The organism is Methylocystis sp., assembly GCF_050251305.1.
Taxonomy (GTDB): domain Bacteria; phylum Pseudomonadota; class Alphaproteobacteria; order Rhizobiales; family Beijerinckiaceae; genus Methylocystis.
Genome location: NZ_JBFWNB010000013.1, coordinates 1 through 56375, shown reverse-complemented (window position 1 = coordinate 56375; position 56375 = coordinate 1). Strand labels below are relative to the sequence as shown.

At 64.2% G+C, this 56375-nt stretch carries 55 protein-coding genes and 1 tRNA gene; 25 read left to right on the top strand and 31 right to left on the bottom strand.

Translation table 11 applies throughout. From position 1 onward, the window contains the following. Positions 1-184: 184 nt before the first annotated feature. Entirely contained in the window at positions 185-460 is a 276-nt protein-coding gene (locus AB7F41_RS06705) for a GCG_CRPN prefix-to-repeats domain-containing protein (RefSeq protein WP_428384171.1), read from the top strand. A gap of 403 nt (positions 461-863) precedes the next feature. Continuing rightward, on the top strand, positions 864-3410 hold the full coding sequence (gene mgtA, locus AB7F41_RS06700; protein WP_428384170.1) for a magnesium-translocating P-type ATPase: 2547 nt from the start codon (positions 864-866) through the stop codon (positions 3408-3410). Here mgtA and AB7F41_RS06695 read toward each other — a convergent pair. From AB7F41_RS06695 to AB7F41_RS06685, 3 genes are all read right to left on the bottom strand, one after another. Next, on the bottom strand, positions 3407-4180 hold the full coding sequence (locus AB7F41_RS06695; RefSeq protein WP_428384168.1) for a CDP-alcohol phosphatidyltransferase family protein: 774 nt from the start codon (positions 4178-4180) through the stop codon (positions 3407-3409). The two genes, mgtA and AB7F41_RS06695, sit on opposite strands and share 4 nt — an antisense overlap. A 229-nt stretch (positions 4181-4409) precedes the next feature. Then, positions 4410-5597 (bottom strand): acetate/propionate family kinase, encoded by a 1188-nt coding sequence (locus tag AB7F41_RS06690; protein WP_428384166.1) that lies wholly within the window; start codon positions 5595-5597, stop codon positions 4410-4412. A 22-nt stretch (positions 5598-5619) separates the two neighbouring features. Next, positions 5620-11091 (bottom strand): GH36-type glycosyl hydrolase domain-containing protein, encoded by a 5472-nt coding sequence (locus tag AB7F41_RS06685; RefSeq protein WP_428384164.1) that lies wholly within the window; start codon positions 11089-11091, stop codon positions 5620-5622. 219 nt (positions 11092-11310) lie between these two features. On the opposite strand from AB7F41_RS06685, the gene AB7F41_RS06680 reads away from it, so the two are divergent. Then, positions 11311-12045: a hypothetical protein gene (locus AB7F41_RS06680; protein WP_428384163.1), complete on the top strand. Its 735-nt coding sequence runs from the start codon at positions 11311-11313 to the stop codon at positions 12043-12045. 3 nt (positions 12046-12048) lie between these two features. On the opposite strand, the gene AB7F41_RS06675 is transcribed toward AB7F41_RS06680, so the two are convergent. Further along, entirely contained in the window at positions 12049-12930 is an 882-nt protein-coding gene (locus AB7F41_RS06675) for a metallophosphoesterase family protein (protein WP_428384161.1), read from the bottom strand. A gap of 134 nt (positions 12931-13064) precedes the next feature. Here AB7F41_RS06675 and AB7F41_RS06670 point away from each other — a divergent pair, with 134 nt between their 5' ends. Then, the gene (locus tag AB7F41_RS06670; RefSeq protein WP_428384181.1) at positions 13065-13550 is read left to right on the top strand and encodes an NUDIX domain-containing protein; all 486 of its coding nucleotides are present in this window, start codon (positions 13065-13067) and stop codon (positions 13548-13550) included. On the opposite strand, the gene AB7F41_RS06665 is transcribed toward AB7F41_RS06670, so the two are convergent. Then, on the bottom strand, positions 13536-14144 hold the full coding sequence (locus AB7F41_RS06665; RefSeq protein WP_428384159.1) for an N-acetyltransferase family protein: 609 nt from the start codon (positions 14142-14144) through the stop codon (positions 13536-13538). The two genes, AB7F41_RS06670 and AB7F41_RS06665, sit on opposite strands and share 15 nt — an antisense overlap. Positions 14145-14223: 79 nt before the next feature. On the opposite strand from AB7F41_RS06665, the gene AB7F41_RS06660 reads away from it, so the two are divergent. Then, on the top strand, positions 14224-14721 hold the full coding sequence (locus tag AB7F41_RS06660; protein WP_428384158.1) for a GNAT family N-acetyltransferase: 498 nt from the start codon (positions 14224-14226) through the stop codon (positions 14719-14721). After that, on the top strand, positions 14718-15869 hold the full coding sequence (gene zapE / locus AB7F41_RS06655) for a cell division protein ZapE (protein ID WP_428384156.1): 1152 nt from the start codon (positions 14718-14720) through the stop codon (positions 15867-15869). The genes AB7F41_RS06660 and zapE overlap by 4 nt, the downstream gene beginning before the upstream one ends. Here the strand turns inward: zapE and AB7F41_RS06650 are convergent. Continuing rightward, positions 15844-16137 (bottom strand): hypothetical protein, encoded by a 294-nt coding sequence (locus AB7F41_RS06650; protein WP_428384154.1) that lies wholly within the window; start codon positions 16135-16137, stop codon positions 15844-15846. The genes zapE and AB7F41_RS06650 overlap by 26 nt on opposite strands. Positions 16138-16297: 160 nt before the next feature. Continuing rightward, the gene (locus AB7F41_RS06645) at positions 16298-17023 is read right to left on the bottom strand and encodes a M23 family metallopeptidase (RefSeq protein ID WP_428384152.1); all 726 of its coding nucleotides are present in this window, start codon (positions 17021-17023) and stop codon (positions 16298-16300) included. A 289-nt stretch (positions 17024-17312) separates the two neighbouring features. Between AB7F41_RS06645 and AB7F41_RS06640 the strand changes: the two genes are divergently transcribed. Further along, positions 17313-17594 carry a hypothetical protein gene (locus AB7F41_RS06640; RefSeq protein ID WP_428384151.1) on the top strand — a complete coding sequence of 94 codons (282 nt, stop codon included), beginning with the start codon at positions 17313-17315 and terminating at the stop codon, positions 17592-17594. Between the two features lie 147 nt (positions 17595-17741). Here the strand turns inward: AB7F41_RS06640 and AB7F41_RS06635 are convergent, their stop codons facing one another. Together AB7F41_RS06635 and surE are read right to left on the bottom strand one after the other, a co-directional pair. Then, positions 17742-18428, bottom strand: coding sequence for a protein-L-isoaspartate O-methyltransferase family protein (locus tag AB7F41_RS06635; protein ID WP_428384149.1), 687 nt, complete (start codon positions 18426-18428; stop codon positions 17742-17744). Next, entirely contained in the window at positions 18425-19198 is a 774-nt protein-coding gene (gene surE / locus AB7F41_RS06630; protein ID WP_428384147.1) for a 5'/3'-nucleotidase SurE, read from the bottom strand. Before surE ends, AB7F41_RS06635 begins: the two co-directional genes overlap by 4 nt. 121 nt (positions 19199-19319) lie before the next feature. Between surE and AB7F41_RS06625 the strand changes: the two genes are divergently transcribed. Further along, positions 19320-19787 carry an SH3 domain-containing protein gene (locus AB7F41_RS06625; protein ID WP_428384146.1) on the top strand — a complete coding sequence of 156 codons (468 nt, stop codon included), beginning with the start codon at positions 19320-19322 and terminating at the stop codon, positions 19785-19787. Here the strand turns inward: AB7F41_RS06625 and serS are convergent. The 11 genes from serS to AB7F41_RS06570 form a co-directional block, all read right to left on the bottom strand. Then, positions 19754-21091 carry a serine--tRNA ligase gene (serS, locus tag AB7F41_RS06620; protein WP_428384179.1) on the bottom strand — a complete coding sequence of 446 codons (1338 nt, stop codon included), beginning with the start codon at positions 21089-21091 and terminating at the stop codon, positions 19754-19756. The genes AB7F41_RS06625 and serS overlap by 34 nt on opposite strands. A 215-nt stretch (positions 21092-21306) precedes the next feature. Further along, on the bottom strand, positions 21307-22098 hold the full coding sequence (tatC, locus tag AB7F41_RS06615) for a twin-arginine translocase subunit TatC (protein ID WP_428384144.1): 792 nt from the start codon (positions 22096-22098) through the stop codon (positions 21307-21309). Beyond that, positions 22095-22529, bottom strand: a complete 435-nt coding sequence (locus tag AB7F41_RS06610; RefSeq protein WP_428384142.1) for a Sec-independent protein translocase subunit TatA/TatB — start codon at positions 22527-22529, stop codon at positions 22095-22097. The genes tatC and AB7F41_RS06610 overlap by 4 nt, the downstream gene beginning before the upstream one ends. Before the next feature lie 125 nt (positions 22530-22654). Continuing rightward, entirely contained in the window at positions 22655-22891 is a 237-nt protein-coding gene (locus tag AB7F41_RS06605) for a twin-arginine translocase TatA/TatE family subunit (protein ID WP_428384140.1), read from the bottom strand. Positions 22892-23056: 165 nt separating this feature from the next. After that, positions 23057-23812, bottom strand: coding sequence for an SMC-Scp complex subunit ScpB (scpB, locus tag AB7F41_RS06600; RefSeq protein WP_428384138.1), 756 nt, complete (start codon positions 23810-23812; stop codon positions 23057-23059). 24 nt (positions 23813-23836) lie between these two features. After that, positions 23837-24643: a segregation and condensation protein A gene (locus AB7F41_RS06595; RefSeq protein WP_428384136.1), complete on the bottom strand. Its 807-nt coding sequence runs from the start codon at positions 24641-24643 to the stop codon at positions 23837-23839. Between the two features lie 129 nt (positions 24644-24772). Next, positions 24773-25183, bottom strand: coding sequence for a PIN domain-containing protein (locus AB7F41_RS06590; RefSeq protein WP_428384134.1), 411 nt, complete (start codon positions 25181-25183; stop codon positions 24773-24775). 289 nt (positions 25184-25472) lie between these two features. Then, positions 25473-26477 carry a beta-N-acetylhexosaminidase gene (nagZ, locus tag AB7F41_RS06585; protein WP_428384132.1) on the bottom strand — a complete coding sequence of 335 codons (1005 nt, stop codon included), beginning with the start codon at positions 26475-26477 and terminating at the stop codon, positions 25473-25475. 10 nt (positions 26478-26487) lie between these two features. Further along, the gene (locus tag AB7F41_RS06580) at positions 26488-27834 is read right to left on the bottom strand and encodes an SPOR domain-containing protein (protein WP_428384130.1); all 1347 of its coding nucleotides are present in this window, start codon (positions 27832-27834) and stop codon (positions 26488-26490) included. Positions 27835-27916: 82 nt separating this feature from the next. Then, positions 27917-29698, bottom strand: coding sequence for an arginine--tRNA ligase (gene argS / locus AB7F41_RS06575; protein ID WP_428384128.1), 1782 nt, complete (start codon positions 29696-29698; stop codon positions 27917-27919). A gap of 121 nt (positions 29699-29819) precedes the next feature. Beyond that, a complete protein-coding gene (locus tag AB7F41_RS06570) occupies positions 29820-31013 on the bottom strand; it encodes a deoxyguanosinetriphosphate triphosphohydrolase (RefSeq protein ID WP_428384126.1) in 1194 nt (397 codons plus the stop codon). Positions 31014-31228: 215 nt separating this feature from the next. On the opposite strand from AB7F41_RS06570, the gene AB7F41_RS06565 reads away from it, so the two are divergent. The 4 genes from AB7F41_RS06565 to AB7F41_RS06550 all read left to right on the top strand — a co-directional run bounded on the left by AB7F41_RS06565 (position 31229) and on the right by AB7F41_RS06550 (position 33292). Next, positions 31229-31567, top strand: coding sequence for a HesB/IscA family protein (locus AB7F41_RS06565; protein ID WP_428384124.1), 339 nt, complete (start codon positions 31229-31231; stop codon positions 31565-31567). A gap of 66 nt (positions 31568-31633) precedes the next feature. Further along, complete coding sequence (locus tag AB7F41_RS06560; protein WP_428384122.1) at positions 31634-32542, top strand: sugar kinase; 909 nt, start codon at positions 31634-31636, stop codon at positions 32540-32542. A gap of 124 nt (positions 32543-32666) precedes the next feature. After that, positions 32667-32742, top strand: a tRNA-Asn gene (locus tag AB7F41_RS06555). A gap of 82 nt (positions 32743-32824) precedes the next feature. Beyond that, positions 32825-33292, top strand: coding sequence for a peroxiredoxin family protein (locus AB7F41_RS06550; RefSeq protein WP_428384120.1), 468 nt, complete (start codon positions 32825-32827; stop codon positions 33290-33292). Positions 33293-33295: 3 nt separating this feature from the next. Here AB7F41_RS06550 and AB7F41_RS06545 read toward each other — a convergent pair whose 3' ends face one another. Further along, positions 33296-33721 carry a metallopeptidase family protein gene (locus tag AB7F41_RS06545; RefSeq protein WP_428384118.1) on the bottom strand — a complete coding sequence of 142 codons (426 nt, stop codon included), beginning with the start codon at positions 33719-33721 and terminating at the stop codon, positions 33296-33298. Positions 33722-33832: 111 nt separating this feature from the next. Between AB7F41_RS06545 and AB7F41_RS06540 the strand changes: the two genes are divergently transcribed. Continuing rightward, complete coding sequence (locus AB7F41_RS06540; protein ID WP_428384116.1) at positions 33833-34126, top strand: hypothetical protein; 294 nt, start codon at positions 33833-33835, stop codon at positions 34124-34126. Between the two features lie 38 nt (positions 34127-34164). Here AB7F41_RS06540 and leuC read toward each other — a convergent pair whose 3' ends face one another. Then, the gene (gene leuC / locus AB7F41_RS06535) at positions 34165-35580 is read right to left on the bottom strand and encodes a 3-isopropylmalate dehydratase large subunit (protein WP_428384114.1); all 1416 of its coding nucleotides are present in this window, start codon (positions 35578-35580) and stop codon (positions 34165-34167) included. 322 nt (positions 35581-35902) lie between these two features. Here leuC and AB7F41_RS06530 point away from each other — a divergent pair, with 322 nt between their 5' ends. Both AB7F41_RS06530 and AB7F41_RS06525 read left to right on the top strand, forming a co-directional pair. Further along, on the top strand, positions 35903-36898 hold the full coding sequence (locus AB7F41_RS06530; protein WP_428384113.1) for a small ribosomal subunit Rsm22 family protein: 996 nt from the start codon (positions 35903-35905) through the stop codon (positions 36896-36898). Continuing rightward, positions 36898-37311 (top strand): VOC family protein, encoded by a 414-nt coding sequence (locus AB7F41_RS06525; RefSeq protein WP_428384111.1) that lies wholly within the window; start codon positions 36898-36900, stop codon positions 37309-37311. Before AB7F41_RS06530 ends, AB7F41_RS06525 begins: the two co-directional genes overlap by 1 nt. 60 nt (positions 37312-37371) lie before the next feature. Here AB7F41_RS06525 and rplS read toward each other — a convergent pair whose 3' ends face one another. Next, positions 37372-37758, bottom strand: coding sequence for a 50S ribosomal protein L19 (rplS, locus tag AB7F41_RS06520; protein WP_428384110.1), 387 nt, complete (start codon positions 37756-37758; stop codon positions 37372-37374). A 234-nt stretch (positions 37759-37992) separates the two neighbouring features. On the opposite strand from rplS, the gene AB7F41_RS06515 reads away from it, so the two are divergent. Beyond that, a complete protein-coding gene (locus AB7F41_RS06515) occupies positions 37993-38388 on the top strand; it encodes a hypothetical protein (protein ID WP_428384108.1) in 396 nt (131 codons plus the stop codon). Between the two features lie 114 nt (positions 38389-38502). On the opposite strand, the gene AB7F41_RS06510 is transcribed toward AB7F41_RS06515, so the two are convergent. From AB7F41_RS06510 to gltX, 4 genes are all read right to left on the bottom strand, one after another. Continuing rightward, positions 38503-38730 carry a dodecin gene (locus AB7F41_RS06510; protein ID WP_428384106.1) on the bottom strand — a complete coding sequence of 76 codons (228 nt, stop codon included), beginning with the start codon at positions 38728-38730 and terminating at the stop codon, positions 38503-38505. A gap of 79 nt (positions 38731-38809) precedes the next feature. Beyond that, positions 38810-40318, bottom strand: a complete 1509-nt coding sequence (locus AB7F41_RS06505) for a YcjX family protein (RefSeq protein WP_428384104.1) — start codon at positions 40316-40318, stop codon at positions 38810-38812. 110 nt (positions 40319-40428) lie between these two features. Next, the gene (locus AB7F41_RS06500; RefSeq protein ID WP_428384102.1) at positions 40429-41715 is read right to left on the bottom strand and encodes a citrate synthase; all 1287 of its coding nucleotides are present in this window, start codon (positions 41713-41715) and stop codon (positions 40429-40431) included. Positions 41716-42022: 307 nt separating this feature from the next. Continuing rightward, positions 42023-43447 (bottom strand): glutamate--tRNA ligase, encoded by a 1425-nt coding sequence (gene gltX, locus AB7F41_RS06495; RefSeq protein ID WP_428406475.1) that lies wholly within the window; start codon positions 43445-43447, stop codon positions 42023-42025. Between the two features lie 234 nt (positions 43448-43681). Between gltX and lexA the strand changes: the two genes are divergently transcribed. After that, positions 43682-44389 carry a transcriptional repressor LexA gene (lexA, locus tag AB7F41_RS06490; RefSeq protein ID WP_428406474.1) on the top strand — a complete coding sequence of 236 codons (708 nt, stop codon included), beginning with the start codon at positions 43682-43684 and terminating at the stop codon, positions 44387-44389. A gap of 121 nt (positions 44390-44510) precedes the next feature. Here lexA and AB7F41_RS06485 read toward each other — a convergent pair whose 3' ends face one another. After that, entirely contained in the window at positions 44511-46823 is a 2313-nt protein-coding gene (locus AB7F41_RS06485; protein ID WP_428406473.1) for a ComEC/Rec2 family competence protein, read from the bottom strand. A 171-nt stretch (positions 46824-46994) separates the two neighbouring features. Here AB7F41_RS06485 and AB7F41_RS06480 point away from each other — a divergent pair, with 171 nt between their 5' ends. The 3 genes from AB7F41_RS06480 (at position 46995) to AB7F41_RS06470 (ending at position 49766) form a co-directional block, all read left to right on the top strand. Then, positions 46995-47357 (top strand): DUF983 domain-containing protein, encoded by a 363-nt coding sequence (locus tag AB7F41_RS06480; RefSeq protein WP_428406472.1) that lies wholly within the window; start codon positions 46995-46997, stop codon positions 47355-47357. A gap of 340 nt (positions 47358-47697) precedes the next feature. Then, positions 47698-49077 carry a tyrosine-type recombinase/integrase gene (locus AB7F41_RS06475; RefSeq protein ID WP_428406471.1) on the top strand — a complete coding sequence of 460 codons (1380 nt, stop codon included), beginning with the start codon at positions 47698-47700 and terminating at the stop codon, positions 49075-49077. Positions 49078-49430: 353 nt separating this feature from the next. Next, positions 49431-49766: a hypothetical protein gene (locus AB7F41_RS06470; protein WP_428406470.1), complete on the top strand. Its 336-nt coding sequence runs from the start codon at positions 49431-49433 to the stop codon at positions 49764-49766. 223 nt (positions 49767-49989) lie between these two features. On the opposite strand, the gene AB7F41_RS06465 is transcribed toward AB7F41_RS06470, so the two are convergent. Next, on the bottom strand, positions 49990-50220 hold the full coding sequence (locus tag AB7F41_RS06465; protein WP_428406469.1) for a type IV toxin-antitoxin system AbiEi family antitoxin domain-containing protein: 231 nt from the start codon (positions 50218-50220) through the stop codon (positions 49990-49992). A gap of 358 nt (positions 50221-50578) precedes the next feature. Here AB7F41_RS06465 and AB7F41_RS06460 point away from each other — a divergent pair, with 358 nt between their 5' ends. The 4 genes from AB7F41_RS06460 to AB7F41_RS06445 all read left to right on the top strand — a co-directional run bounded on the left by AB7F41_RS06460 (position 50579) and on the right by AB7F41_RS06445 (position 53001). Further along, positions 50579-51202, top strand: coding sequence for a class I SAM-dependent methyltransferase (locus tag AB7F41_RS06460; protein WP_428406468.1), 624 nt, complete (start codon positions 50579-50581; stop codon positions 51200-51202). 90 nt (positions 51203-51292) lie between these two features. After that, positions 51293-51982 (top strand): SOS response-associated peptidase, encoded by a 690-nt coding sequence (locus AB7F41_RS06455; RefSeq protein WP_428406467.1) that lies wholly within the window; start codon positions 51293-51295, stop codon positions 51980-51982. Between the two features lie 101 nt (positions 51983-52083). Then, the gene (locus AB7F41_RS06450) at positions 52084-52647 is read left to right on the top strand and encodes a hypothetical protein (RefSeq protein WP_428406466.1); all 564 of its coding nucleotides are present in this window, start codon (positions 52084-52086) and stop codon (positions 52645-52647) included. A 159-nt stretch (positions 52648-52806) separates the two neighbouring features. Then, positions 52807-53001 (top strand): hypothetical protein, encoded by a 195-nt coding sequence (locus AB7F41_RS06445; protein WP_428406465.1) that lies wholly within the window; start codon positions 52807-52809, stop codon positions 52999-53001. Between the two features lie 639 nt (positions 53002-53640). Here the strand turns inward: AB7F41_RS06445 and AB7F41_RS06440 are convergent. Beyond that, a complete protein-coding gene (locus AB7F41_RS06440; RefSeq protein ID WP_428406464.1) occupies positions 53641-54144 on the bottom strand; it encodes a hypothetical protein in 504 nt (167 codons plus the stop codon). A gap of 3 nt (positions 54145-54147) precedes the next feature. After that, positions 54148-55209 (bottom strand): helix-turn-helix domain-containing protein, encoded by a 1062-nt coding sequence (locus AB7F41_RS06435; protein WP_428406463.1) that lies wholly within the window; start codon positions 55207-55209, stop codon positions 54148-54150. A gap of 149 nt (positions 55210-55358) precedes the next feature. On the opposite strand from AB7F41_RS06435, the gene AB7F41_RS06430 reads away from it, so the two are divergent. Continuing rightward, positions 55359-56270 carry a nucleotidyltransferase domain-containing protein gene (locus AB7F41_RS06430; protein WP_428406462.1) on the top strand — a complete coding sequence of 304 codons (912 nt, stop codon included), beginning with the start codon at positions 55359-55361 and terminating at the stop codon, positions 56268-56270. Positions 56271-56375: the final 105 nt, after the last annotated feature.

The following is a 56375-nucleotide window of genomic DNA, read 5'->3' as shown; positions in this document are numbered from 1 at the left end:
TCCTGAACTCAGGATATGCAATCGAACGCGTTTCGCGGCCGCGCAATCTCGCCGAAGACATCCGGCGCATCGATTCCCCAATTGACGCTGCGCTCAGAAAAATGATGCGCGCTATTGAAATGCGCGCCTAACGCATGTGGACTGGAGGGCCACGTCAACGCGGCACGTTGAAGGAAAAGGCGCGATGCAGCTTAAGGCAGCCGTTTTGGCTTTGGGACTGGCGACTGCAATTCCAGCTTTGTGGCCGTCGTCCGGCATGGCGATGCCAATGGCTCCGCAGTCGGACACGACAGATATCGTCAAAGTCTGGGGCGGTTGCGGCCCATATGGTCACCGCGGTCCATGGGGCGGATGCCGGCGCGGCGGTCAATGGGGCGGTTGGAGACGTCCTTGGTACGGGCCGAGACCCGTCTATCGTCCCTATTATTACCGACCGTATTGGCGCCGCCGTTTCTGGTAAGTGTCGATCGAAGCGCCTCGCCGCGACATTGTGGTCGAGGCGCTCCTCGCATGCGGCGACGGAACGAAGGCTTCCCATTCACGCTTAAGATCTGACATTTTCAGCGTCGATATAATCTTTCTCTCAGGCCCAGATCCGATTGGCGAGGTCGGTCGGAAGTCCGCCGCCCGGAAGGATCATGCTTCTGGAAGGATAGGCGCTGACGTCATTCATGGCGTCCGACAGCAATAGGATCAAAGTCGGAGCCCCGTATTTCTGTCGTGCGCGTTCGCCAGCCTTGGCGAGGATCGCGACGCAACAGCGCTTTTCCGGACGCGAGCGCTTCGCTTCTTGCCCTTGCCGATCCTGTCGCCGACATTAGGCGCGGCAAGCGCCGCAATGTGGCGAACGGGAAATCACAGCGATGGGAAATGTCGACGATCAACCTCCCTACTGGAGCCAGCAGGCTTCTACGCTGATGGAAGCGCTCGGCTCCGGACCGACAGGACTGTCGTCGGAGCGCGCCGCGGAACTGCTCGAAGACGTCGGCGCGAACGCCATCAAAGACGCGACCTCGCTCAGCATGCTGCAACTGCTGCTGCGACAGTTCGAAAGTCCGCTCGTCCTGATTCTGGTCTTTGCCGCGATGATCTCATTGATCATCCGCGAATGGCTCGACGCGACGATCGTTCTCGCGATCGTGCTCGGCAGTTCGCTGCTCGGCTTCTTTCAGGAATACCGGGCGTCGCAAGCGATACAAGAGCTCAAACGCCGACTGGAGCTCACCGTCAGAGTCATTCGAGACGGCGTGGAATGCGCGGTTCCCTTCGATTCTATCGTTCCTGGCGACGTGATCCTGCTGTCGGCGGGCAATCTCATTCCGGCCGACGGCCTGGTGCTCGAGGCGGTCGACTTTCTCGTCAGCGAAGCGAGCATGACCGGAGAATCCTTCCCCGTCGAGAAGCGCCCGGGCGTCGCGCCTGCCGACGCGCCGCTCGCGGCGCGATCCAACGCCGTTTTCCTCGGCGCGTCAGTGCGCAGCGGAACGGCAAAGGCGCTGGCCGTGCGCACCGGACGTCAGACAGAGTTCGGCGCGATCGCCGCAAGATTGATCGAGCGCCAGCCGGAGACAGATTTCGAGCGTGGCGTCAGGCAGTTCGGCTATCTGCTCATCCGTGTGATGATCATCATCGTCTTGTTCGTGCTGACGGTGAATATCGCGCTTCGCCGGCCGCCGCTCGAGTCGCTCTCCTTCGCCGTCGCCTTGGCGGTCGGGCTCTCGCCGGAACTGCTGCCCGCGATCATTGCTGTGACGCTTTCCGCCGGGGCGCGCGCCATGAGTAAGCGCGGCGTGATCGTGCGCCGTCTCGACGCGATCGAAAACCTCGGCAGCATGGACATTTTCTGCACCGACAAGACCGGCACGCTGACCGAAGGCGTGATCGTTCTTCGCGAAACATTGGACCCCAAAGGCGCAGGCTCCGACGAAGTTCGACGGCTCGGCTACCTCAACGCCGCCTTCGAAACAGGCATCGAAAATCCGCTCGACGCGGCGATCGTCGCCGCCGCCCAAAACGATGGATTGACGGCTGAAAATTTTTCTAAGGTCGACGAAATCCCCTACGACTTCATGCGGCGCAGGCTCACGGTCGTGGCGTTCGACCGGGCAAAGCCCTCCGAACATCTCATCATCACCAAAGGCGCGTTCGCGAACGTGCTGGACATCTGCACAAGGCTCGACATCGGCGGTTCGGAGCGGCCTCTGGGCGCCGCGGCGCGCGCGGCGTTGGAGGAGATTTTCAAAGACAAGAGCGCCAAGGGGTTTCGCGTGCTGGCGGTCGCAACGCGCCGCGTTCGCGCCCGCGCCGCTTATGGGCGCGACGATGAAACCGAGATGACGTTCAAGGGGTTCCTGGTTTTCCATGATCCGCCGAAAGCTGACGCGCAAGCCACGATACGCGATCTTGCGGCGCTTGGGGTGCGCATCAAGATCGTTACCGGCGACAATCGCTACGTCGCCGCCCATCTGGCGCGGTCGATTGGTCTTAATCCAAGCTCGATGATGACCGGCGAACAGCTCGCGTCGCTCACCGACGAAGCCCTGTGGAACCTGGCGCCGACCATCGATCTGTTTGTCGAAATCGATCCACAGCAAAAAGAGCTGATCGTCTGGGCGCTACAGCATGCCGGACATTCCGTCGGCTATCTGGGCGACGGCGTCAATGACGCGCCGGCGCTGCACGCGGCGGATGTCGGGATTTCGGTCGAGGGCGCGGTCGACGTGGCGCGCGAAAGCGCAGACATCATTCTGCTCGATCGGGATCTCGACGTCTTGCGCGTCGGAGTCATAGACGGGCGGCGCACCTTCGCCAATACTTTGAAATATATTTCCATCACGACGAGCGCCAACTTCGGCAACATGATCAGCATGGCGCTGGCGACGCCGTTTCTGCCGTTTCTGCCGCTTGCCGCGAAGCAGGTGCTTCTCAATAATTTTCTGTCCGACCTGCCTTCGATCACGATCTCCACCGACAATGTCGACGCCGACCGCGTGACGCGCCCGCAGCGCTGGAGCATCGCGAACATCCGTCGCTTCATGATCGTGTTCGGATTGCTCAGCTCGATCTTCGACATCGTGACATTCGTCGTCCTCCTGCAATATTTTCATGCGCGGGAGTCGGTCTTCCAGACATCCTGGTTCGTGACGTCGCTGCTCACAGAACTCGTAGTAGTGCTGGCGCTGCGCACTCAGAAATTCTCGCTGCACAGCCGACCAAGCGCTTTGCTTCTGTGGTCGACGATCGTCGTCAGCGTCCTGGCGGTCTCAGCGCCTTTTCTCGGCGAGGTGAGCGACGCTTTTGGGTTCACGCCGCTTCCCGCGTCTTTACTGGGGGCGATCGGCGCGATTGTCGTCGGCTATATCGTGGCGACAGAAGCCGCCAAGGCATGGTTTTTCCGGCGCCCGTCTTAGCCTGCCGAGACTTTCTTGTCGGCCTGTTCCGAAGGGCGACGCCCCGACGGCGCAAATCGAGGCACGAGCGAAACGAGCTCGCCCGCGTCGGATGGTTCTTCGCGGCTCTCCGCCGCCGAACTGTGCTCCTGGAGCCGAACCTGCGCCAGGTCTCGTCGCACGATGAAGATGAATACGACGAAGGCGCAAATCGACAGGCCGCCGATGATGACGTCGAGCGCGGCGAAGGAAAGAAAGCGCTGCGAGGCGAGTTCATGTCCCATCAACGCCGCGGAGATCGACCAGCCAATCACGAGCAGTCGAAAACCCGTCGGCTCGAACGCGCTGCGCGGGCGCGCTTCGCCCCGGATCACGACCAGCAAATATTTGTACGAGCTGAGCAGCAAATAGAGAGAGAGCACGAGCAGCGCAGATGGAATGGTGAAATAGGGCGAAAAGCCGAGCGCCATGATGATCAGCGTTTGAGCGACGAGATCTGCCGAATTGTCGATGAAATATCCGTAGAGCGGACGCGCGGCGCCGCGACGTTCGGAAATGGCGCGGACCAGATTGTCGCTCAGCCAGTTGAACGCGAGCCCTAGCGCGGCCAGCGCCAGGAACCAATTCGACCAGTGGCTGGCGACAAATCCGATGGCGACGAGGACGGCGCTGAACAGTCCCGCGAACGTCAGATGATCCGGAGAGACCATGTCGGGAATGCGCCGCGCGATGGCGGCGCTCAGACTCTCCTCGTCGGACGGCGGGTCTTCGCTTTCTCTTGGGTTGGGCACGAGAGCCTCGATGAATGGACCGACTGGAACCGACGGCGAATTTTTGCGAATAGGCCGGACCAGCGTCCCACCGATGGGCTGGCCGCGTATTTATCCTGAATAATCCTAGATATTCTGGACGTTTAGCGCAGGCGGGTCAATCGCTTTGTTGGATTCGCTCCTGCTGACTGGCGGGAACGAAACTCAAATGCGACGCTGGTCGACCATACGGTCGCCCGCCGCCCCGCGCTCATCGCGCCATTGCCGACAATCCCGCTGTTTCAATGGTGTGGCGCGCGATCATCGCTTCCTCGTCGGTCGCCGCCACGAAAACGGGGATGCGCGACTGGGCCGTGGAGATGATGAGATCGTTGCGGGCGTTGGCTGTCGCGTCGAGCGCGAGACCCAGCCATGCGAGGCCTTCGACCACGCCGGCGCGGACGCGCGACGAGCGCTCCCCAATTCCGGCGGTGAAGACGAGCGCGTCAAGTCCGCCGATGACGGCCGCCAGCGCGGCGATCTCCATTTTGATGCGGTGAATAAAATAGGCGATGGCGGCCGCGGCGCGGGGGTCGGCAGAGGCCTCCAATGCGCGCATATCGTGCGACACGCCGGAGAGGCCGAGGAGACCCGAGCGCTCATAGAGCAGGCGCGACAGCTCCTCGGCGGTCATCGCCTCGCTCTGGAGCAGATAGAGCAGCAGTCCGGGATCAATCTGCCCGCAGCGGGTGCCCATCGGCAAGCCTTCGAGCGCCGAGAAGCCCATGCTGGTCGCGACCGAACGTCCGCCCTTCATCGCGCAGAGGGACGCGCCATTGCCGAGATGCGCGACGACGACGCCCGCCTCGGCATGGATCGGATCGATCTCGCGCAGACGACGCGCGATATATTCATACGACAGGCCATGAAAGCCGAAGCGCCGCAAGCCGCGTTCGTAATAGGAATAGGGAAGCGCATAGGCGTCATCGACGAAGGCGTGTCCACGGTGGAAGGCCGTGTCGAAACACGCGACCTGCGGCACCTGCGGGAACGCTTCCCGGGCGCCTTCAATTCCCGCCAGATTGTGGGGTTGGTGCAGCGGCGCGAGCGGAACGAACGCCCGCAATTCGACGAGCGTTTCATCATCGACGATGACCGGCGCGGCGAAGCGCAGCCCGCCATGCACGACGCGATGCCCGATCGCGCTCACCGCCGCGACGGGATATGCGTCTTCGATCCATTCGAAGATCATGGCGATCGCCTGCCGGTGGGTGAGCTTGGCGGCGAGCTGCTTTTCGCTCGCCTCGCCGTCGACGACGGCGACGCGAAAGCGCGGGCGCGCGCCGAGTCCGTCGACCGCGCCGGAAACGATCAGCCGCGGCCACTCGGCGTCCGCGGCGAACAGGGCGAACTTCACCGAGGAAGACCCGGCGTTGAGCGTGACGACTCGATCGGCCATGGCCTCCCGCCTCCAGATCGCGCTACCACATGCGGCGACGTTTCTCCGCTTCGAACGTCTTGCCGAGATAGGTGACGCGTTCAAGTCGCAACTCGCCCTTGGGGCTGAACGCGTCCGGGCGCGGCTTCAACTCGCCGTTCTCGAATTCGAGGCCTAGCAGCGCATAGGCGGCCGACAGCATGCGGGCCGCCGCGCCCGTGTACCAGCTCCACCCGCCGCGCCCCTCATAGCCTTCGCCATTGTAGATATCAGCGGGCTGCTGGTGCGGCGGCAGGCCGTAAATGTCGGCCGCCGCAGGCGTGATGAGCTTGGAGATCGGCGAGATCGCGATCCACGTCTCGAACGCCTTGCGAAACAGCTCGTCGGCGGCGCGCGCGTCGCCGCGCTGTTGCGCCTGCGCGGCGAGTTTCGACAGAGCGTCGACAAACCAGGAGACGCCATGTGAATACTGGCCGCCGTTTTCGCGCACGCCGGGCGGATATTCCGCGCTGCGGCCGGGATAGGGCCGCGAATGTTCGTTGAAGGGCGGATCGACGAGCAGCACGCGATTGCCGAGGCCGAGAACATCGAGCGCTTTCTCGATCGCCTCGAGTCCCCGCGCGGCGTCCACGGCGTTCGTCAGAGTTGGCCAGGAGGAGGTCATCGCGCTCATCGGCGCGACTTCCCCGCCGTCGTCGGCATAGGCGCGAATGTAGCGGTCGCCGCGCCAGCAGTTTTCGAGCGCGGCGCGAAGCTTCTCGGCGCGTTCTCGATAGCGTTCGGCGCGTCCGGCGTCGCCTTTCGCCTCGAAGAGCGGCGCAACGTCGAGAAGAATGCCGTGCAGGAAGAAGCCCAGCCACACGCTTTCCCCGCGACCTTCGTCGCCGATGAGATTCATCCCGTCGTCCCAGTCGCCCGAACCCATCAGCGGCAGGCCATGCGCGCCGAAACGATCGAGCGTCCATTCGATGGCGCGCGCGCAATGGCCGAGCAGCGTATCCTTGTCGCGCGACGTCAACGGCACCGTGGCTTGGCCTTCCTGATCCTGTGGAACAGGCGCGGCTTCAAGGAAGGTCTCGACTTCATCCAGGATGCCGTAGTCGCCGGTCCCGCGGACATAGCGGATCGTCACATAGGGCAACCACAAGTGCGGATCCGAGGAATGCGTGCGATCCGCAAGTCCCGTCCCGCCATTGGGCGCGCGATGCCACCACTTGCACGCGTCGCCCTCGATATATTGATGCGCGGCGTGGAGCAGGATCTGCGCGCGCGCGCGTTCGGGCGCGAGATGGATGAGCGGTATGACGTCCTGCAGCTGATCGCGATACCCCGTCGCGCCGGAACGCTGCGACGGACCCGTGCGTCCCCATAGCCGCGCGGCAAGCAATTGATAGGGCAGCCAGTCATTGACGAGCCGATCGAAATCCGGCCGGTTGGTCTTGATGCGCAGCACCGACAGCTGATCGTCCCATGCGCGCGTATTCGCAGCGAACTCGGCGTAGGCGTGCTGGAGATCGCGCGCATAATTGGCGAGCCGTTTGGCTTCTTCGATCGTCGTCGTCTGTCCCAGCGCCACTACGACGACCGCCGTCTCTCCCGCCGGCACGTCGATCGCGCCGCTGAACGCCGCGACCTTTCGCTCATGCGCCGGCGCGCCGGCGTCCGGATGCCCGTGCTCGACCATGTAAGGCAAGTAGGGATCGCGGCTCTCATGGCCGAGGAAACGACGACGCGAGGTCTCGGCGAATTCCGCCGGCAGCGAGGTCGTGACAAAAGCCCATCCCTGCACGAAATTATTGCGCGGGTTGCGGAAGTAGATCGAATGCTCGTCCTCGTCGATGACCGATTCCAGCACGCCGAGGCTTTCGTTCGGCGTTTCCGCCAAGACGATTTCCATCGCCGGCGTAATCTGCAGCAGACGCTCGTGATCCGACTTGTTGCGAATTTTTAGAATCTTGAACTCAATCGGCTGCGTCGGACTGACGAATATGGTCGTCTCGAGTTCGAGGTGGTCGCGCTCGGCGCGATAGACGGCGGCGCCCAGAGAAAACGTCACCTCATATTCAGCGTCGCGACGCCGCAGCGGGACGAAGGTCGGACTATGCGCGTCGGTTCGCGCCAGATCGTAGACGTAAATTCTCTGGCCAGCCGGCGCCATGCGGCCTTCGCCCATGCGAAACGGCGTGAAGCTGTTCAGTCGCGAATTGCCGTGGAAGGAAAAAATATCGCCGTCATTTGTGAGCACGGCGCCCTGCCCGAACGCATTGGCGATCACATGGGCGAAGGGACGCGGCGTACCCGGCGCGAGGGTGACGCTGCGCCCGTCCTGAGCAAAGGCGTAACGCGGCTTTCTTGGCGGCGGCGGCAGGACAAGCTCGCGACGACGCGACAACGCCTTGTTCAGCGTCTCGGGCGACGCAGGCGCAACGCCGAGATGGCGCGCAATCGAATCGGTCGCCCGGCCCATGTCGCGGGCCCAGCCGTCGACGATGATCAGTTCCGTCGCGCCTGCGGCGGCAAGCTCGACTTCGACGCGCAGACTTGCGCAGGGCTCGAAGCCATAGAGCAGGCCTTCGTCTTTCGGATCGCGCGGCGCCGCCAGGCCAAGAAGGCTGTCAGGCGCATATGTCGACCCCATCCCGTAAAAACGCGATTTGACGTCCTCATAACCGACGACGGCGATCTTGGCGTCGCCGCTGGCGCCGATGGCGTGAAAGCCGATCTCCGGCGACAGCCGCCGCTCGGACTGGCGGCGGGCGCCGCCCTTGAGCAAACGGTTTTGCGCGAAGATCGCGTTCAGCGATCGGACGTACCAGGTTCCGATGTGAATTGCGTTGTAAGCGGCGTCGCGAAGCTCGACGCCGGTCTCATTGAGCACCCATTCCCGAAGCGACGCCAACATCAGCTTGCGATGGCGCTGCTCGAGATTGACGATCTTCAGCCGGGTAATCTCGACCGCTTCATCCGCGGCGAGCGAGACCCGCGCTTCGACCGCAAATCCGTTGCGCTCGGCCATGAAGAACAGGCAGTTTTCTCCCGCGTCGGTCAGTGACGCCTGAGCGGCTCTGCAGCGGGTCGGTGCCTCGCCGATCGACCAGAGCTCGCCGCCGTCTTCGCGAAGGAAAAGGAACCGTCCGCGCGGATGGGCGTGATCGTCCGGGCGCCGCGTCAGATCGATCGGCGGGCCGCCGCGGGCGACGCCTTCGATGCGAATCGCGCCCTGCCCGTCCTGGAACCACTCGCTCGTCATCAGCCCGTTGGTCAATTTCAGCGGCCGCGAGCCGGGCACGCCGCCAGCGCCGGTGATGCCCTCGATCGTCACTTTCTGGGCGCGCGCGAGCCGTCCGAGAAGAAAGATCACAAGGCCGAAGGCCACGAGCCCGGCATAGATCAGATAGCCGCTGACCAGATATGCGTAGGATGGGGGCCGCGTATGCGACATCTGCTCGGCGGCGCTCCACGCCTGATCCCATTCCGCGCCGCGCGGGATGTAGAACGGCAGCAGCAGCGGCGCCCAGGTGCCGAAGCGGCGGATGCCTTCGGGTATCGCGCGGCTCGTTTGCGCCTTTCCGAGGAAACGCGCGGCCTTTTCGTCCGCGACGTCGCCGCCGACGAAAGACAGATTGACGAGCGTCGCCACCCGCAGGCCCATATGATCGAACCAGATCAGCACCCGCAGGGCGTCATAGGCGAGAAGCGCCGTGAAGATGTCGAGACTCCAGGCGCGGAAATCGGAATCAGGCAGGATGTAGCTCATCCAGCTCGCGACGCCGGTGCGGATGAGTCCGTCCTGATTGTACCAGGCGGGGTCGGGCGCCGCCTTCAGGAAGGAATAGATCACCGGCGCCATCCAGAGGCCCCAGCGCAGCACGCGCACGGCGTTCTCGACGAGCATGTCGAGTCCCTGCCAGCTCGCCAGCTGGCGCAGCGGCTGCAGGCTACGTTCGACAAGCGCGGTCAGGAAGAACAGATTGATCGAAAAAAGCGGCGCCGCGAAAACCCACTGGATGACGCCCGAGAGCGACTCGTCGAACAGCAGCCTCACGCCGCCGTCGACCGGTCCGAGATCCGTCGCGCCCCACTTCGAGAACAGCGGGCGGATCACATAGTCGGAGACGGCGCGTCCGTCCGCGGCATAGTTGAGCGACGTATAGGCGAAGAATTTCGATGTGATGTTCTCGACCTGACCCGCGTCGAGATACCAGGCGACGGCGCCGCCGACCACGCCGCCGAGCGTTGCGCCAAGCAGATAGACCCGCCAGCTGCGAAACCGCTGACGGCGTTGCTTCGAGAGCGCGTAGCCGTCTAAGCCGGCGTCGACCCCGGCGTAGGCGAGACCGCCAGCGAGCGCGCCGAAGAGAAACCTCTCGCCGCCGCTCATCAGGGGAAGACCGATCATCAGGGCGAGTCCGACGGCCGCGCCAGCGACTGCGCCGCGAAAATAGTTGGACGGATGCAGGTAGAGCTCTTCGACTCGCCCAAAAAACGGCGGAGTCGAATCAGTGCTCTCGACGATTCCGCGGACGAGCGGGAACAGCGCCGCGCCGATCAGCGCGCCGCTGATCGGGCCAGAAGCCGAAATCACGGCTACGGCCGGCGCGAAAGAGACGACCATTCCGACCAGGAGCAGCAGCGCCATGAAAACGAAGCCGTAGACGGCGCCCTTCTCGGCGCCTGTCCGCCAATCGTGAAACACCACGACCTGCAGCGAGGGACTCGCGCGCAGAAGACCGGCCATCGCCTGGGTCACGAGATAGGTTTGGCCCCACAACCCCGCCTGTGCGAGGGCGGCCGCCACGGCGGCGACTGCCGCCGTCGCCGGATAAGGCAGGTAAGGCGCGACGAAAAATGAGACCGAGGTCGCGATATAGGGGGTCAGCGAGGCGATGAAGGCCGACGCAAGCAGAATGCTGTGCGGCCGCCACTGCCGTGGAAGAAAGCGGCCGAGCGCGAGCGGAACGCCGACGACGATGGATTCATTGAGCAGAAACAGGACCAGCGTGCGTCCGGCGATCTTCCTGAAGACCTCTGGAACGTCCAGTCCCAGAAACAGCGCGCCGCCGATCTGCGTGACGGGCGGCGAACCGAGCGCGATGAGCAGGCTGAACTGCAGCGGCAGCACGAAAAGCGCCGCGCGCACCGCCATGCGCGATCGCGCCCTGAGCGTGACGACCCCGGCCAGGTAGAGAATGGTGGCTGTCGCCGCGCCGACTGGCGAGAACCTGAACAGTTCGGCGAGCGTCTCCGGCGATTTCCACAAGACGCCCGAGCGGTCGCAGAGCAGGGTGAAGGTCGCCACCGCGAAAAAATCCACGGCGAAGTCGGCGGCCTGGCGGGCGCTTTCCGAGGAGCGACGCAGCACGAAAATCGTCACTCCGGCAAAAAACCCGGCGACGATCGCGTGTTCTCCGCCGCCGGCGGCCTCCAGCGCCGAAAAGACCGCGAACCCCATGCCGATCATGATGCGTTCGAACAAAGCGCTGTTGACGTCCGATTCGCCACGATTGACGGCCATGGATTCCCTCCCGCCCTGGTGATTCCGGCGTGTTCTTATCGTTAATCGCGGGAATCAACGGCTATCGTATGGAATCCCTTGCCGGAGCCGGGGAAAAAAGTCGACTCCCGCGTCAGTTCGTCGCCGCTTGCGCTTCGCAGGGCCGCCGAGAGCCGCTATAGTCCCAACGCTTTATCGCCCCGACCGCGTATGTAACGAGGGCTTCAGCGAGTGGACGAAATGGAAGAGCCCCTGCCCGCGCCGCCAGCGGACACTCGCGACGCCGATACGAAAAACCCATCGCTCACGCCTGCGGAGCGTCTCGCCGTTCTCGTCGAGCGGGAGCGCGTCGCGCGCAAGGGATCGAAGGGTTCGCTCGACGAGCGCATGGCCAGTCTCGCCGGCGCGCTGCGCCGCGCCCGCCTCGAAAACGCCGAGCGCTCCGCCGCGGTCGCCGATTTACGCGGGGCGGAAATCGCCCGCCTTGAGATGCTGAGCGACGCGCTGGCGCCGGTGTTGGCGCAGGTGCCGCGCGAATGCGACATTTTCGACGTCGGGGTTGCGCCGACGGAACAGCCGCGGCTGTTCATCGATCAGATCGGCTTCGTCGAGATGGATCGCGACCGGCGCACCTATCGCTTCCTCCAGGATACCCGCCATGGCCGGGTGACGCTTTGCGAGAGCGACAGCATTGACGAGGCCGTCGAAGCGATCACCGGCTATATCGCGCATCGTCTGATCGAGCGCGAAAAAGCGCTGGCGATCGATTTTGCGAGCGGCGGAGCTGCTCAGACGCTTGGCGTGAAGGTCGCCGCGGCGCGCGAGAGAGCGAAGGCGCGCGACAATGATCCGTCTCCCGCCGCACGACTCCGTCGCGTCGCCGCCTTTATCGCCGAATTCTTCGGCGCCGCCGCCTTTTTCGCGCTTCTGGCCGTGCTGGCGACATGGATCTATCGCGCTTATTTCCTGAATTGAGCCTTACAGCGCGACCGACTCGAGGTCGACGACGTCGCCGGCGTCGTCGAGCCCGCGCCTGCGCAGCGAAATTCTGAGGCCGTCGCCGTTCCGCTCGATCTCGTACAGATTGTAGGCGGCGCCAGGATAATGGCCGCCGGGCCGCGCCGACGCGGAGGCCACGCCAACCACAGGGATCGCAACGCCGGGCCCGGGCAGCCGAAAAAGGCTCGGCCTATGATTATGGCCATGGAGAATCAGCTCAGCGCCATGGCCGGCGATGACGCTCTCGAATTCCGCGGCGTCTTCGAGTCCTCGCAATTTCCGCGCGCCGCCGACATGCGGCGGGTGATGAAGGCAGACGACGCGCGCAAGCCCTTCCGCCTTCGCGCGATCCAGCATTTCCGCCAGCGCCGCGCGCTGCGCCGCGCCGAGCCGGCCGGACGCGACGAAGGGCGCCGTCGGCACGCCGGTGTCGAGTCCGATCAGGGCGACGCCGTCGCGCCGGCGCAGATAGGGAAAGCCCGTCGCTTCGGCCTCGCCCGTCGTCCAGGGCGCGAAGACCTCGTGAACAAGATCCGTCACGCTCGCCACATAGGCGTCGTGATTGCCGGGCGTGAAGCTCACGTCGCCCGGCGCGCCGAGCGAGGCGAGCCAGTCCTTGGCGAGCGCGATTTCGGCGGGAAGTCCGATATTGACGATGTCGCCGGTCATGACGACATGATGCGGCGCCTGCGCTCTGATATCCGCGACGATCTTGCCGAGCACGCGCATGTCGTGCTGATCGCGGCGTTTATAAAGCCAGTTCACATAGCCAGTGACGCGTTTGCCAAGGAGTTCGGCGAGATTTGGCCGAGGAATTGGACCGATGTGCGCGTCGGACAGATGGGCAAGCCGAAAGTTCAATAAACCTCTCTGATCCCGTTCATTTCGCGGGGCCGAGCGCACGGCCCTTGCTCATTGGAACGGGTGGGCGACACTAGAGCTTTCGGGCGTCATTTGCCATAGTTTTGGGGCGATTGGAGGCGGTTTTGACGAAGGTGGGAGAAGCGCGCGCGACGTCATCGAGACGCGCCCGCGTCGCGTCGCGGCTGATCGCATTCGGCGCGCGCTTTCAGCGTCCCATGACGCTGGGCGTGCGCGGGCTGGTCATTGACCCAAACAACCGCGTGCTGCTCGTCCGGCATACCTATGTGGACGGCCTGTATCTGCCGGGCGGCGGCGTCGAAAGCGGCGAAACGCTCGAAGAAGCGCTCAGGCGCGAACTGAGCGAAGAGGCGAACGTCCTCCTCGACGCGCCGCCCGAGCTGTTCGGGGTCTATCTCAATCGGCGCTTTTCGATGCGGGACCATGTCGCGCTTTTTATCGTGCGCGAATTCCGCGTGATGCATCCGCGCGCCCCCGACCGCGAGATCGCCGAGGCGGCGTTCTTTGACCTCGACGCGCTTCCCGCCGATACGACGGCCGGCACGCGCGCGCGCATTTCCGAGGCTTTGCAGCAGACGCCCGCCTCACCCTATTGGTGAGTTCGCAGCGGCGCCGGCGTCCTGCGCGCCCGCCAAGGCGCGCAGATCGCGCCATCCATAGGCGATGTCGGGAAGCGTAACGCCGTCGACCTCCCACACGCCCTCGACGCCGACCGGCGCAGCGCCCAGCGCCTCGTAAAAGCCGCGCGCGCCCGGCGAATCGCGCAAAACCCACACGGCGGCGCTCGCGCAGCCCGCGTCCAGCAGATGCGTCGCGAGCCGCGCCATCAAGCGCCGGCCCAATCCGCGCCGCTGCGCCCGCCGCAGAAGATAAATCGACGCGATGTCGGCTTCGAACCCAAGCGGCGCGAGCTTCGGATTGGTCTGGCGGCTGCAGCGCGCGAAGCCCACGGGAACGCCCTCCTCGAGGGCGACGAAGACCGCCTGAGCGTCGTCGCCGGAGACGATCCTCTCCCGCCAGCGCCGCTCCCAATCCGCCAGATCGACGCCCGCCAGCGCCTCGGCGCGCATGACGCCGGCGTAGGTCTCCCGCCACGCTTCAGCATGAGCCTCGGCGAGGGACCGGGCATCCTCGATGCGCGCCCGACGCAAGCAATAGTCCATCGGCTCCTCTTCGGCCGCACGGTCGCACAATGGCCTCCCGCGCCGCAACAGAAGGTTTTGCCGCGCAGACGGCGCGTGATATGGCCTCGCCCTGGGTCAAACCTGCATCATGATCGATCTCGCCGTAAAATTTGCGCCGCTCACGGCCGCCGACGACGCGCATATCGAAAAGCTCGACGAACGCGCGTTCGGTCCGGGCAGATATGCGCGCACCGCCTATCGCCTGCGCGAGGGGGTCGAGCCGGACCGGACGCTGTCCTTCGTCGCCCGGATCGGCACGCTGCTTGTCGGCGCCAATCGCATGACTCCGATCCTGGTCGGCTCTACGCCAGCGCTTCTGCTCGGGCCGCTGACTGTCGAGCCGGCGTTTCGCTTGCAGCGCGTCGGCGAGACGCTGGTCAAACATTCGCTGGACGCCGCCCGCGCAGCCGGACATGGGCTGGTGCTGCTCGTCGGCGACGAGGATTATTATTCGCGGCTCGGCTTCGCGCGGGTTCCGCGCGGCCGAATTTCGATGCCGGGCCCCGTCGACCCGGATCGCCTGCTCTACTGCGAACTCCGCGCGGGCGCGCTCGCTGAAGCGAATGGCAGGATGCGGCGCGTATGACGTCGCGCGCGCCAACCATCGTCGAAAAATATGAGGCGCTCGTCGACGCAGGCGTCCTCGAGCGCGATGTATCGCAGCGCGCGGCGATCGAGAGACTCCAGGCGCTCGCCGACGCGCTTGCCGGACGCAGGGCCAAGAAAGGCGGCTTGATGCGCGCGGTCGTTGCGGGCTTTCGCGGCAGGACTTCTCGCGCGCGCGGCCTCTATCTCTGGGGGCCGGTCGGACGCGGCAAAACCTTCCTGATGAATCTGTTCTTCAGCGCGCTGGCCATCGACCGCAAAAGACGCGCGCATTTCCACGCCTTCATGGCCGACGTGCATGATCGACTCCATCGGCTGCGTCAGAATCCAGGCGCGTGCGCGGCCGATCCGGTGACCTGCGTGGCGCAGGAGATCGCGCGCGAAACACGCGTGCTCTGCTTCGACGAGTTCGCCGTCCACGACATCGCCGACGCCACCATATTGGCGCGGCTGTTTTCTTCGCTGTTGGCGTCGGGCGTCGTGATTGTCGCGACGTCAAACGTCGAGCCATCCCGACTGTATGAAGGCGGCCGCAACCGCGATCTTTTCCTGCCTTTCATCGCTTTGCTGAAGGAGCAGATGGACGTTCTTCATCTCGAAGCGCCGAGCGATTACCGGCGGCGCGGCGAAGATCTCGGCCAGGTCTATTTCACGCCCGCCGATTCACGCGCAAAAACTGCGATCGACGCGCTCTATGCGACGCTCGCCGGCGGCGCCGCGGAAACGCCGACGACGATCGAAGTCAAGCGGCGGCGCATCGAGATCGCGCGCGCGGCGGGGCGCGTCGCGCGCTTCGATTTCGCGGCGCTCTGCGGACAGGCGCTGTCGGCCGCGGATTATATTGCGCTCGCCGAGCGCTTCGACTCGATCATCGTTGAAAACGTTCCGACGCTGGCGCCCGAACAGCGCAACGAAACGCGTCGTTTCATAACGCTCGTCGATGTGCTCTATGACGCACGCGTGCTGCTGCTCGTTTCCGCCGCCGCCGAGCCGTTCGAACTTTATCACGCGAGCGCCGGGTCCGAGGCGCGCGAGTTCGAACGCGCCGCGTCCCGCCTGATCGAAATGCGTGGGAAGGATTACATTGAAGCCTGCGCGTCGCTTACGGCTTCGACATGCATTCCTTGATATCGCTTTCCTTCTTCATCAACTCGAATCGATCGGCGCAATAGCGTGCGAGATCAGCGCGTTTTGAAGGATCGGTCGCCGCCGAGCGAATGCCCACCGCACCGTCGAGCAGTTCCTTTTGCGCAGCATGCACCTGGCGCGGCGACAGCTGTCCCGAGCAGGCTTCGTAGCGCTTGAGCAGCGCATCGCATTGCGGGACGCCAGTTGGATCGACGGCGAAAGCGGGCGTGGCGGCGAACAGAAGAGCGAAAGCGAGACGATAGGTCACGTGAGCGGGTTCCTCCGGTTGCGACCCGCGGCGTATAGCATTTTCAGTGACGGCGAGGCGTCAAAAAAGACGGGAGCGGCGGGCCTTTCTTGGGACCCGCCGCCCGGAAAGCTCCGGCGTCTTGTTGTCTCGCGGACGCAGGAGGTTCTGGCGTCGACGCTTACAACCCGGCCAGATAACGCGTGGGATCGACCGGCCGCGAACCCTTGCGAAGCTCGAAGTGCAGCTGCGGCGACACAACATTGCCGGACTGGCCGGATTTGGCGATCGTCTGACCGCGCCTGACCTGATCGCCGCGCTTCACATCGATTTCGCCATTGTGGGCGTAGGCGGAAACGAAGCCGTTCGGGTGCCGAATGAGCACAAGGTTGCCGTAGCCCTTGAGTTCATTGCCGGCGTAGGCGACGACGCCGTTTTCGGCCGCCTTGACCTGTGTGCCCTCCGGGACGGCGATGTTGATTCCGTCATTGCCGCCCGTCGAGAAGCCCTGAATGATGCGGCCGCGCGCCGGCCAGCGGAATTCCGGCTTGCCATCATCGGACGCCACGGTTTTCGACTCGGGCGCGGGAGGAATGGAAGCGGTCGCGGTCGTGTCGACTTTGCGAACGCTCGGATTTTCCGCCGTTGCAGCGACGACAGCTTTGCCTCTGGAACCTGCGGCGGCCGTCTCGGTCGCGGCCGGGTCGGACGCCGAGGCGCTGCGGGAGATTCGCTCGGTCTTCACCAAGCGGGCCGGCGTCGCGGCGGCCATGCGGGATTCCGCTTTGGACAGCGTCTTCTCCGGCGCGGCTTTGGCGGCGACTTTCGACCGCTCGGTGGACTTGGATTTTGCCGCTTCGGCTTCGGCCTTGCGCGACTTCGGCTCAGCCGGTTTGGCGGCCGCCAAAGGCTTCGCGGCTGCGGACCGCGCCGTTGACGGCGCAGCGGCCGCCGTCCGGGCCGGCGCGGAAGACGCTTGTGCTGTGGCGACTGGCCCTCGGCCCGCGCGATAGACCGGGATTACCAGTCTGGAGCCCGGCTGAATTTGGGACGCGACTTTGAAGCCGTTGGTTCGAAGCAGCGCGTCGGCGGGAACGCCGTAACGCGTGGAGAGCAGCGCCGCCGTTTCGCCCTTAGCGACGACGATCGGTGTGCCGCCTTCCGCGCTCCAGTGACCGCTGCCGCCGGCGGCGCCAATGGGCGCGGAGCTCCGCGCCGTCGACGCGCTGGCGGCGGGAGCGCTGGCGCCCGGAGCCGGCAGCGGACGAGTCTCCACCGCCGACGACGGAGCGCTCTGCGAAGGCGCTGCGACGATCGCGCCGACGGGCGCCCGGTCGACCCCGCGCGAGGCGATCTTTGAGGAGCCTGAGAAGGGATCAGAGAATGGATCGCTCCCGAACCGGGAGGCATCGGAGCACCCGGCGACGAGAGCCGCGACGCCAGCCGCCGCCATGAGCCGCACAGCCGTGCGGGAATGAGCAAATGGACGCTTGATAGCCATGACGCGACCCACCCGAACGCAACATTGAACGGCCTATGGGTAACAGCGCGGCGGTTAAGGAGGCGTTTAAGATGAATGCGCGGCAAGCGCGACTATGAAAATTTTCAGCATTCGAACAGGAAGTTCAAAGCGCTTGCGCCAGTCCTGCAATGGCCGGGCCCAGGCGACACGGGCCGAGATCGGTCTCCCGCAGCTCCCCATCCTCATTGCGATCAAGCTTAATCAATCGTTCCCGCGCGCGCGCGCCGGCCATGGCGTGCTCCCTTCGGGCGAAGAGCATGACGCCGGCCGGCGTGAGCATCTGGATCAGCGCGGCCGGGGCGGCGATCACCGAGGCCTGCACAATGATCCGGTCGAAGCGACCAAGTTCGCGAGGTGGTTCGAGGCCGTCGGCGTAGATCGCCTTCGCGTTTTCTGCGCCATGGGCGGCCAGACGACGCGAGGCTTCGATCGCAAGCGTCTCGAACCGCTCGAGGCTGACGACCTCACGCGCGACCTGGGCGAGCGCCGCCGCCCCATAGCCGGAGCCCGCCCCCACCTCGAGCACCCGATGGCCGCGCCCGGTTTTCAACGCCTCGAGCCGTTTCGCGAGTTCGACGGGACGCGACATGGTCTGGCCGCAGCTGATCGGCAGGGAAAGATTGCGGTTCGCGAGATCGCGGAAGCGATAGGGCGCGAACGCCTCGCGCGGGGTCGCCTCGATGGCGCGCAACACCGACAGATCGCGCACGCCCGCCCGCCGAAGGGTGAGGAGCAGCGCCGCGCGCTCTTCGAATTCTGCGGCGCTGGGCGCGCCGCGCTCGCCCGTCATTCTCCGCCCTCGAAAGCCGCCGCGAGGCGCGTCACGGTGGGATGGTCGGTGAAGTCGAGCTGCAGCGGCGTGATCGAGATCTTCTTCTCTTCGAGCGCGAGCAGATCGGTGCCCTGCCCCGGCTTGAAGTCGCCCCGCTGGAACGTGATCCAGTGATAGGGGTTGCCGCGTCCGTCCTTGCGGTCCTCGATCCGCATGATGTCGCTGCTGCGCCGACCCTGCATGGTGATGGCGACGCCGGCGACCTCCTGCGGCGGACAGTTCGGGAAGTTCACGTTCATCAGCACATTCTTGGGAACCCCGACCGCGAGCAGGCGGCGCACCATTTCGGCGCCGTGCGTCGCGGCGCATTCCCATTGGATGGTCCGCCGGCTGGCGAAGAAATCATAGACCTGCGAGAGCGCGATCGACGGAACGCCGAGAATCGTTCCCTCCATCGCCCCTGCGATGGTGCCGGAATAGGACACGTCTTCGGCGATATTCTGGCCGCAGTTGACACCGGAGATGATGAGATCGGGCGGATGGTCGAGCATCAGCTTGCGCACGCCCATGATCACGCAGTCGGTCGGCGTGCCCTTCACCGCGAAATGCCGCGGCGAGATCTCCCGCAGCCGCAGCGGATCATTGAGCGAGAGCGAATGCGAAACGCCCGATTGCTCGAATTCCGGGGCGATGACGACAATATCGTCGGTGAATTCGCGCGCGATCGCTTCGGCGATTCCGAGGCCGGGCGCGTGAACGCCATCGTCGTTGGTGATGAGAATGCGCATGATTGCAGCGGTTTCGACTCGCTCGCGCGACCTGACGAAGCTTGAGTTTGTTTGGACGATTCGGGTCCAAACGTCCACAATGACCCTATATGGTCCGGCCGCATTCTCTGGAGGAATTTTGATGCGCTTACGACTTGCGCTCCTATTGGCGGCGGGGTTCGGCGCCCTGCCCGGCTCCGCCGCCGCGTTCGAGGCCTTTGTGGCGGCGCCGATGCCGCTGCGCGTCAGCCCGAGTTCGAGCGCCAGACCGGTCACGACCATGGCCGCGAATATTCCCTTCAACGTCCTGGGCTGCGGCCGCTGGTGTCAGGTGCAATATGGCGGGACGATGGGCTATGTCCCGGCGCCTCTGGTCATCCCCGGGGCGCCGCCGCCAGCGCCGGGCGTCGTGGCCGCCCCCCTGGTGCTGCCGTTCGCCGCGCCCGATCTGCTCAGCGACGGATATGCGCCGCGCGTCGATTATGGCTACGGCCTGACGCCGTATTTCGGGACCCCGCCCGGGCCCTATTGCGGAGAGCCTGCGAGACGCAGGCGCTGCGTCTCGCGAAAAGCCGCTCACCGCGAGATGCGCGAGAGGCCGCCCATGTAGGGATGCAGCGCGCGCGGAATTTCGACGGAGCCGTCGGCCTGCTGATAATTCTCCAGAACGGCGACCATGGCGCGGCCGACGGCGACGCCGGAGCCGTTGAGGGTATGGACGAAGCGTGGCGGCGCCTTTTCTCCGGTGGGGCGATAGCGGGCGTTCATGCGCCGCGCCTGGAAGTCGCCGCAGACCGAGCATGACGAAATCTCGCGATATTTCCCCTGCCCCGGCAGCCAGACTTCGAGGTCGTAGGTTTTCTGGCTCGCGAAACCCATGTCGCCCGTGCAAAGCACGACCTTGCGATAGGGAAGCTCCAGCAGTTGCAACACCTTCTCGGCGCATTGAGTCATGCGCTCATGCTCGGCGAGCGATTGCTCCGGCGTGGTGATTGAAACCAGTTCGACCTTGTAGAACTGATGCTGGCGGATCATGCCGCGCGTATCCTTGCCGGCGGCGCCCGCTTCAGCGCGGAAGCAATAGGTGCCGGCCGTCAGCCGCATCGGCAATTGCGCTTCGTCGAGAATGGAGTCGCGCGCGAGATTGGTCAGCGGCACTTCCGCGGTCGGAATGAGCCAGTAATCGGCCGTCGGCACGATTTCTTCCGTCAGCGAATCAGGCGGCGCGTCGATCTTTCGGCCCGACGTCACAGAAAACTGATCCTCGCGAAACTTCGGCAATTGCGCCGTTCCGAACATCGCGTCGTCGCGCACGAGCAGCGGCGGGCTGACTTCGGTGTAGCCATGCTCGATCGTATGCACGTCGAGCATGAATTGCGCGAGCGCGCGCTCGAGGCGCGCCAGCCCGCCCTTGTTTACGACGAAGCGCGCGCCGGAAATTTTCGCCGCGGCTTCGAAATCCATCAGCCCGAGTCCTTCGCCGATTTCGAAATGCTCCTTCGGCGTGAAGTCGAAATCGCGCGGCGCGCCCCAGCGCGTGATTTCGACATTGTCGTTCTCGTCGGCGCCGTCGGGGACTTCGTCGAGAGGCATATTCGGAATGCTCGCGAGCGCCGCGTCGAGTTCGGCGATCGCGTAGCGCTCGGCCTCTTCGAGCGCCGGCCAGTTTTCCTTGATCTGCGCGACTTCGGCTTTGAGCGCTTCAGCCCTGGCGGAATCGCCCGCCTTCATCGCGGCGCCAATCTCTTTCGAGGCGGCGTTGCGCCGCTCCTGCGCGCGCTGCAATTCGCCGATCGCCGCGCGCCGCGAATCGTCGAAGGCGAGTAGCTGCGTCGACATCGGCGCCAAGCCGCGCCGCGCGCGGCCACGATCGAAAATTTCAGCGTTCTCGCGAATCCATTTGATGTCGTACATATCGGCCTGCGCGCTGGGAAAATGGGCGAACCATTGCAAACGCGTCATGCCCGGCCTGTGCCGGGCATCCACGAATGCGACTGCGGCAGGAAGATAAGCACGCGCAGCGTCTCGGCGTGGATGGCCGGGACAAGCCCGGCCATGACGGCGGGGGCTTTGTCGAGGGCGCCTTTCTCCCGCGCGCGTAACGCAGCGTCAAGCGGGCGAGATGTCGCCTACGGTCCGCCCGCCGCCGCCTCGGCCGCGGCGCGCTTCTTTTCGACCGCGCGCACGGCGTAAATCGACGCTTCGTAGAGCAGCACTCCAGGCAGCGCCAATGCGAGCTGGGAGAACACGTCCGGCGGCGTCAGGACCGCGGCGACGATGAACATCAGCACGATCGCGTAGCGCCGCTTCTCCTTCAAAAACTCCGAGGTGACGATGCCGACCTGACCGAGCAGCGTCAGGACCACGGGCAGCTGAAACACGATGCCGAAGGCGAGCACCAGCGTCATGATCAGCGAAAGATATTCGGAGACGCGCGGCAGCAGTTCGATCTGCGCTTTGCCCGGCTCGTTCGCCTGCTGCATCCCCATGAAGAAGCGCAGCAGATTGGGCATCACCAGGAAGTAGACGACAAGCGCGCCGATCGCGAAAAAGATCGGCGTCGCGAAGAGGTAGGGCCGAAACGCCGCGCGCTCATGCCGGTACAGCCCTGGCGCGACGAACGCGTAGATCTGCGCAAACACGATTGGACAAGACAGAAAGGCCGCCGAAAACAAAGCGACCTTGATCTGCGTGAAGAAATATTCCTGCGGCGCCGTATAGATCAGCCGCGCCTCCGGGCCGGCGACCTGCGTGTAGGGAATGACCAGCAGATTGTATATATCCTTGGCGAAAAAGAAGGAGAGCACGAACATCGCAAGAAAGGCGAGCAGCGCCTTGATCAGGCGCTCGCGCAATTCCATGAGATGTTCGATCAGCGGCGCCTTGCTGGCCTCGATGTCCGCTTCGTCGGCGTCGCTCATGTGGCCGCCTTTTTCGGCGGACCCGCCTCGGGCGAGCCCTCATCCCGAGCGGCCGAAGTCCCGGTCTCGAACGCCTCATCCTGATCCAGAGGCGCCGCCGCAGGATCAACCGGCTGCGCATGCGACGGCGGCGCGCCCTCAATGGCGCCGGCGATCTGCTTGCGCGCCTCGGTCAGCGGATCGAAAGCGCCGTCGAGCTTGACGCTCTCCTTGACGGCGTCCTTCATCTCTTTGACTTCCTTGCGCAAGTCGTCGAGTTCGGCCTCGCGCATCGCCTCCATGAACTGTCCCTGAAACTCCGAGGCCATGCGCCGCATCTTTCCGGTGAACTGCCCGAGCGTGCGCAAGACGCGCGGCAAGTCCTTCGAGGGAATTGCGATAAGCGCGACGATGGCGATGACGATGAGCTTGCCGGGTTCGAGATCGAACATCTTGTGCCTATTGTCGCTTCGACCCGAGTCACCGCGCCAAGCAAAAGCGGAGCAGGACACGCCCGCTCCGCATCAGACAGCGCCTTAGGGGGTTCTGCTTCAGCGGAACGGGAGACCGCCCGCGATCAAACCTTCTTGCCGTCGGCGTTGTCGTTCTCCAGAGCGCGGCGTTCGCTGGTCTGGCCTTCCAACGACGTCTTCGCATCATTGGCGGCGGCGTCGTCTTCCGCCATGCCCTTCTTGAAGGCCTTGATGCCCTTGGCGACGTCGCCCATCACGTCGGAGATCTTGAACTTGCCGCCGAAGAGAATGAAGACGACCGCGCCGACAATGATCCAGTGCCAGATCGACAGACCGCCCATGGCGCGCATCCTTCCTAACGAGAAAACCGGGATAACCGGCGTTTGCCCGGAAACTATGCGCCCGTCGCCTTAAAAACAAGGACGCGTCGCGCAGATGCGCGCGCAGCGGACAGGTTCGGAGACGCAGAAATCCGTGCCGCCTGATGACGCAGCGCGGCGCCGCCGTCAAGGCTCGTCGTCGCCCAGCGGCTCAGGCTCCTCCGACGCCTCGGGCTCATCCGGAAACTCCATTTCGAGGAGCTCCGGCGCTTCGTCCTCCAACGGATCTTCGTCGTCGCGCAACGCCGCGTCGTCGGAGGGTTGCGGCACGCCGAAGCCCTTGGGCAGCCGGCCGTCGAACAGCCCCGCGCCTTTCAACTCGTCGAGCCCCGGCAGATCGCCGATCTGCTCCAAGCCGAAATGCATCAGAAAAGCGTCGGTGGTGCCATAGGTGATCGGCCGGCCCGGCGCCTTGCGGCGGCCACGCAACCTGATCCAGCCGGTGTCGAGCAGCACGTCGAGCGTGCCCTTCGAAATGGCGACGCCGCGAATTTCTTCGATTTCGGCGCGTGTCGTCGGCTGGTGATAGGCGATGATGGCGAGCGTCTCGAGCGCGGCGCGGGAGAGCTTCTTTTCCTCCACCTGCTCGCGCGCGAGAATCCAGTTGAGGTCGGCCGCAGTGCGGAAAAACCATTTCTTGCCGACCCGCGTGAGGTTGACGCCGCGCCCCGCGTAATAGGCGCGCAGGCGCTCAAGGACGCGGTCGAGGTCGACGCCCTCTTCGAGACGGCGCGTCATTTCAGCTTCATCGAGCGGTTCCGCGGCGGCGAAAAGCAGCGCTTCGACGATGCGTTCCGCTTCGCGCAGCCGGGATTCTTGACGCGCGAGTTCGTCGTCGCTGTTCACGTCAAACAGTTCGATCTTCTCCGCAGCCTCCGCCACCGCGCGTCCTCCTGACTTCCGGGCCTAAGACGCGCCCGCAGGCTCTTCAGCCTGCTCCGCCGCGCGCCGCCGCACCCAAAGCGGCGCGAAATGCCGATCCTGACGTATGTCGAAACGCCCCTCCCGCACCATTTCGAGCGAAGCGGTGAAGGCCGAGGCGCGCACGGTGCGCGCCGTCTGCATGTCGACACAGTAATGCAGCAGGAAATCGTCGAGCACCGTCCATTCGGTCGCGACGCCGACCAGCCGTTCGAGCGCCTCGCGCGCCTCGGCCAGCGACCAGACAGCGCGCTGCCGCAGCACGACGCGCGACGTCGCGGTCTTCTGGCGCTGCCGGGCGTAGGCCGCGAGAAGATCGTAGAGGCTCGCCTGAAATTCGGGACGCGAGATCGTCTCGACGCCCTCCGGACCGCCGCGCAGAAACATGTCGCGGCCCAGCCGGGCGCGTTCGGTGAGCCTGTCGGCCGCACGCCGCATCAGCTCCAGCCGGCGCAGGCGCTCGGCGAGCGCGGCGGCGAGATCAGAGGCCGAAGGCTCTTCGCCTTTCGGTTGCTCCGGCAGCAGCAGCCGCGACTTCAGGAACGCCAGCCACGCCGCCATGACCAGATAGTCGGCGGCAAGCTCCAGCCGCACGCGCCGGGCCGCCTCGATGAAGGCGAGATATTGTTCGGCGAGTGCGAGGATCGAAATGCGGGCAAGGTCGACCTTCTGGCGGCGCGCGAGTTCGAGCAGCAGATCGAGCGGACCTTCGAACCCGTCGACGTCGACGAGAAAGGCTTCTTCGCCATCGCCGCGAGTCTCGTCGAGCTCGAAGGTCAGTTCCTGGGCCATAAAGGGTTTTGCGCCTGTTTACGTTCGCGAATCGGCGTGGCCGAGCGTTTCGGGCCGAGATTGGCCCCAAGGGCCCGCCATCGCAAGCGCTGCCGGCGCTTTGGCGCGACCGTCCACAGGAGACCGCCGCTATCGGAAGGGATCGATAATCTCAAGACGATCGATGATTTGACCGTGGGAAAGGTCCTCGGAATAGAGGCGCGAGCACCCTTGCGCCTGCGCCGCGGCAATAATGGCGCAGTCCCAATAGGCAAAGCCGTACCGCGATTTTATGTCGAGCGCCGCGTTGACGATCGCCGGCGTAATGTCCTGAATCTGAAATCTCTGCCACGCGCGCACGAGACCGGCCGCCACGTCATGCGCGAGGGCGTCGGCCCGCGATGGCCGCGTCGCCTGCACGTAAAATTCCTGCAAAACCTGCGTCGACAAGCTCCAATCGTCCTGGTCCAAGAGCGCGATCGCGCGATCGCGCTTGTCCGCCTCGGACGGATCGCAGCTGATCGAGTAAAGCAGGATGTTGGTGTCAAGAAACCCGATCACGCTCTTCTCGGGGCGACTTGCCTCTGGTGAACGCGCTCGCGCGAGAGCCGATCGGAGGCGCGAAATTCACGGATTTGCGCGCGGAGTTCCTGTTCCTGGCGCTTCAGCCGGTCAAACTCCGTGCCTTCTGAGGCGAACTCAATCAGGAAACGGCGCACGACTGCCGAAACGGACGTATCTTCCTGCGCCGCTCTGATGCGCGCGCGCCGATAAAGTTCATCGTCAAGTGAAACTGTGATATTTTTCATAGTTTCACTATTTAACTAGCGACGCAGCAGCCTGCAAGAGCTCACGCCGCCGCGCCCATCACCGCATCGAACTCGCGCATCGCCACGGCTGCGTCAAAAGGTTCAATCTGCTGAATGCATTCGAGCGCCTTTTCGGCGCGCGCTAGGGCCACCCCAGCAAGCGGCGGCGCGCCCTCGGCGACCGGCCGCGCTTCCCCAAGATCCCCGTTGCAGTGCAGGACCATGTCGCATCCGGAGCCGATCGCCCGCTCGGCCCGCTCGCGGAAGCTTCCGGACAGCGCCTTCATCGACAGATCGTCGGTCATCAGGAGGCCGTCGAAGCCGATATGGCCGCGGATGATGTCGCGGACGACCGTTTTCGACAGCGTGGCGGGCGCTGAAGGATCGATCGCCGTGTAAACGACATGCGCGCTCATCGCCATCGGCAGATCGGCGTTGGCGATGAACGGCGCAAAGTCGATGCGCTCCAGCTCCTCGCGCGGCGCCTCCACCACGGGCAGCTCCAAATGGCTGTCCGCCCGGGCGCGCCCATGCCCGGGGATGTGCTTGATCACCGGCGCGACGCCGCCCGCCATCAAGCCTTCGGCGGCGGCGCGGCCCATCGCGGCGACGCGCGCCGGGCCACGGCTATAGGCCCGATCCCCGATGATGCCGTGAGAGCCTTCCGCCGGCGTATCGAGCACCGGCAGGCAGTCGACGTCGATTCCGACCTGCCGCAGATCATGCGCGATGAGCCGCGCGCCGAGCCAAGCGAGCCGTTCCGCCTGGGCGGCGGCGGCCGCCGCCGTTTCGAAGCGCGCGGCGGCCGGATAGGCGCGCCAATGCGGCGGACCGAGACGCTGGACGCGTCCGCCCTCCTGATCGACCAGGATCGGCGCCTGGCGGCCGAGAGCGTCACGAATCTCGCCGGTCAGAAGGGCGACCTGTTCGGGCGTCTCGATATTGCGGCGAAAGAGGATCACGCCCCAGGGCGCCGCTTCGCGCAGGAAGGCGCGCTCCTCCGCGTCAAGCGAGACGCCTCTTAACCCGCAGATGAAAGCGCGCATGGAGGTTGCGTCATTTGCTGGCGACGAAGCAGGCGCCGCCCATGGTTTTCACCTTGCCGCACATCGCGTTGGCGGACTCTTTGCTCACCCCGGCGACGCGGACGCGATAGACGGTCTTGCCGTTCACCGTCGCCATTTTGAAGGTCGGCTTCAGCCCGCCGAGCGGCCCGCGGTATTTGCCGACGATCGTCTTCAGCAACGCGCGCGCGTCGGCCTCGCTGTTGGCCGCGCCGAACTGCACGGCGTAGCCGCCCTTGCTCGGGGCCGCCTGATCAGACTCTGCATCGGCCTGGTCCGCCTCGGACGATTCGTCGATCGCGGCGACCTTCGGCGCAGCCGGCTTCGGCTGCGTAATGCGCGGCGGAGTCGCGGTGACGCTCGCCTGGCTGGACGGGGTCGCCGTGGCGGCGCCCATAGCGCTGGCCGCGGCGGCGGGCGCCGCTTCAGATGCGGCAGGCCGGCCCGCCATGGCGACGGCCGACGGCAACGCGCCCTCGTCCACCCGGCTGCCGTCCGGCCGCACCGTCACGGTCTTGACCCGCTTCGGCGCGCCGATGGCGGGCGCGGGAGGCTCGTGCGGAAGAGCGACGGGGCCGTCGCCAAGCCGCGCCACATTCGGCGCCACGGACGGGTCGACGGCCTGCTCCTGACTGGCGATCACCTGCTGAACGGGCTCCTGCTCCTTGCGGTCGAGAACGGCGGCGGCGCTAGCGTCCGGCGCTATCGTTTCGGCCTCGGCGCTGGGCTTGACCTTCACGGGCCCCTCAGGCGCCATGATCGTCGCGATTTCACGGGAGGCGTTGGAGCCGCTCCGATGCCAGAAGGCGAAACCGATGCTGAGCACGGCGACGAGCGAGATCGCGACGACCGCGTGCCATGGACGAAACCAGGATCGCCACCCGCTCTCGTAGCCGCTCTCATAGGCTTCCTCGCCCTGGCCGTAGTCGAGATATTGCGAGTCCTCGCCCCAATTGGCCTCCGTTCCATAATAGGCGGAATCATACCCCGCCCCCTGCTGTGGGTCATATCCCGGCGGCAGATCGCGATAGTCCGGCTCGACCGGATAGGCGGGCTCCAGGGGCTGTTCGAGCGCGGGCTGGGGATAATAGGGAGACTCGGCCGCAACGGGCGGCGCCGCGTCGTAGGAGCCGCGCAGTTCGGCCTCCATGCGCGGATCGCGCTGCGCTTCAGCGAGAATTCGATTGTACGGATCCGCCGCCGCGGGATCTTCACGTTGAACCAGCCGCGCAAGTTCGCTCAGCGGATCGTCGGCTTGCGCGGTTCGTTGCGGGCCTCGCAGCCGCCGCTCGAACTCGCCGAGGTCGATCGCCGGGCCTCTAACGGATGTCTCGCGCATGATGCACCTCGCTCACTGGATTCCTGGGGGCGCGAAGCAAATGGTAAGCGCGTCCTACGCCTGGACGTCGCTCAGGCGTCGATTAGCGCATCTCGTCGGGGGCGCTCACGCCGAGCAGCCTCAAGCCTGACCCCAGGACGACTATTAACGAGCTAACCAACGCAACGCGAGCGATGGTTAAATCTCTCTCATCAGCCTTAACAAAGCGTAATTGCGGCTGATCTTTCCCGCGATTCCAATGCGAATGGAATACGCTCGCCAGTTCGTGCAGATAAAAGGCCACGCGATGCGGCTCATGCGCCGCCGCCGCAGCCTCGATCACGCGCGGATACTGCGCGATGATCCTGGCCAAAGCAAGTTCGCCCTCATCGGCCAAAAGGGCGAAGTCCGCCGCGGCCAGGCTTGTGGTCGAGAGATCGAGATCCGGAAACGCCGCGAGCGCCTGGCGCAGCGCCGACTTTCCCCGCGCATGGGCGTATTGAACGTAAAAGACCGGATTGTCCTTCGATTGCTCGATGACCTTGGCGAGATCAAAATCGAGCGGCGCGTCATTCTTGCGGTAGAGCATCATGAAGCGCACGGCGTCCACGCCGACCTCGTCCACGACGTCCCGCAAGGTGACGAAATCGCCGGCGCGCTTGGACATTTTGACCGGCTCGCCGGCGCGCATCAGCTTGACGAGCTGGCAGAGTTTGACGTCGAGCGTCGCGCGCGTGTTGGAAAGCGCCGCGACGGCCGCCGTCATGCGCTTCACATAGCCGCCGTGGTCGGCGCCCCACACGTCGACAAGCGTGTCGAAGCCGCGATCGATCTTGTCCTTATGATAGGCGATATCAGCCGCGAAATAGGTCGGCGAGCCATCGGATTTCTTCAACGCGCGATCGACGTCGTCGCCGAACTGCGTCGATCTGAACAGAGTCTGCTCGCGATCCTCCCAGTCCTCCGGCAGTTGGCCCTTAGGCGGCGGCAAACGCCCCTCATACACGAGGCCTTTCGCCCGCAGCCATTCGATCGCGGCGTCGATCGCCGAGACGCCGTCCTTTTTTGCGTGCAGGGCGCGCTCGGAAAAGAACGTCTCATGCGTGATGTTCAAAGCGGCGAGATCGTCGCGGATCAGATCCATCATCGCGTCGATCGCCGCAGCGCGGACGATCGGCAGCCATTCGCTCTCCGGCGCGCCGGCGAGCGCGTCGCCATGCGCTTTCGCAAGCGCCGCGCCGACGGGCTTCAGATAATCGCCCGGATAGAGCCCTTCGGGTATGGTGATCGCCTCGCCCAGCGCCTCGCGGTAGCGCAGATAGGCGGAGCGCGCCAGGACGTCGACCTGGGCGCCGGCGTCATTGATGTAATATTCGCGCGTCACCTCGCAGCCGGAAAAGGCCAGGAGGCTTGCGAGCGCGTCGCCGAACACCGCGCCGCGGCCGTGGCCGACATGCATCGGCCCGGTTGGATTGGCCGACACATATTCGACGTTCACCATGCCCTGCAGGGCGCGCGCGCGGCCCTTGCCGACGCGTCCGAAATTCTGCGGATCGTTCAGCGCCGCGCGAAGGACGTCGGCAAAAATCTGCGGTTTCAGACGGATATTGATGAAGCCGGGACCCGCGACTTCCGCGCTCGCGACATTTTCCGTCTCGGCAAGCGCGAAACAGATTTCCACCGCCAATTCGCGCGGAGAGGCGAAATGCGGCTTCGCCTCCTTGGCGAAGACCATGGCGGCGTTCGACGCGAGATCGCCAAGAGCGGCGTCCTTCGGCGGCTCGACGACGAAGCGCGCATAATCGAGTTCGGGCAGTCGGCCGTCGTCGGCGATGCGATCAAGAATGGCGACGATGCGGGCGTGAAAGTCGTCGAAAATGTTCATGGAAGTCCGAAGATAAGGGGGGCCGCCCGTTTAACAGCTTGGGCGAGAGAAATCACCTCGTCCAAAGGATCAACATAAGACGGCTCGTGGGCTGATGACACTCCAGGATCGATCGCGCGCCTCACCCGCCAAACATCCGTTTCACCTCGCCCAGCGCATAACGGTCGGTCATGCCGGCGATATAGTCGGCCACCGCCACCGCCCGATCCGCCCCCTCGAGCGCCACGGCCTGCGCCGCCCATTCGGCGGGCATGAGCTCCGGATTCTCGAAAAACGCCGGAAACAACCGGGAAATCGCGTCGCGCGCGCGCTCCCAGACGCCCAGAATTTTGGCATGCCGATACATGTTGGCGAAGAGAAAGGACTTGATGTCGCGCTCGGCCTCGACCATCGGCGGCGAGAGGCCGACGAGGTTTTCGCCCGCCCGCCGCGCGTCGTCGGCGCTCGCCGGCGCGACGCGGGCCAGCCGTCGCAGCGATTCGCCGATCGCGTCCTCGACGAAGCCGGTGATCACCCGGCGCGCCAGCTCATGAATGACGCGCGGCCGCTCGAGGCCCGGATGTTCGTCGCGGATATGGGTGAGCACGCTGGCGATGAAATGCGTTTGCGCGATGTCGTCGAGCGAAAACAATTCGGCGCGCAGCCCGTCGTCGATGTCATGGCCGATATAGGCGATATCGTCGGCTTGCGCCGCAGCCTGCGCCTCGACGCTCGCGAAAGTGGCGAGATCGAGCGGAAAAATCGCGTCGAACTGCGCGATGTAGGGCGAAAGCCGACGATTATGAGGGAGAGGATGGCTGGCGCTTGCATTTTCGCGCCCGAGCAGCGGCCCGTTGTGCTTGACGATGCCTTCCAGCGTCTCCCATGTCAGATCAAGACCATCGTAGCGCGCGTAACGGCGCTCCAGCAGGGTCACGACCCGGAGCGCCTGCGCGTTGTGATCGAACCCGCCATAAGGCGCCATGCAGGCCTCCAGCGCGCCCTCGCCGGCGTGGCCGAACGGCGTGTGGCCGAGATCATGGGCGAGCGCCACCGCCTCCGCGAGATCCTCATCGACGCGCAAGGCGCGGGCGAGCGCGCGGGCGATCTGCCCGACCTCGATCGTATGCGTCAGCCGGGTGCGGAAATGATCGCCGTCGAGCGGCACGAAGACCTGCGTCTTATGCGCAAGCCGCCGAAATGCCGTGCTGTGGATGACGCGGTCGCGGTCGCGCTGAAATTCGCTGCGCGTCGGCGACGGCGGCTCCGGATAGAGTCGGCCCCGCGATCGCAACGCGTCGCTGGCGTATGCCGCGAGCGGGCGGCGAACGGCCACATGCGCTCCCTTCATTGAAAGGCCTCAGGTTTGGACCTATCTTGCGGCATGGATCAAATCCCGCGCCGGCAGGCCGCAACAATCGATGCGCTGACATTCGGTTTTCGCGCGAATTTCTTTCGCTCGCGCGACGGCTCGTCAATCCCGCTGTAGCTCGCTGCGGCCGGCCGCGGCAAGCGACCAGGCAAGTCAACAGACAAATGACGGAGAAACGGATGACGACGGCGGTCAGCGACATCGCGCTCACCGAACAGGCGGCGCGGCGCATTCACGCAATCCTCGCCAATGAGTCTCCCGGCGCCGTGTTTCGCATTTCGGTCGAGGGCGGCGGCTGCTCGGGCTTCCAATATTCTTTCGCCGTCGATCCCGCCCCAGGCGAAGAGGACGCGGTTATGGAGCAGGACGGAGCCCGCGTCGCCATCGATCCGTCGTCTCTCGGCTTTCTCGCCGGCGCCAGAATCGACTTCGTCGACGATTTGATGGGACAGTCTTTCCGCATCGACAATCCCAACGCCGTCGCCTCCTGCGGCTGCGGAACAAGCTTCGCCATCTGACGCCGTTTCGCGCACGGCGCGCGATTCCGCCGGCGCCGGCGCAAACGCCTTTCGGAGTGTAAGCCCTTGGACGCGCTCTTCATCGGCCACGCCTATATCGACGTCACCATGCGCGCCGAGCGCATGCCGACCGGCGACCAGAAGACGGTCGCGCGCGACTATGCGGTGAGTTTCGGCGGCAATGCGGTCACGGCCGGCTTCGCCTGCGCCAAGCTCGGCCATCCCATCGACCTCTTGACCACGGCCGCGCCGGATTGGCTCGGCCATATGTTCATGGACATGGCGCACGCCTATGGGATCGGCGTCCATCCGCGGCGGGTGGCGCGCTCGTCGCTGTCCTTCGTCTGGCCGAACAACGGCAAGCGGGCGATTCTGCGCGCCCGCGACGACAACTATCTTCAAGCGTTCCCCAGGCTCGACATTTCGGAGGCGCGGCTTCTCCATCTCGACGGGCATATGGCCGACGCCGCGCTTCACTATGCGAAAGCGGCGCGCGCGCGCGGCATGCTTGTCTCGCTCGACGGCGGCGCGCATCGGCCCTGCATCGAGGAGCTGACGGGTTTCGTGGACGTCGCCGTCGTGGCCGAAAAGCTCTGCGAGCAGATGTCCCTTTCGGAGCTCGACATGCTTGGCTGGCTGAAATCCAAAGGCTGCCGGATCGGCGGCGTGACGAGCGGCGAAAAAGGCATGCTGTGGTACGACGAAGACGGCGAGATTTCGCAGATGCCGTCGCTCGCCGTTCCGCATGACCTGATCGTCGACACGTCGGGCGCGGGCGACGTCTTCCACGGCGCCTATTGCGCCTCCTATCTCGAGCGGCCGGACGCGCCCTGGCGCGAGCACTTCGAATTCGCCCGCGCGGCCTCGGCGCACAAGATTCAGCATCTCGGCAATGAGGCGGGACTGCCGTCGCCGGACGACGTCGCGGCGGCGCTCGCCGCCTTCGCCCCGGCGGACGCGCTGAGTCCGGCGTGACCGCCCGCGCGGGCGCGGAAATCAAGGACCGCGACGGCGAATTTCTGCGCGTGCGATCTTCCCGGCCGACGCGTGACAACGGACTTGGCAAAACCCCGCTCGCCTTGTATAGGCGGAGCCACATTCCCCGATAGCTCAGCTGGTAGAGCACGCGACTGTTAATCGCTAGGTCGTAGGTTCGAGTCCTACTCGGGGAGCCATCAGCGCCTGCGCGATTGGCCCTAGGGAATTTCCCTGCAAGAACAAGCGCTTCATCCTTGATCGACCGACACGGAGGCATGAGTGCAGGCGCCTGAACTCGCCGTTTCGCGCTGGTTCAACACGCCGTCGCCGATCACGCTTGCGGATTTGCGCGGCCGGGTGGTGCTGCTGCACGCCTTTCAGATGCTCTGTCCAGGTTGCGTCGCGCATGGCACGCCGCAAGCGCAGCGGGCCCATGCGCTGTTCCATCATGCCGGTCTCAGCGTCATCGGTCTGCACACGGTCTTCGAACATCACGCGGCGATGACGCCCGTATCGCTCGAAGCCTTCATCCATGAATATCGGCTGACCTTCCCAATCGGCGTCGATCAGGCGAGCGCGGATGGCCCCATTCCTCTCACCATGGCGCGCTATGAAATGCGCGGCACGCCGACCGCGATTCTGATCGGCCGCGACGGACGGGTGCGTCACCACGGCTTCGGCCAGGAGGACGATATGGCGCTCGGCGCCGTCATCGGAACGCTGCTCGCAGAACCTGCGACCTCTTAGGCGCTATTCCGAGCGTCGTTCGATCTCCTCGATATCGGCGTCGGTCAATCCGAAATGATGGCCGATCTCATGCACGAGCACATGGGTGACGATCGCTTCGAGCGTGTCTTCTCCGCCCGCCCAATAGTCGAGGATCGGCCGCCGGTAGAGCCAGATCATATTGGGCTGTTCGCCCGTCTCGGAGAGATGCGCGCCGTGCGTCAAGCCGCGCCCGCGAAATAATCCGAGAAGATCAAACTCGGTTTCGCATTGCATGTCGTCGAGCGTTTCGTCGTCGGGAAAGTCTTCGACGCGAATGACGAGTCCTTCGCACAGCCGCCTGAAGCGCATCGGCAAGGCCGCGTAGGCGGCGTCGGCGAGCGCTTCGAAATCCGTAAGCGTCGGGGAGCTGAACCGGCTCCACTGCTGTCCCGTCATCGTCGGCGCCATCGCTGTTCCGTCACAGGCTGCTCGCGACGACGCGCGATGCGCGCGCGGCGGCGCCGGAACAATCCCCGAGCTGCGATGTTCAGGCAAGAATCAATATTGGAGGAACTCCTCATGACGAAGCTGTTGATCGCCGCGCTTTCGCTTGGCGTTGCCGGCATAGCGCACGCCGCCGTGGCCGCCCCCACGATTTCCCCCGCGCGTCTGACGAACGCCGACAGGGCCTTCGTCCAGAAAGCGGACGACCGCGACAATGACCGCGCGTTGAACGACGATCGCGCCTTAGACCATCGGCGGGGCGATTGGTGGGGGCGCGCGCCGTCCTGGCGCGACACGCGTCCCTGGCGCGACGACGAATGGCGCCGCGGCCCCGATTGGGGCAATGACGACGCCGGCGACAACGACTGAGGCCATCTGCGGCGCAGGATCGGGCCGCCGCCGTCGCCTCAGCGCCAGTTCCGCACGTCGACGAAACGTCCGGCGATCGCCGCAGCCGCCGCCATCGCCGGCGAAACCAAATGTGTCCGGCCCTTGAAGCCCTGACGGCCCTCGAAATTGCGATTCGACGTCGAGGCGCAGCGTTCGCCCGGCGCCAGGCGGTCGGGATTCATCGCGAGGCACATCGAGCAGCCCGGCTCGCGCCACTCAAAGCCCGCGGCGGCGAAAATCTTGTCGAGGCCTTCGGCTTCCGCCTGCGCCTTCACGAGGCCAGACCCGGGCACCACCATCGCGTTGACGCGGTCGGCGACCTTTTTGCCTTCGATCATCTTCGCCGCCGCGCGCAGATCTTCAATGCGGCCGTTGGTGCAGGAGCCGATGAACACGCGGTCGATCTCGATGTCGGTCATGCGCTCGCCGCCCTTCAGGCCCATATATTCGAGCGCGCGTTCGATCGCGGCGCGCTTTTGCGGCGTCTTCGCGCTGTCGAGCGTCGGCACGAAGCCGTCGATCGTGGCGACGTCTTCGGGCGACGTGCCCCAGGTCACGATCGGCGGCAGATTGCGCGCGTCGAGCCTGACGATCTTGTCGAAATGCGCGCCCTCGTCGGTATACAGCGACTCCCAATATTTGCGCGCCATGTCGAAGGCCTCGCCCTGCGGACCCTTCGGACGACTCTGCAAATAGGCGAAGGTCTTCTCGTCCGGCGCGACGAGGCCGGCGCGCGCGCCGCCCTCGATCGACATGTTGCAGACGGTCATGCGCCCTTCCATCGAAAGGTCGCGGATCGCCTCGCCCGCATATTCGATCACATGTCCGGTGCCACCGGCCGTGCCGATCTCGCCGATGATCGCGAGAATGATGTCTTTCGCAGTGGCGCCGTCGGCGAGCTTGCCGTCAACCTGCACCAGCATGTTCTGCGCTTTCTTCTGGATCAGCGTCTGTGTCGCGAGCACATGCTCGACCTCCGACGTGCCGATGCCATGCGCAAGCGCGCCGAAAGCGCCGTGAGTCGAGGTGTGGCTGTCGCCGCAGACGATCGTCATGCCGGGCAACGTGAAACCCTGCTCCGGTCCGATGATATGCACGACGCCCTGACGCTTGTCGTGCTCGTTGAAATATTCGACGCCGAATTCCTTGGCGTTGATCGCAAGCTGCTCGACCTGCGCCTTGCTCTCGGGGTCTTCGATCGGCAATGAGCGATCGGTCGTCGGCACATTGTGATCGACGACGGCGAGCGTGCGTTCCGGCGCGCGCACCGAGCGCCCCGCCATGCGCAGGCCTTCGAAGGCCTGCGGGCTCGTTACCTCATGGACCAGATGCCGATCGATATAGAGCAGGCATGCCCCGTCGTCCTGGCGATCGACCATATGGTCGTCCCAGATCTTGTCATAGAGCGTGCGGGACGCGGCGTTAGCGGACATTGATCTCTTCCTCCGCCGGGTCGTGACGATCCGGCTCGCGTGTTTGATTCCTCTTCCTGAGGAGCGGCCGCCGGCCGCGTCTCGAAGGACGGGGACATCGCGCGGCGCCTCTCGTGCGTCGAGACGGCCGCCTCGATCCCGGATTTGCCCGAGATCGACATCTGATGCGCAGGTCGGGTGGATCCGACCTGCGGCGGCCTCCTGAGCAGGAGGGCGACTGAAATGCGCCGCCGCTCATCCCTCCCTTGAATTGAGGGTCTTCTACCCGTAACGCAAGCGCCATGGAAGAGAGTTTGCGGCGCAGCCGCTCCCCGAGGCCGTGGTGAGCCTGCCTTCGCCAGAGCTTCCCGCGCCGCTTGCGGCGGCGATCGAGGCGCGGCTCGAAGGCCTCTCTCAAAACGCGCTGCGCGACAGCGCCCGCGCGCTCTCGGAACGCTACCGTTCCCGGAAGCCGACGAGCGAGACGATCCGCGACGAGATCGACGTCCTGGCCTATGCGGCGACGCGGATGCCCGCCACTTACGCCGCCATCGTCACGGCGCTCGGACGGCTCGAAGAGGAGCGGCCGGATTTCGCGCCAAAGCGCGTGCTCGACGTCGGGTGCGGTCTCGGCGCCGCGTCATGCGCCGCAGCGGCCGTGTGGCCGGACGTCGCCGAGATCACGCTGCTGGACCGCAGCGCGCTGTTCCTGAAGCTCGCGACCGACCTGATGCAGCAAAGCGTCGCCGCCTCCGTCGAGACCGCCCTGGCCGATTTCTCCACGCCGCCGGCGGCGGAGCCAACCCGTTTCGACCTCGTCGTCGCCGGCTATGCGCTGACCGAGGTCGCCGAATCCAGACTGGCGGACGTGATCGACCGGCTTTGGGCGCAGACCGGCGGCGCTCTCGTGATCGTCGAGCCGGGAACGCCGCGCGACCACGCCCGGCTGATGCTCGCGCGCAGCAGGCTTCTTGCGCTGGGCGCGGAGCTGTTCGCCCCCTGCCCGCATCAGGCGCCCTGCCCCCTGCCGGCGAATGACTGGTGCCATTTCTCGGTCCGATTGCCGCGCCGCCGCGCGCACCGGCTGGCCAAGGGGGTCGACGCGCCCTTCGAAGACGAGAAGTTCGCCTATCTGGCCGTGGGACGGTCCGTCGCGAGGCCGCCATCGGCGCGAATCATCGCGCCGCCCCGATCCGGCAAGGCGGGAATTTCGCTCAAGCTCTGCGGCGATAAAGCATTCCGTGAGACATTCATTCCCAAGCGCGACAAGGCGCGCTACGAACAGATTCGACGAAAAGATTGGGGCGATCCGCTGCGCGCCCCGGCGGAGGAAACTTGATGAAACAGCCACGTCCCAGGGTCGCGCCCTATTTGACCGTCAGCCCCGCCGCGGCAGCGATCGCTTTCTACACCGGCGCCTTCGACGCCAAGCAGCGCGCCCTCATGCCGTCGGTCGACGGGCTGCGCATCGCGCATTGCGAACTCCTGATCAACGGCGGCTCGGTGATGCTCGCCGACATCTTTCCCGAATTCGGTCAGACCCGCGTGCCGATGCCCGGCGAGCACGCCACCGTCTCCGTCAGCCTGGAATATGACAAGGCGCAGGACGTCGACGACATCTGCTCCCGCGTGACCAAGCTCGGCGGCAAGATCGAGACGGCGCCGACCAATTCCTTCTGGGGGACGCGCTACGCCTCGCTGCGCGACCCCTTCGGCCACCGCTGGATCCTCAACGCGCCGCTGGAGAGCTAACAAAAAGCCGCCCGAAACCCTGCGGTCGCGAGCGCCTGCGGTCTGGCGGGAGACGGCGCTTTATTTCGCCGGGGAAGCCTTCGGCTTGGTGTCGACGCGCTCGGCGATGCGGGCCGATTTGCCCCGGCGGTCGCGCAGATAATAGAGCTTGGCGCGGCGCACCTTGCCGCGGCGCACGAGCTTCACCGAGTCGATCAGCGGGCCATGAATGGGGAACACGCGCTCGACGCCTTCGCCGTAGGAAATCTTGCGGACCGTGAAGCTCTCGTTCAGCCCCGCGCCCTGGCGCGCGATGACGACGCCTTCATAGGCCTGAACGCGCGAGCGTTCGCCTTCCTTCACCTTGACGTTGACGACGACCGTGTCTCCCGGCCGAAATTCCGGGATTTTCTTGCCCTCGATGAGCTTGGCGGCATGTTCCGCCTCGAGCTGCTCGATAATGTTCATCACCTAAACTCCTGCCGTTTCGTCTTAGCCTTATGGCCGACGAGCGTTTCGGGACGCTGTTCTAGTTGAAGCCCGCTCCATAGCCGAAAGGCCGCCGCTTGTCGAGCCGCCTGCCCGTCCGCCGCCAAAGGCCTCGGCGACGCGGAAAGCGGCGGCTCGTCGCAGACATTCCAGGCGACGGCCTTATATAGGAGCTGCGGGGGCGCTGGCGTTTCAACGAAGCGGGAGAAACGCATGACCCAGCAAGAAAAGCGGCGCAACGAAGACGCGCAGCCGGCCGCCGAAGCGGCCGAAGCCGCTGCGGAAGGCCGGCGGCGGCTGGAAGATTTCGCGGAAGCGCGCGACACGATCTGGGACTGTCTGCAGGACGCCAACCGTTGCTGGATGGAGCGCATGCAGCAGGAAGCCGCCGTGACGGTTGAGCTTGCCTCAAAGCTGACGTCGTCGCGCTCGATCTCGGAGACCGCGTCGGTTCTGCAGGATTGGACAAGCAAACATGTCGAGATGACCACCGAGGACACGCGCCGCCTGTTCTCCGACGCCCAGCAAATATTCGACGCGGGCGCGCGCTTCTGGTCGATGTCCGCGCAACCGCCGAGTCCCGAAACCGCCGCGCGGTTCGCTTCCTAGCGCGCGAAGCGGAAGTCCGCTCGCGGACTTCCGCTTTCTTCCGACGCCCTTCGCGATTTCACAAATGAGTGAGAGGGAGCCCTTTCGAAGCGGAGGCCCCCGCCGGCTTTCGCTTCACTTCTTGCCTTCGTCGTCGCGATCGAGCGTGAAGCCGACTTTCAGCAAGACCTGATAATCGGCGACGACTCCCTTATCGATGCTGCCGCGAATCTGCACGACTTCGAACCACCGTAGATGACGCAGGGTTTCGCCGGCGCGCTTGAGCGCCGCGGCTACGGCGTCCTCGACGCTGTCCGGCGAGGACCCAACCAATTCGACGATCTTATAGACATGGCTTTCCATATGACGCTCCACCAATTTGAGGCTTCGAATGACGTGCCTGCAATTAGGTAGCGCGGACTTCGCCGCCGACAGCGGCGCGTCAGCTCACGCGATCGCCAAAAAGAAACTCCATTGCGCGATCGAGCCTGATATGGGGGAGCGGCAGCGGCTTCCGATCCGCGCCGAGCGTCGCGGCGGGCGGCCGGAACTTGAGAAAACGAAACTCGGCCTCTTCGTCGGAAACGGCCAGCGCCTCGCCGCGAAACACGTCGCGCGGATCCTCGGGCAGTTCACCGGGGAAAATGGCGCCTTCCGCCACGCCGTCGAAGACCTCGTCGCCGATCCGTTCGCCCGCGACGGGCGTGCCGACGATGGCCGACAGCCTTTCGCCCTCATGGCGAACCATCGCTTCGCGCGTGGCGCGCACGGCGGCGAGCGCGATGACGTCGATCGTCGCGCCCACCCCTTCGGCGCGCTCTATGGCGCGAGCGGTCAGATGACGCAGAATCGCTTCGAGCCGGTCGTGGCTCGTGTGATGCAGATGGTCGGCCTTCGTGGCCGCGAAAAGAATGCGATCGATCTTCGGCCGGAAGATCGTCGAAAACAGATTGGCGCGGCCGGTGCGAAACGCCATGAGCACATCGGTCAACGCCGTCTCCAGATCGCGCACCGCCTCGGGACCGGAATTCAGCGCCGCAAGCGTGTCGACGAGCACGATCTGCCGATCGAGCCGCGCGAAATGATCCCGGAAAAACGGCCGCACGACTTGCGATTTATATGCTTCGTATCGGCGCTCCATTTCGCGCCCCAGGCTGCGATAGGGCAGCTCTTCGCCCTCGGCGACGGGCAGCGGCGCGAAGGTCAGCGCCGGCGAGCCTTCGAGATCGCCCGGCATCAGAAAGCGTCCAGGCGGAAGGCTCGACAGGGCGAACCGATCGGAACGCGCAAGACGCAGATATTGGGTGAAGGTCCGCGCCAGATTCTGCGCGGTTTCTTCCTCGTAACGCGCTTTGACGTCCGCCTGCGCGGTCAGGCCCCGCCAGTCGCTCGCGATCGTCGCGCGCGCGGCGACGCTCGCCGCCTCGAGCGTCTCTCGGGACCATTGCGCGTAGGATTTGCCAAGCAGCGGCAAGTCGAGCAGCCATTCGCCCGGATAGTCGACGATGTCGATGTCGAGCCGCGTCGGGGCTTGGCTGAAGCCCTTGCGGATCGCCCAGCCCTTCGAACGATATTCGAGCGTCACCCGCAATTCGGAGATGCGCCGCGTCGATTGCGGCCAATGCCGGTCCGGGCCGGTGAGCGCCGCCAGATGCTCCTCATAGGCGAAGCGCGGCACGCTATAGTCGGGTTGCGGATCGAGATGCGCCGAAACGATGCGCCCTTCGGTGAGCGCGCGAAACACCGGGAGCTGAGTCTTCCTTTCAGCGCCCTTCTCCGCCCGCGCCGAAAGCGCGCGCGTCAGATGATGCACAAGCGCGGTGATGAAGACCGTCTTGCCGGAACGCGACAGGCCGGTGACGCCAAGCCGCAAGCGGCCCCCCGCGAGATAGTCGGCGACGCTCTCGGCGGCGATGCGCGTTTCGAACAGCAGGTCGGATAGTTGCGACAAGGGCGCTCCGGGTCCGCCGACCTATAGCATCAGGTCGCGTCACATCAAGAATCGTCAAGATGCGGAGCGTCGGAACGACGGATGCCGGGGCCTCCGCCCCAAACGCGTCGTCACCGCTTGGACATCGGCACGTAATCGCGCTGCTTCTCGCCCGTATAGAGCTGGCGCGGACGGCCGATGCGCGAGCCTTGATCCTCGATCATCTCCTTCCACTGCGCGATCCAGCCGACCGTGCGCGCCACGGCGAACAACACGGTGAACATCGCCGTCGGGAAATTCATCGCCTTCAGCGTGATGCCCGAATAGAAGTCGATGTTGGGATAAAGCTTCTTCTCGATGAAATAGTCGTCGTGCAGCGCGATGCGCTCGAGCTCCAGTGCGACGTCCAGCAGATCGTCCTTGACGCCGAGTTCGTTCAACACTTCGCGCGTCGTGCGCTGCATGATCTTCGCGCGCGGATCGTAGTTCTTGTAGACGCGATGGCCGAAGCCCATCAGGCGGAACGGATCATTCTTGTCCTTGGCGCGCGCGATGAACTGAGGAATGCGATCGGGCGTGCCGATCTCGGCCAGCATCTTCAACACCGCTTCATTGGCGCCGCCATGCGCCGGCCCCCAGAGCGAGGCGATGCCCGCCGCGATGCACGCAAAGGGATTCGCGCCTGACGAGCCCGACAATCGCACTGTCGACGTGGACGCGTTCTGCTCATGATCGGCGTGCAGGATGAAGATGCGGTCGAGCGCGCGCGACAGCACGGGATTGACCTTATATTCCTCGCACGGAACCGCGAAGCACATGCGCAGGAAGTTTGACGTATAGTCGAGATCGTTTTTCGGATAAACGAACGGCTGGCCGATCGAATATTTGTAGGCCATCGCCGCGAGCGTCGGAATTTTCGCGATCATTCGCGTCGATGCGACCATGCGCTGGGTCGGATCAGCGATATTCGTCGAATCGTGATAGAAGGCCGAGAGCGCGCCGACGGAGGCGACCATCACCGCCATCGGATGCGCGTCGCGACGAAAGCCCTGGAAGAAGCGCGCCATCTGCTCATGCACCATTGTGTGGCGCGTGATCCGATAATCGAAATTCGCCTTCTCGGCGGCCGACGGCAATTCGCCGTAAAGCAGCAGATAGCAAGTTTCGAGAAAATCGCCATGTTCGGCGAGCTGTTCGATCGGATAGCCGCGATAGAGCAGAATGCCCTCTTCGCCATCGATGAAGGTGATCTTCGATTCGCATGACGCGGTCGACGTAAAGCCGGGATCGAAGGTGAACATGTCGGTTTCGGCGTAGAGATTGCGGATGTCCGCAACCGACGGCCCGAGCGTTCCGTCCTTTATCGGCAAGTCGACCGATTTATCGCCGATCGTGAAGATACCGTTCTTCTCCGGCATGCCAGCTCCCCTTTCAACCGCTTCCGCGCTCGCGACGAGCTGGATCGCGGCGCGAACGCGCGAACGCTATGCATGAATTGCGTCGCCTTCGCGATGTCGTCGCTTTCACTCGCACGCCGATGCGTTGCATTCGGTTCGATTGTGCGGCGCAAAAAGCTATATCAACCGCAAGGACTGTCAAGCACGCGCCTTGCGCCCAAACGCCTGTCGAGCGTCGCCTTCTCGTCGCCGCGGCGCCGCGGAAACCGGCGCGGCGCCGAAAATCGCGTCAGCGCGTGATGGGCGCGGCGCGCGGCGGCGCGCGACGCTAGCCGATGGACGCCTGATCGGAAATCCGCGCAAGACTTTCATCGCGCCCGAGGATTTCCAGCACGTCGAAAATCCCGGGCGACGTCGCGCGTCCGGTAAGCGCGGCGCGCAAGGGCTGCGCGAGATCGCCGAGTTTGACGCCAAGCGCTGTCGCGAGATCGCGCACGACCGCTTCCGTCGCCGCCGCCGTCCAGTTCGGCAGGGCCGCGAGTCTGTCGACCAGCGTCGCCAGCCGCCCGCGCGCCTCCGCCGAAAGCAGCTGCGCCGCCTTGGCGTCGAGCGACAGAGGACGATGCGCAAAAAGAAAGCCCGCGCCGTCGAGGAGCTCTTTCAAGGTTTTCGCGCGCGCCTTCAGTCCCGGCAGGGCCGCGCGCAACTGCGCGCGCTTCCGGTCGTCGAGTTGTTCGGCGATCGCCGCGCCGTCTTCGAGATAGGGAAGCGTCGCGATCAGCAGATCGAACAGTTCGTCGTCATTGCTGTCGCGCAGATAATGACCATTCATATTCTCGAGCTTGGCGAAGTCGAAGCGCGCGGGCGAACGATGCACCTGCGCGAGGTCGAAGGACTCGATCATCTCCTGCGTCGTGAAGAACTCCTCGTCCCCCTGCGACCATCCCAATCGCACGAGATAATTGCGCAGCGCGGCCGGCAGATAGCCCATCGCGCGATAGGCGTCGACGCCGAGCGCGCCGTGGCGCTTCGAGAGCTTGGCGCCGTCCGGCCCATGGATCAGCGGAATGTGAGCGAAGTTCGGGAGCGTCCAGCCCATCGCCTCATAGATATGCGTCTGTCGCGCCGCATTGGTCAGATGATCGTCGCCGCGAATGATCTGCGTGACGCCCATGTCATGATCGTCGACGACGACCGCGAGCATATAGGTCGGGGCGCCGTCTGAACGCAGCAGAATGAAGTCGTCGAGGTCCTTGTTCTGGAAGACGACGCGCCCCTGCACGGCGTCATCGACGATCGTTTCGCCATCCTGCGGCGCCTTGATGCGCACGACGAAGGGAACGCCGGCCGGCGCCTCTGAAGGATCGCGATCGCGCCATCGGCCATCGTAACGCCAGGGACGCTTTTCCGCCTTGGCCTTCTCGCGCATCGCCTCGAGCTCCTGCGCCGTGGCGTAGCAGCGATAGGCTTTGCCCTCCGCCAGCAGCGCTTCGGCGATCTCGGCATGGCGCGCCGCGCGCGAGGACTGGTAGACGATGTCGTCGTCCCAATCGAGGCCGAGCCATTTGAGCCCGTCGATGATCGCGTCGATCGCCGCCTTGGTGGAGCGCTCGCGATCGGTGTCTTCGATTCGCAGCATCATCCGGCCGCCGCGCTTCCTGGCGTAGAGCCAGTTGAACAACGCGGTGCGCGCGCCGCCGATATGCAGAAAGCCCGTAGGCGATGGAGCGAAGCGGGTGACGACCTGTGACATGAACGCCGGGAATTCCTCGATTTTAAGAGCTCGATTGACTTTCGTGGCCTGTCTAACACTAGAGACGCTGCGCGAACATAGTTCGCCGCCATCATCGCTTAACCAAAGCGTGAACATATGGCTTGCGGAACGCAGTGCGAACGTATATCGTCTGTTCATGATTTGTTTATGTTATCGAGCCAAAAGCTGCGGCTCAGCGGAATTCAACGACTGAGCTTGCGGGGCGGTGCGGCCATGCTGACCAAGAAACAAAACGATCTATTGCGCTTCATCCATGAACGTCTGAAGGAATCGGGCGTGCCGCCCTCCTTCGATGAAATGAAGGAGGCGCTCGACCTGCGCTCGAAGTCGGGCATTCATCGACTCATTCTCGCGCTCGAGGAACGCGGCTTCATCCGCCGCCTGCCCAACCGCGCCCGCGCGCTCGAGGTTTTGCGTCTGCCCGAATCGGCGACGCCGCGGGCCGTTGGCGGGCGCAGCGGCAAGTTTTCGCCTTCGGTCATCGAAGGCAATCTCGGCCGCGTGCGTCCGCTCAGCGAGCGCTTCGAAGAGAGCGAGCAGCAGGTCGCCATTCCGGTGATGGGGCGCATCGCCGCCGGCACGCCGATCTCCGCCATCCAGAATCGCAGCCACACGATCAGCCTGCCGCCCGACCTGCTGACCAGCGGCGAGCATTTCGCGCTCGAAGTGCGCGGCGATTCGATGATCGAGGCCGGAATCCTCGACGGCGACACAGTCGTCATCCGCAAGCAGGAGAGCGCCGACACCGGCGATATCGTCGTGGCGCTGATTGACGACGAGGAAGCGACTTTGAAACGCCTGCGCAAGCGCGGCGCGTCCATTGCCTTGGAGGCGGCGAACCCCGCTTACGAGACGCGAATCTTTGGTCCCGACCGCGTGCGCATTCAGGGCAAGCTCGTCAGCCTCGTGCGGAAATATTAGCGAGAGGAATGTCGCTCCCGACGCGCTTGCGCGCGATTGGGACTTCGGGACCAGCACGCCGTTTCAGGTCAGTCCTTCCGCCTGCCTGGAATGACAGCCGGAGATATCGCGCCGCGAGGCTTCATTCGAGCGGCTCCATCGCGCGCGCGTCTTCCTCACTGCGCTCTTCGTCGCTGAGCCGCGCCGTAAATCCAGGCTTGCGACGCACGTGCGGCGCAGGCGACCATGGCCGATCCTCATCGACGGCCCGCGCAGTCGTCCATTCCACCGCATCTCCTTTGAAGCGCAACGACACCGCGCCCGTTTCGCTCAGCTTGCGGCGATCGATCACAATCGGCGCCGCGCAGCCGAGCGGCGCATAACGCGGCGTGACGACCACGGCGGCGCGCGCGCAATCTTCAAGGAACGCGCCGCGCTCGGCGATGAGCGCGACGAAGCGGCCGTCGACCGCCTTCGCCACGCAGCCGCTGGCGTCGCAGGCGACCCCGTTCCTGGCGTCCGAAGCGGCGCGCGCGTCGCCGTCCGCCCGCAGCCATTGTTCGGCGGCGAAAACGCTCGCCCGTTGACCCATCACGGCAAGCTGGCCGGACGAGAGGCGCAGCGCCGCCGATTCGCCCGTCGCCAGCACGGCCAGATCAAAGGGCGCGCCGCTCCTCGCGCCCATTGCGCCGATAAGGGCGAGCGGAATGGCGAGCGCGCGCCACGCCCATGTCCGCCAGAGCACGAGCGACAGGACTGCGAGCGCCAGAAAGAGGATCGCCCAGGGCGCAAAGGCCTTGACCGGAAGACTCGCGCCCGGCGCGCTGGCGATTAGCCCTGCGAGATAGGTCACGAGGTCGATGCCCAATTTGAGATAGCGCCAGATGAATCCGTCGAGCCCGAAGGGATACAGCGCGGCGCCGACGAGCGCGCAGGGCACGGCGAAGAATTCGATGATTGCGAGGGTCAGCGGATTGCCGATCAGCACATAGGGGCTAAGCTCGTGGAAATCATTCGCCATGAAAGACGCGGTCGCCGAGGTCGCGCAGAGCGTTGCAAAGATCGCGGCGCCCGGTCCGTGCAACAGGCGTTCGCCGACGCTTTCGCGCAACGCGCCCCACCATCCTCGCGGTGCGCGATCGTCGATGCGGCGCCTGGCGATATATTCCCCGCGCCACTCATAGACCGCGATCAAAGCCGCCACGGCGGCGAATGAGAGCTGAAAGCTTGCGCCAAGCAGCGCCTCCGGCTCGAAGGCGATGATGAAGAGCGCGGCAAGCGCCAGATTGCGCATCGAAAGCGACGGCCGGTCGAATAGAACCGCCGCAAGCATGATCAGCGTCATCACCAGCGCACGTTCGGTGCCGACGCGCGAGCCTGTGCCGATGTCGTAGAGAATGGCGCCGATCATGGCGACCGCGGCCGCCCATTTCTTGATCGGATAATTGAGCGCAAGCGTTTGCGACATCGCCAGCAGACGGCGAAAGCCGACGAAGAATATGCCGGCGACGAGCGTCATCTGGACGCCGGAAATGGTGATGATGTGAAATATGCCGGCGCGGCGGATGAGAGTCTTGGCGTCGTCCGACAACAGATCCCGCTTGCCCGTCACCATTGCGGCGGCGATCGCGCCGGCGTCGCCTTCGATGATTCGATAGACCCGCATCGCCAAGGCGTTGCGCATGCGATCGACGCCCGCGAAAAAACGCAGCGAGAAGGGCGCCGGATCAGGCGGCGGCATCGTCTCAATTCGTCCCAGCGCGTTCCCGACCCCGCCAATTCGGGCGAAAAACGCGTCGCGGGCGAAATCATAACCGCCCGGGAGCGCCGCCCGCGCCGGCGGCATCAGCCGCGCCTTGAAGCCGATGAAGTCGCCGGCGGAAAAACTCGGGTCGCCGCGCGTCGTCAGACGCACCCGGGCAGGAACGACGTCGTCCGGAAAACCTTCGGCGCTCGCGACGCGCAGAATGAATCGCGCGCCGGCGCGGCGCAGATCCACCTCCTCGACAAAGCCCGTCAATTCGCCGACGCCGATTCGCGGAACGATCGGCGCGGCGACCCGCGCCGTCCGCCAGGCGCCAGACGCGAAGCCGCCGACGAGAAACGCGAGCGCCAAAATAAGCGCGTGGGCGCGCGCATGGCGGCGCGTCCGCATCGCCAGAATCGCGAGCGCAGCAAGCGCGCCGAAGCAAAGCGCCAAAGAGGGTTCGCGCTCGGCGGCAAAATAGAGAACGACGCCGCCGCCCGCCGCGACGATCAGCCAGAGAAACGGTCGACGGAGCGCCCGCTCCTGCTCCAGCGACGCCCGCAGAATTTCGACCGCGCCGCGCATGCGCAGCGAAAAGGCGCGCGAAGAAACGCGTCCGCCTTCGTGCCTTTCAGCCGTGCCTGAAACGTCCTTCAAGAAATGCCCGGTCCCGCTCAAATGCAGGAACAGCTTAACGCCAACCGTCACCCCTGTCTTGCCCGGCCCGACCGCGCGGACCGCGCCGCGGCATTCGACGATTGCCTGCGGCGCGACAAGACACTATCCCCTTAAATCAGAGCCAGATTCACGCCCGAGTCCAACCCGCAACGCGATTGCGCGCGATGGCGCTGCGATCGCAGTCATCTCCGTTTGGCGCCAATGAACAGCGATCCATCATCGGTCACGACCCTGCTGCGCGGATTGAGGCGCAAATGTCCGAACTGCGGCGTCGGCGATCTCTTTGCGGGCTACCTCAAACCGCGCGATTCCTGCGCGCACTGCCGGGAAAGCTTTGCGAGCCTCAATGCCGATGACGGCCCGGCATGGCTGACCGTCGGCGCGGTGACGATTGTCGCCGTCTCGCTTCTCTTCGCATTGGAAAGCAGCGGCCGTTACTCCTACGCGGTCGAAATGGTGATCGTTCTACCGACGACGATCGCGCTCGCCTTGCTCCTGCTGCCGCTTGCGAAGGGATTTTTCATCTCGGCGCTCTGGCTGCTGTCGAGGAAGCCGAATTCATAGCTTGGCGCTCGGCGACGAGTTGGCTGCGCGAAGTCACGACTCGGGAAGCCGCGAACGTCATTGGCGATCGTAGCGGACAGGCGGCCGAAGCGAAACGCGTGACGCCGCGCTCAAACGAAAACAGCCCCGCATTGGGGCTGTTTGGACGCGTTGCTGGTTCGTTGAAGTTGGTTGCGGGGGCCAGATTTGAACTGACGACCTTCAGGTTATGAGATAGTTTAGGCTACCCTACCCTACTCTACGATACTGTTCTCAATAGCCGCCAATACGCCCATAGATGCATGAAGCGACTTGATTTTTCCGCTATCCAGATCAACCTCTTCCTACGACGCGGCACGCCATGACTTTCCTCGCGGTGCTTCCACGGTGCTTCCACGGGGTCACAGGACGCGGGCAGCGAGACGGGCGCGTTGATTACATTAACGGGTGGAATGTGCCAAAGGCGAAACTCACGAAACGGACGGTCGAGTCTCTCAAAGTCAATGAGAAGGACTACATAACATTCGACGCGGAACTACCGGGCTTCGGCGTGCGCATCATGCCAAGCGGAAAGCGCTTCTTCCTCATACAGTATCGTCGGCATGGGAGGACGCGGCGGGTCATGATTGGACAATTCGGTCCGGTTACAGCAGAGAACGCGCGACGCGAGGCGACGCGTTTACTCGGGCAGGTGCGCGGCGCTGGCGGGGATCCGGCGGCGCAACGAGATGCCGAGCGGCTGGCGGTGACGGTCAAGGAGCTCGGCCAACGGTTTTTAAAGGAGCACGTTGCGGCCCGCTGCAAACCCTCGACTCGATGTGAGTATCGGCGGTCAGTCGAGCTGTTCATAGACCCATTCTTCGGGAACCGGCGGGTCCGCTCGCTGCAGCCGGCCGATATTGCCGAACTGCATGGCTCAATGGCGCATATTCCTTACCAAGCCAACCGAACGCTCGGCGTGCTCTGTAAGATGATGAACCTAGCCGAAACATGGGGAATGCGGGATCGGCACACAAATCCATGCGAGGACATTGAGCGCTACCCCGAGCACAAGCGTGAGCGGTTCCTGTCGGGCAACGAGCTCCAGCGGCTCGGGAGTGTATTGGCCCAGGCCGAAACCGAACAAACGGAAAGTCGATATGCAGTCTCGGCCTTCCGCCTCCTTCTTCTGACAGGGTGCCGGCTTTCCGAGATCCAAAGGCTCGAATGGCGACACGTTAACATTGACAATGGGGAACTGCGTTTGCCCGACAGCAAGACCGGAGCGAAGACGGTACATCTCGGAGAATCGGCATTGGAAGTCCTACGCGACCTGCCGCGCGTGCCCGGCAACCCTTATGTGATCGTCGGCAAGAGAGAGGGGGCGTATTTGAGTGATCTTCAACATCCTTGGCGCCGCCTGCGCGCAGCCGCAGGTCTTGATGGCGTACGCATTCACGATCTGCGGCACACCTTCGCCTCGGGTGGCCTCGCGGTCGGCGAAGGACTGTCGATGATCGGTAAGCTACTTGGCCACACGCAAATTCAAACGACGGCCCGCTACGCGCATCTTGCCTCAGATCCCATGAAGGCCGCTGCCAACAAAATCTCCGATCGGCTAGCCTCAGCACTATTTGGCGCGCCTGAAGAGCGAGGCTCGAAGGAACCCGCGCCTGAGCAGTCGGACGAGCAATTGGCGTCCGCCCCCCGACGGATAGGCGACCGTGCAGTGGGCATGATCGCGTGCGAACCGCGCCGATAAAGCTAGTCGCGCTAGCGTTATTGGTTGGTCGGGGGTTCGAGTCGGAGGAGCCCTACCGCCTTCCCCACACTACCCAAATTTACGCTATCGTCTCCGATCATGCGCATAAGGCGATCGGGTCGGGCTGAAAACCGAGGCCCGCGTCACGCCTCGCACGACTCCCATCGCCTTGCGTTAGTATTCTCGGAGCCTGTCGAAGTCGCATAACCTTTTGCGTCCGTCCTCCTCCTACCGTGCATGCTCGTCGAGAAACCGGCGGCACGCATGAAAATCCTGCTGCCGAGTCCCCATCGTCATAACCGGCCGGGCTATGCAAGCATGAACACGGGCGATTCGAAATCGGGGCTGCAAAAATGAATGCCAATCGATCGAGTGAACCACGTTTCAACATCGTCATCTGGAAGGGCGCGAAGCAACTCGGAACGCTACGAGATCGCGACGCCAGCCGGGCGCGCAGCAATTTCGGCGGCGTTGTGGCGCGCTATAAAAATTCCACCGACAATCACCGGGTCGAACTTTACGACGGAGCGGACCTGATCGAGGCCTGGTCGAGCGAGGACGGACACAAGGCTCCTTCCGCGGAGACGCCTGTCCCTGCCAGTGAAAAAATTCATCGCGAGGGCGAGTGCGTCGGGCGGGCCATTTCGATCCCCTGTCAGCTTGTGCCATCACGTTCGGCGAAAGCGTGAGCTCGCGTGAGAAAGTGGGAGATTCTCACGTCTCTCACGCGCCGCCGTGCTTCCGCTTCCCGGATCCGCTCGCCGACGATCTCGGCGAGGTCCACGCCTCCACGCTTATCCCGGTTCCGGCGCGTTGCGTTGAATGACGGAATGCCGATGCTCGTCTGAGGTTCGCTTCTCGCGGTTGGCGTCGGCAAAGCGGACCATCCACAGTTGACCACAATGCGACGATTCAAGCAGCCTTCGCAATGGCGGCCTGATACCGCCCGTAGCCGACCTTCACGAGCAGACCCTCCTCGCACATCCTGGAGAGATAACACCGCGGAATGCCGGCTTCCGTTAGCTCGCGGGTCCGCACCTCGCCCCGTTCTCGCGCCAGAGCAACGGCGCGATCCCGGAGCGATGGCGGCGGACCGCCGGCCAGGCGTAGCGCTTCTGCGCGATCCCGGTCGCGCTTGCGCATCTTCGGCGACTGTGGCGCATCCCGGCGGAGGGTTATAGCGAATTCATATTTCTCAGTTTCGTCGACGCCTGGTAGCCATTAAAATCAATATGTTACGGCAGAATTCACCGCCCTGTCCTGCCGACCATCGCCGATCTTCGCGCCGAGGGCGTCGCGGGCGCGTGGGTCTGATGTGTCGGTCTGGGTTGCGCCCATCACGGCAGGCTCGCCTTCGACGCCATGCGCGGGGTGCCTGAGACGCCGTTCATCGCGTTGGCGCGGTCGCCCGCTTCTTCTACTCGCAGTGGGATCGCGCGACGTGCATGTAATGCCAGACTGGCCGCCTTATCGGTCACGGGGGTGACGACGGGATTTGGCAATGAAAACAACCTACCTGCAAGCGCATTGGGAAAATCTTTACGCCACCAGGAGCGAAACCGAAGTCAGCTGGTTCGAGGAAGTTCCGGCTCAATCTCTTGAATTGATCGAGCTTGTCGGCGCGCAACCGGCATCGGCCATCATAGATGTTGGCGGCGGCGCGTCTCGACTTGTCGATAACCTTCTGGCGAAGGGCTTCGAGAACATAACCGTGCTGGATTTATCAGCCGCCGCGCTAAACTCAGTGCACGCCCGACTCGGCGACAAAGCCGATGCGGTGAAGTGGATTGTCGCCGATGCGACGGAGTGGCGACCGACAGAAACTTACGACATCTGGCATGACCGCGCCGCCTTCCACTTCCTGACCAATGAAAGGGAACAGCGCGCCTATATCCACCGGCTCAAGCAAGCGCTCAAACCGGGCGGTTACGTGATTATCGGGACGTTCGCGCTCGACTGTCCCGAAAGGTGTAGCGGCTTGCCGTTAGCGCGACACAGCGCCGAAAGCCTTTCAACCCTTCTCGGCTCCGACTTTACGCTTATCGACAGTCGCCGCCATCAGCATGCAACGCCCTGGCATGCAGTGCAAAAGTTTCAATTCAGCACGTTCGGGCGTGTCGCATAAGTTCGGAGCCGGTCCGCCCAGTACGCCCTGATGTTGATTTCGGCTAACGACCTTCGCCACATCGTTGCGTCAACCTGGTATGCTCCCGTCATGTGCGGACGTTTCACACAGCATCTCTCCTGGGAAGCGCTTCACCGGCTCGCTGACCTGATCGGCCAACCGCGCAATCTGGCACCGCGCTACAACATCGCCCCGACGACCAGAGTTGAAGTCATCCGCCCTGCGGGGGGCGGCAATGAGCTTGTCCCGATGCGCTGGGGGCTCGTGCCGTCATGGTGGAAAAAGCCGCTCAACGAACTTCCTTCGACGTTTAACGCCCGCGCCGAGACGGTCGGGGAAAAGCCGATGTTTCGCTCAGCGTTCGAGTCGCGTCGCTGCATCATTCCGGCGTCGGGCTTCTACGAATGGACCGGCAAGCCCGGCGCCAAGACGCCACATTATTTCAGCGCGCGAAGCGGCGCGCCGCTGGCGTTTGCCGGATTGTGGGAAACTTGGCGCGATCCTGAGAGCGACGCGGCGGTAGACTCGGCGACGATCATCGTCGGACCGGCGAACGATTGGATGAGCCGTTTTCACGACCGCATGCCGGTGATCCTCGAATGGCGTGACGCCAACGCTTGGATGGCTGGCGGCGATCCCGACCCATTGTTGCGCCCGCCGCCCGAGGACGCCTTGCAGGAATGGACCGTCTCGCCGCGCGTCAACCGATCGGGCGCTGGCGACGGCGATCCGGCGCTGATCGAGCCGCTCATGTGTGACGTAATGTTCGGGCGCGTGTGAGGCTCCATGTCTGTTGGTAGCGACTGGATGTTTCCTCGAAGGTTGGGACTGGGTAAGACGCCGATATCATATACCGAACAGCCCGATGGATGCCGCAAAAAATGCACGATGAACTGAGACAACTCCTCAAAATCGCTGGAGCTGCATTAGAGGCAGAAGATCAATTTCTCCGTAAGGCAATCGCCAGCAATCCAGTCGCATATCATAATGAAAAAGCTGGTATTTTGAGGTTCAATAACGAACACTACTATCAATTCGTTGTTGCGCGCGCGCTTGTATCCTCCCTCCGGTTCGCTGCCTCTATCGAAGTCACCTCCAACGATTTGGTGCTCAAAGACCCAAACAGCCTCAACCGGTTCGCGGTGGTCGAAATGAAAAGGTGGATGAGCCCCACCCACGAGCGGGAACTAGCGCATATCCACTATGATGTCGGCAGACTTCGATCAGCTAGCGACGCCGAGCACGCTTTCATGCTTGTTTTCTCAGCGAACAGCGACGATACGACCGAGACACATATCGGGTGGCTGGCCGATGAACTAAAGTATCCCGCTATCAAAGACCTTGAAGCGCGGCATTGCTTTCGAACATTTGATATGAACGGCGATGAGGTGGAGTTCTGGGTAACTGGTTGGGAAATTGATCGCACGAGCATTGCTTCCGGGTAACGTTACCTGCAGCCCCATTCAGACCTTCCGCTGATATGTTGGGCCCGGTGATTGCCGGAAATGATTCCTTCTGACGTCGGGCGGGCGACGAGTTTCTCGACAACCGCCGCTACTGGACAACGTTTAGGACAACATCGGCGAAATTTCGTGGGGAGCGACATGGCGAACAAGACGCTGGCCGACTACGCACAGGAAAAATTGAAAGAGGCGAGCAGGAATTTGGGTTTGGCGGCGATCGACTTTTCAATCCCCGACGAGCAGCTCATAGAAATGCGCGATACCGTCCGCCGGCAAGCCGCCGAGGCTCAGCGCCTACAAAAGAAAAAGGGACTTCTCGGCTTCTTGGGGCTCTGACGGCCTCGCAACGGCCTGTCCCCGTCACCCTGCCCCCCGCCCCCCTCTCGCACGAAGAAGCCCGGTCGTCGCCGGCCGGGCTGAAGTTAGTTTTCGGTTGAAAGGATCGACGCCTGTCGGCAGGCGTCAGGTTGATTCGTAGAGACGCCGAGCGACGTCCGCGAGCGCGAACCGGCCGCGATAGTTAATGCTATGCTACCGCCAGTTCGACGGCAGAGGAGCGCTGGGGAAAAAATGCAGAAGGTCGCGCGGTCGAATGTTTTCGTCGCCCTATTCGCCGTGATGATCACCGGCGCTTCCGCGGGCGAACCGCCCAACTTCAAGGTGTGCCAGAGCACCTATGCTCTGTGCACAGCTGCGCGATGCGCGGCTGTTTCCCGCGCCAAGGGCGTCCTATCATGCGCCTGCGACGTGAAGACTGGCTATTCGCTTGGGCTGGAGGCTTGTCAGGATCCAACTGAAACTAACGAGGGCGTGCAGATCAAGTCCCGCTATTTTCCTGTTACGAGCTACGCGGTCTGCACCAATGCGAGGTTTTGGGCCTTTTGCTGCCACCTTGGCCTCCCTACTCCCTTTCAGCAGCGAGCAACATTTTGAGTTGGTAGTAGCACCCATGACCCAGACGCCAGGCCTGCGATGTCAGTCCGATGAGGTTGTCGCATAGCGAGCCAGACGCCGTTTCACATCTGCAGTTGGCAAGCGGCAGCGCGGGTGCGCAGAAATTGCCGTCAGGCAAGTATGCAAGCGGCCGTTGGGCACATGCCGACCGGCTTCGAACTGATCGAAAAGCCATAGAACGCCGTGAACATTGAGCCCGGTCGAAACGGCAAGCTTGCGGAGACTGCCGTCGCCGGTCAAAAGAGTCCAGCCGCGAACCGTTGCCAGCGAGAACGCGAACGTGTCCGGCACCGAGAGAGCTGAATTCGCCCGGCGCACAGATGTCGCACGCGCAACTTCGTCAGACGTCAGCTCCTCGACACGCAAGCCCCAGGCAACGAGTTGCTCGCCAAGCGCCCCTTTCAGTTCACGGTGAAACAACAGGTCGGGAACGGCAAATTGGAAGGGCAGCCGAAACAGATCCTGCAGAAGCGAGCCTCGCTCCAGGTCGATGATGACCGAGGTGTCGGAGACGAGGACACGCAAGGATCAGGCAGCTCCCTGATCCAGGCGCGCCTCTAGTTCGCGGACCGATATATCGAGAAGCTCCGCCGCCCTCGCCTCTCCGATCACTTTCTCGGCCAGCGCACGATAGCATAGCCGCTCAAAACGCTTCGGCTCCTCCCTCTCTGCGGGGATCGTTGCCGGTTCTTCATAGGGTGGCGAGCGCCAGCCGCGACTCGTGAACACACGATAGAGCTGGGAGAACGCGGGTCCGCTGATGATCCCGAGGTCCTTGCAACGATAAGCGATCGCCTGAATGCTGGCGCCGAAGCGTCCCTTCAGGGCGACAAGCTCGCCGATGCTGATGGACGATCGATTGGCTCCGACTTCGGCGCGGATGGCATCGGCCGGCATCAAGAAGGCGCCGGCGAAACGATGCGCGGCCTTTTCAGGATCGACGCTTTGGCCAGGCGCTATCACCATGTGTCCAAGCTCATGGGCCAGGTTGAAGCGCTTGCGCTCTGACCAGGTATTCTTCCGGACAACGATCACGCGAGCCGCCTCGCGGTCCTTGCGCCGGACCTTGGCCGCCAAGCCGTCAATGTCGTCGAGATCGAGAGACAGAATCTTGATGCCCCGTTCCTCCAGAAGCTCGGCAAGCTTCGGGATTGGGTCATTGCCAAGGCCCCAGTCGTCACGGACTGAACGCGCGGCGTCTTCCGCGTCGTGCAGATCGTTGACGGGGTGCGGCGCGCTGCGCGGCTTCTCCCAGTCGACGCTGCGCATCCGCAGGAGATCCTCGACGGCAAGATAGCGCTCCAACAGGTGAATCGTGCGCGCCTCGATCGTCGCCTCTTCACGCGAGGACGGCACCCTCTTCCGGAACTCGATGCCCTCGAGCACGAGTTCCTCGTCGCTGAGCAGGTAGTCCTCCGTAACGCCGAGGGCCTGCGCGAGCGCAATCAGCACCCGGGAGCTCGGCATGTCTTCGTTGCGTTCGTATTTTCCGATCGCCTGTGCCGTCACCAACCCGCCGATCCGGGCCGCCAATTCCCGCAAGGAAAGGCCGCACGCGGCGCGGGCCACCTTCAGTCTGGCTCCAATCATGTCCGATTCCCCTTTTTCCGGAGAGGTTTACATCTTCACGAAATAATCTGCAATTTGTAAACCGCCAGACCTTGCCGAAGTTGAGCCACCTCACCATCTCTTAAGGAAGATGGCGGAATTCGCCACCCGGTTTGTAAACCGAGGGTTCAATGAACGAACACGCACGCTTTCCCGGGGGCCGCGCGCCCATCGATCCTTTGCTTGATCCACTTGACGCGATTCTCGCGGATATCGCCATCAACTGCCAGCTTCCGCCCGGCCTGTTCGCCAAAGCAACCGGCCGCTACGAGGCGGTCCGGACCTATATCGAGCGCCCCGACAGCCCTTTGGCGGGAAACGTCATCTGCTTCTACCCGCAGGGCTCGATGGCCATTGACGCCACGATCTCCACGCGCGGCACGGACGACGAATACGACCTCGATATCGTCGCCGAGCTCGACATTCCGGAGTGGATGACGCCGAGCGAAGCGCTCGATCTCCTGGAGAAAGCCCTCAAGAACTATCCGGTGAAGGTGGTGAGGCAGACCCGCTGCATCACGCTACGCTACGCCGACAACATGCACCTCGACATTACGCCGTCCCGGCGGCTGAGGACCCCCAAAGAGCGGGAAAGCGTCATCTTCCACGCGAAGAAGGGGGAGCCGACGCACAAGCACACGTCGGTCGCCATGAACGCCTGGGCGTTCGCCGAATGGTATCGGCGTCAAACTCCGACCGAGGAGCGTTTTGCCCTCGCCCTCAACAAGCGCCTCTACGCGGCGGACGGCATGGAATTCGCCGCAGATGCCGATGTTCACGAGGTACCCGAACAGACTCCCCTGATCATCAAGAGCGTGACCACCGTTGGCTTGCAGCTCATCAAGCGCTTCCGCAACGTGCTCTATGCCAACGAATCCGGCCGGATCCCGCCGTCGGTCATGCTCTCATGCCACGCCGGCCATGCTGCGAGCCCGGGCATGTCGCTGTCTTCGACGGTGATCCGGCAGGCGCGCTGGACGGCCCGCGCTATCGACGCGGCGGCGAGCCGCGGGCGTCTGCTCAATGTCCGCAACCCGGAATAGCACGAGGACTGCTTCACGGACCGCTGGCCGGAGAGCCAGGCGCAGCAGACGGAGTTCGCGCGCGTCCTGCACGATCTCGCCAATGGACTCGAAGCCATCAAGAAC

Coding starts and splice junctions, on each gene's coding strand:
- AB7F41_RS06705 (WP_428384171.1), top strand. CDS start 185: ATGCAGCTTAAGGCAGCCGTTTTGGCTTTGGGACTGGCGACTGCAATT.
- mgtA (WP_428384170.1), top strand. CDS start 864: ATGGGAAATGTCGACGATCAACCTCCCTACTGGAGCCAGCAGGCTTCT.
- AB7F41_RS06690 (WP_428384166.1), bottom strand. CDS start 5,597: ATGGCCGATCGAGTCGTCACGCTCAACGCCGGGTCTTCCTCGGTGAAG.
- AB7F41_RS06685 (WP_428384164.1), bottom strand. CDS start 11,091: ATGGCCGTCAATCGTGGCGAATCGGACGTCAACAGCGCTTTGTTCGAA.
- AB7F41_RS06680 (WP_428384163.1), top strand. CDS start 11,311: ATGGAAGAGCCCCTGCCCGCGCCGCCAGCGGACACTCGCGACGCCGAT.
- AB7F41_RS06660 (WP_428384158.1), top strand. CDS start 14,224: ATGATCGATCTCGCCGTAAAATTTGCGCCGCTCACGGCCGCCGACGAC.
- zapE (WP_428384156.1), top strand. CDS start 14,718: ATGACGTCGCGCGCGCCAACCATCGTCGAAAAATATGAGGCGCTCGTC.
- AB7F41_RS06640 (WP_428384151.1), top strand. CDS start 17,313: ATGGGCGCGGAGCTCCGCGCCGTCGACGCGCTGGCGGCGGGAGCGCTG.
- AB7F41_RS06635 (WP_428384149.1), bottom strand. CDS start 18,428: ATGACGGGCGAGCGCGGCGCGCCCAGCGCCGCAGAATTCGAAGAGCGC.
- surE (WP_428384147.1), bottom strand. CDS start 19,198: ATGCGCATTCTCATCACCAACGACGATGGCGTTCACGCGCCCGGCCTC.
- AB7F41_RS06625 (WP_428384146.1), top strand. CDS start 19,320: ATGCGCTTACGACTTGCGCTCCTATTGGCGGCGGGGTTCGGCGCCCTG.
- serS (WP_428384179.1), bottom strand. CDS start 21,091: ATGTACGACATCAAATGGATTCGCGAGAACGCTGAAATTTTCGATCGT.
- tatC (WP_428384144.1), bottom strand. CDS start 22,098: ATGAGCGACGCCGACGAAGCGGACATCGAGGCCAGCAAGGCGCCGCTG.
- AB7F41_RS06610 (WP_428384142.1), bottom strand. CDS start 22,529: ATGTTCGATCTCGAACCCGGCAAGCTCATCGTCATCGCCATCGTCGCG.
- AB7F41_RS06605 (WP_428384140.1), bottom strand. CDS start 22,891: ATGGGCGGTCTGTCGATCTGGCACTGGATCATTGTCGGCGCGGTCGTC.
- AB7F41_RS06595 (WP_428384136.1), bottom strand. CDS start 24,643: ATGGCCCAGGAACTGACCTTCGAGCTCGACGAGACTCGCGGCGATGGC.
- nagZ (WP_428384132.1), bottom strand. CDS start 26,477: ATGCGCGCTTTCATCTGCGGGTTAAGAGGCGTCTCGCTTGACGCGGAG.
- AB7F41_RS06580 (WP_428384130.1), bottom strand. CDS start 27,834: ATGCGCGAGACATCCGTTAGAGGCCCGGCGATCGACCTCGGCGAGTTC.
- argS (WP_428384128.1), bottom strand. CDS start 29,698: ATGAACATTTTCGACGACTTTCACGCCCGCATCGTCGCCATTCTTGAT.
- AB7F41_RS06565 (WP_428384124.1), top strand. CDS start 31,229: ATGACGACGGCGGTCAGCGACATCGCGCTCACCGAACAGGCGGCGCGG.
- AB7F41_RS06545 (WP_428384118.1), bottom strand. CDS start 33,721: ATGGCGCCGACGATGACGGGACAGCAGTGGAGCCGGTTCAGCTCCCCG.
- AB7F41_RS06540 (WP_428384116.1), top strand. CDS start 33,833: ATGACGAAGCTGTTGATCGCCGCGCTTTCGCTTGGCGTTGCCGGCATA.
- leuC (WP_428384114.1), bottom strand. CDS start 35,580: ATGTCCGCTAACGCCGCGTCCCGCACGCTCTATGACAAGATCTGGGAC.
- AB7F41_RS06525 (WP_428384111.1), top strand. CDS start 36,898: ATGAAACAGCCACGTCCCAGGGTCGCGCCCTATTTGACCGTCAGCCCC.
- rplS (WP_428384110.1), bottom strand. CDS start 37,758: ATGAACATTATCGAGCAGCTCGAGGCGGAACATGCCGCCAAGCTCATC.
- AB7F41_RS06515 (WP_428384108.1), top strand. CDS start 37,993: ATGACCCAGCAAGAAAAGCGGCGCAACGAAGACGCGCAGCCGGCCGCC.
- AB7F41_RS06510 (WP_428384106.1), bottom strand. CDS start 38,730: ATGGAAAGCCATGTCTATAAGATCGTCGAATTGGTTGGGTCCTCGCCG.
- AB7F41_RS06500 (WP_428384102.1), bottom strand. CDS start 41,715: ATGCCGGAGAAGAACGGTATCTTCACGATCGGCGATAAATCGGTCGAC.
- gltX (WP_428406475.1), bottom strand. CDS start 43,447: ATGTCACAGGTCGTCACCCGCTTCGCTCCATCGCCTACGGGCTTTCTG.
- lexA (WP_428406474.1), top strand. CDS start 43,682: ATGCTGACCAAGAAACAAAACGATCTATTGCGCTTCATCCATGAACGT.
- AB7F41_RS06480 (WP_428406472.1), top strand. CDS start 46,995: ATGAACAGCGATCCATCATCGGTCACGACCCTGCTGCGCGGATTGAGG.
- AB7F41_RS06475 (WP_428406471.1), top strand. CDS start 47,698: ATGACTTTCCTCGCGGTGCTTCCACGGTGCTTCCACGGGGTCACAGGA.
- AB7F41_RS06470 (WP_428406470.1), top strand. CDS start 49,431: ATGAATGCCAATCGATCGAGTGAACCACGTTTCAACATCGTCATCTGG.
- AB7F41_RS06465 (WP_428406469.1), bottom strand. CDS start 50,220: ATGCGCAAGCGCGACCGGGATCGCGCAGAAGCGCTACGCCTGGCCGGC.
- AB7F41_RS06460 (WP_428406468.1), top strand. CDS start 50,579: ATGAAAACAACCTACCTGCAAGCGCATTGGGAAAATCTTTACGCCACC.
- AB7F41_RS06455 (WP_428406467.1), top strand. CDS start 51,293: ATGTGCGGACGTTTCACACAGCATCTCTCCTGGGAAGCGCTTCACCGG.
- AB7F41_RS06450 (WP_428406466.1), top strand. CDS start 52,084: ATGCACGATGAACTGAGACAACTCCTCAAAATCGCTGGAGCTGCATTA.
- AB7F41_RS06445 (WP_428406465.1), top strand. CDS start 52,807: ATGGCGAACAAGACGCTGGCCGACTACGCACAGGAAAAATTGAAAGAG.
- AB7F41_RS06435 (WP_428406463.1), bottom strand. CDS start 55,209: ATGATTGGAGCCAGACTGAAGGTGGCCCGCGCCGCGTGCGGCCTTTCC.
- AB7F41_RS06430 (WP_428406462.1), top strand. CDS start 55,359: ATGAACGAACACGCACGCTTTCCCGGGGGCCGCGCGCCCATCGATCCT.